Genomic DNA, 56,118 nt, shown 5'->3' on the forward strand with positions numbered 1-56,118 from the left:
TTTCACCACGTCATGATGTTTGAACGGAACGTCAAACATGGGTCCAATCTTAAGGTGAGACGACAATGACAGTTCGAATATATGGAGAGTTGTTCGCACTATGCGATGCCTCGATATTCGCCACGGTTACCGGCGACGGCCCGCCGTTGCTGCTCCTGCACGGCTTTCCCGAAACATACCTCATGTGGCGAGATATTGCTCCGCTGCTGCGTCCAAGTTCACCGTCGTCTGCGCCGATCTGAGGGGCTATGGTGCCAGCAGTTGTCCTTCAGCTGTTGCTGACCCTTTCGCCTACTCAAAGCGTGCGATGGCGAAAGACATGATCAAGTTGATGGCAAAGATCGGATTTGCCGGTTTCAAGGTCTGTGGCCACGGCCGGGGCGGCCGTGTGGCGTATCGAATGGCACTGGACTACCCGAGTCAAATCGAGAAGTTGGCCGTTCTCGACATCGTTCCCACTTCCGACGCTTGGGACCGTGCGGACGACCCTTTCGCGCTAGCATTCTGGCCCTGGAGCCTGCTCGGGCAATCGGCGCCGTTCCCGGAACGGCTCATCAGCGCCGCGCCCGAGGCAGTTATCGACAACGCACTAGAGGGTTGGGGATCCACCACGGCGGCCTTCCCGCCTCAAATCAAACGTGCTTATGTTCACGCGCTGAGCGATCCGGACCATATTCACGCGATCTGCGAGGAATATCGAGCAGCTGCGACTATCGATCGAGAGCACGATGCAGAAGATCGAACCGCAAGTCGCGGAGTTCACTGCCCGCGGAGTTCACTGCCCGGTGCTGGCACTCTGGAGCGCGAACGGTCCCCTTGAGAAATGGTACGCCTCAGATGGGGGGCCATTGGCGCTCTGGCGCCAATGGAGTGATCGGGTAGAAGGTCACGCCATGCCTGGCGGACATTTTTTTCCGGAGGAATATCCAGAGGATACTGCGGAGGCTTTGGCCAGATTTTTCGAGGGCTTTGGTGCGGTCGCTCAGGCCTTGTGATAGGGCGCAGGAGTTGGTCACGGAACCTGACGCCGACTGTATGTGCTGTCCAGGCAACTGGATGAAGGCCTCGTGAGGGGGCCAGATCCAAATGAATGCGAACTGCTCTAAAGAATCTCGAATACATCATACTCGACGCCACCAGGCCGCCGCCCGCCTTTCGCAACCGCCACGATCTGGTTGAGCCAGGCGTGGTGTGGGGCGGCTGTCTCGAAATAGGGCGTTGTCCGGAGATAGTATTCGGCATCATCAACCGCTTCGCCGCGAGCGAGGCGCTCGTCGACAGCCTGGGAGGACCGCCTAACGCCGCGATAGGTCATCAAGATCAGGCCACCGTCATTGGCGATCAGCAAGAGCCTTACATCTTGCTGAAACGTGCCGTCTGCGCGTGCCAGCAGGAGATCAGAGCCGATCAGCGGCGACACCTCTCCTTTCAGCCTCTCGCCTTGGAAATATCCGCCGGAAACGGGAAATATGCGGCGGCTTCCGGCCGGTGTCTTGCCAAGCTCCAGCGCCGGATGAAGAGTGAGAACCAATGTGAACAAGTGTCGAGATTGCAGGGACATGTGGGATCGCCTATGTTGGATCTAAATCCTACTTGAAGGCGCCGTATCCCCAAAACGCGCTTTGCTTGTGACCACCACAAGAAGAACTAATCAAAAGAGACAAGATCATGCGGCTGCCGTTGGAGTCCCTGCGCATATTGGAAACGTGTGTTTCCACCGGCAGCTTTGCCCGCGCGGCCGAACGGTTATGCCTGACACCCGCTGCCGTCAGCCTCCGTATCCGAACATTGGAGGCCGAACTTGGCCAGCCGCTCTTCCGACGAGCGGGACGACGCGTTGTCCCGATGCCAGGGGCCGCTCTGCTGGCTGGCCGAATTCGCGCGGCGCTGCACGATATCGCCGGCGCGATCGACGAGTTTCAGGCAACCACCCCACCACTCCGATTGACCGCACCTCCGACATTCGCGTCACGCTGGCTCGCGCCACGCCTGGCACGTTATTCCTCTGCGGGAAGATCCCCCATCGAGGTCGATGTTTCCGCCGATGTCCGCGATCCCAGTGCGTTCGACGTTGCGATAAGGACGGGTCGTGGCGGATGGCAAGGGCTTGATGAATATCGGCTTGCCCCCGTTGAGGTGACGCCAATGCTGGCGCCTTCTCTCTTGGGAACGCGGAACCTGATCATGCCGGATGCGCTTGCAGATTTCGAGCTTTTGCCGCATCCGGATTGGCAAGCTTGGTTCGAGGGCGCCCGGTGCGAGATATCGCAAGCTCAGCGATTTATAGCGATCGATTACCCCACGCATGAGTTGGACGCCAATGCGGCACTGGCCGGCGTCGGGGTGGCGCTGCTGTCGCCGGTGTTGTTTCGGCCGCTTCTGGAAAAGGGATTGCTGATCGCGCCGTTCTCCTACGTGCTGAGCGGGCCCGCCTGGCATTTTGCGCTTATGCGCACGGACGACCCGCGCCTCGCGCCCAGACTGCTCTGCGAATGGCTCCGCGAACAGGCTCACGAGCTCACCTGATGCCGATCATTCTTTCGTTTCGCGCACGCAGCCCAGGTTTGAGCGCTACCCGGTCGGGCCGCCGCAACCCATCGCTTCGAGCCGCTTCTGGCGATCACCACGAGTGGGGTGTCAGGAGAGCGAAGGATCGGCGCGCCTGATCCGACGATCGACAGCGTCGGAAGAAAGACAGATACGACCCCGGCCATCACATGCTCCGAAAATAAATTCTCCACCCTCGCCAGCTCTCACCCGCATGAGCTCCGCCAGCCCCCGCGCGCGACCGACGCCGGGAACGGGCAGCGGCTCCGACGGCAGCACCGAGATCCGCCAGCGGGTTGTCGCGGCCGTCGGCATCCCGAAATCGGAGGCTTCTGTCTGGCGCCTCCAACGGCGGGTCAGGAAGCCCTTGCCCCAGAGGGCTGTAAGCAACGAGGCCGATGCCGAGTTCTTCGCAGGCCTCAAGAATACCGTTCGTCTCCGGTCCGCAGGTCCACAACGAATACTCGTTCTGAAGGGCGTGACCGGCTGGACGGTATGAGCTGTGCGGGCGCCGGGCTCCGACAGACTGAAGTGCTTCACCTTCCCTTCAGCGATTAGATCCTTGACGGTGCCTGCGACGTCCTCGATCGGCACGTTTGGGTCAACGCGATGCTGGTAGAGTGAGATCGATCGTCTCGATCCCGAGGCGCTTCAAAGAACCCTCGGCTGCTTCGCGGATCCGCTCCGGCCGACTGTCGACGCCTGCCGCCTTGCCGTCTTCAAACTTGAAGCAGAACTTTGTCGAGATGACCACCTCGTCCCGGACGGGACACAGCGCCTCGCCAACGAGTTCCTCGTTGGTGAATGGCCCGTAGATCTTGGCCGTGTCGAAAAAACCTACGCCGCGGTCATGCGCGTTGCGGATAAGCTTCACGATGTCCGCGTTCGCAAGCACATGTCCGTAGGAGAAGTTGGGGCCCATGTAGCCGAAGCCGAGCCCGGTGACTTCAAGGCCTCGTCCGAGCGTTCCCTTTTTTATGATCACTACCTCTTCGTTTTGATGGCAAGATCATACGCCGACCGCCTCCCCCAATTAGTCCGCTAAATCTGCATGCGGTCATGAATCACATTCATGGATTGCGTGGGACGCGGACCGAGATCTTGGCCTGTCCCGATGTGATGGCAAGCATTGCCCACTCGCCGGGACCGCGGTAAAGCGTCGTCCCCCGCCCCGCCCGGGCCGTGGTTTTCATTAGGCGTCACGGGAAAAGCGATCTGAACATGTACGATATCATTCTCCTTTTCCTCGCTGGCTTGTTGGCAGGCAGCATGAATGCGTTAGCGGGGGGCGGATCGTTCGTATCCCTGCCTGCGCTGATATCGGCCGGAGTGCCGTCTGTTGCCGCAAACGCGACTAGCACCTTAGCCTTGTTCCCCGGTGGCTTGGCGAGCTCGTGGGTTTACCGTGATGGGATTAAAAGTGTGTGCGGCGTCAATGCGTTGGCCATTGCTATGGTGACGGTGGTTGGTGGTGTTGCCGGAAGCGTTTTATTACTTCTAACCTCATCCAAGGTTTTCGATGGTCTCCTGCCATGGCTTTTGCTGGTGGCTACATTCATGCTTGCCGCAGGTCCAAGGCTCAGCGTCAGGCTCCGAACGCAGGCGCGTCCAAGTGTTCTGGCCTTTGCGACCGTTCAGTTCTTTCTTGGTCTTTATGGTGGCTATTTCGGCGGCGCGGTGGGTCTTATGATGCTTGCGGCGTGGAGCGCGCTCGGGGGCGAGGAGATCAAGAGTCTGAACCCTACAAGAATGGTGATGGTAACTGCGGCAAATGCGGTCGCCGTGGTCGTCTTCGTCCTGGCTGGGGCGATCGTCTGGCAAGAATGCATTCCGATGACAACCGGAGCCGTTATCGGCGGTTGGATCGGAGCGCACATTGGACGGAGGCTGCCATCACCGGTCGTCCGGGTCCTAACTCTCGCGGTCGCTATTTTGACAACAACAGTGTTCTTTTCGCGGGCTTACCTTTAAGCGGAGGTCGGGCTTCTCGAGAATTGCAGCATCAGGTCAGTTTGACGGTGCGGGGGCTGATCGACCGTTCAGACGATCATCACTCTCCGCATTCACCCGGAATTGTGCCCGATGCGGGCTTCTCCGCGACAGCAAGCAGCACCATTAGATTCCGGCGCCCAAATGGCCATCGTAGACTTAAGGCGATGGCCCTTCAAAAGGCGTTCGCGATTGGAAGGCTGCCGGTGCAGTCTTGCTGACTGTGCGGTTGTTGATGCGCGGCTTTGGTCCTGCGCCTTGATACCCTCGCGAACATTCGATTTTGACAAAACGCAAAAATCGCAGCGCGTCATGTCAAATGACATAGACGCGTTGTTCCCGGCATGTGATGATGGAACATCATCGGCAACCGAATGTGTAGGCGCCGATGTCTGAGAGTTACGATATGCTCCCGCCTGCTGAATGGAGGCGAAGCCATGTTTGCTTCTCGATCTTCACGTCCCATATTGCAACCGCTTCTCGAACGCTACGCCTCGGCGTATCACGTTCGTGGTCCCGAGCGTGAAGCATTCATCGAACAAACGCTCGCATACATCGCAAACGATCCCGACATTATGCTTGTCGAGCCCGTCGAGCGCGCAATCGCTGTCGCAATGGCGCAGATACATGACGCCAATTTCAGAGCTCGGGCCGCATCAGTCGAGACTACTGTGGCTCGATAATACGTCGTACCGCTTTTGCGGCGCTTCCTGCGCCCAATCGTCGATCTGTATGCCAGTGTAAGCCTCTCCCGATTTGCAGACCTATTCTATCAGCGATTTTTCAAACTTCAGGCTGCCGCGCCGAGATTGCAGTGATAACGCCGGTACTAAGATCGGCAACGATAGCTGTCGCGCTGTCAATATACCAAACGAGGTCGGTTCCCGTACCACCGTTGAAGGAATCGGCGCCGGAGCCGCCGATGAAGTGATTGTTCGAGGTATCTCCGACAAAGACGTCGTCAAAGGCTGAACCTTCGACTACTTCGATCGTTGCGAATTGGTCTTCGGCAGCAATACCAGTGGAGAACCGGTCGCAAGATTGATAGACACCGCGGCCGCTGAAGCCTGATAGCTGACGATATCGAGGCCACCACGATCGATCGTCTCGAATGCGTGGGTGATAGGCATTGTTCCGCTATCGGAGTTCAAGCTCTATATAAGCTGCAGTGTCCCTTCAGATCGATCCGCGACCCTGCACCTCAAGGTTCGTGCGGCAAAGCTTTAAGTCTCAGCGACAGTCAGCTCGGTGCAGTTATCGAGGATATCCAGGACGAGCTGCCTTGCTATGGATATCGACGCGTCACGCACGAGCTCCAGAGGCGAGGTCACCTCGTCAACCACAAGCGGGTCGCCCGCTTCATGCGGGCCAATGGCCTCGGGATCAAGCCTCGCAAGCGGTATGTTCGCACGACTGACAGCAACCACGCTTCGCCGATCTACCCAAACCTCTATCGCAACGTGATCCCGGCGCGACCCGATATGGACTGGGTGGCAGACTTCACGTACATCCGCATCGCCGTCGGCTTCTGCTATCTTGCCGTCATTCTGGACGCTTGCAGCAGGAACTTCTTCGATGAACCTGGGCAATCGCTCGACGACGTCCGCGAAGGTTTCATACCCGGCAAAGTCGTCGGCTATGGTTTATCGAAACGCCTGGATACGCCGCTGCCGCGGGCCGCACTACATTCGGCCATCGAGAACCGTAAGCCTCCGCCTGGCTGCATTCACCACACGGACCGCGGATGCCAATACGCAAGTGAGACATATTGCCGAGCGCTCGATGCAGCAGGCCTGAAGGGATCCATGACCCGACTCGCTCAGCAGGCGGCTTAGTTTGAAGCGCCCCGATGGTCCAGCCCGAGGGGTTCGCTCCATGTCGGCGTCACATCAGCATACCAGCTTGCCAAGGCCGGCTATGAGGTCACGGTCGTCGATCGCCAACCCGGCCCGGCACTGGGGACCAGCTTTGCCAATGCCGGCGAAGTGTCCTTCGGCTACTGCTCCCCTTGGGCGGCGCCCGGCATTCCGATGAAGGCGCTTAAATGGCTGTTCATGGAGCATGCACCGCTGATCCTGCGTCCGAAGATCGATGCCGCCATGATTTTATGGATGTTGAAGATGCTATCCAACTGCGCCTCGAAGCGTTACGCCATCAACAAGAGCCGCATGCTGCGGCTGGCGGACTACAGCCGCATCTCGCTGGGTGCGATGCGCGAGGAAACGGGCATTGCCTATAACGAGCGCATGCAGGGTACGTCGCACCTGTTTCGGACACAGGGCCCGCTCGATGCATCCGCCAAGGACGTAAAGGCGCTTGCGGCCGATGGCATTCCCTATGAAGTGCTTGCCCCCAACGGCTGCATTCGCGTCGAACCGGCCTTGAAGCATGTGCGCGAGAAGATCGTCGGTGGCCTTCTAACGCCAAAGGGACGAGACTGGGGATTGCTTCAAGTTCGCCAACGCCTTGGCGGCGAAAGCCACGGAGCCGGGCGTGCGCTTCAATTATGGCAGCATCATTCGCGGCCTCGATGTCGAAGGCGATCGTGGGGCGTCATCACCGCCCACGGCCGACTGGAAGCCGATGCCGTTGTCGTGACACTCGGTAGCTTCTCGCCGCTTCTGGTGCGTTCTCACGGCATCCGCCTGCCGGTCTACCCCGTGAAGGGTTATTCGCTGACCATTCCGCTCACCGACGAGGCGCGCGCGCCGGTATCGACTGGGATGGATGAAACCTTCAAGATCGGCATTACGCGGCTGAGCGACCGGATCCGTGTTGGCGGCATGGCGGAGATTTCCGGCTATGCCAACGATCTCGGCGAGCCCCGGCGGCTGACGCTACAGCACTCCTTCACCGATCTCTTCCCCGGCGGCGACGTGTCGAAAGCAAGCTTCTGGTCCGGTCTTCGCCCGATGACGCCGGATGGCACGCCTGTGATCGGCGCGACCAAGGTGGCCGGCCTATTTCTCAACACCGGCCATGGCACGCTCGGATGGACGATGAGCTCGGGATCCGCCCGCATCGTGGCGGACCTCATATCGGGCCGCAACCCAGAGATCGACGCACTCGACCTAGGAACTGCGCGGTACGGGTAATTCACGAGTTACTCGTTTTCGCCGAGATAGGCTCTATTCTTTCTGATCGCCGGCAGTAACGCCGAGCAAAGGGCGATCCCTATCACGCTCAAGGTTAGTAGTGTGAGTGGTTCGCCGATGAAGGTTCCGATCGAGCCCTGGCTGAGAATGAGTCCTCGGCGAAGATTGTCCTCAAGCATCCCGCCGAGTACGAGCCCCAGCAGCAAGGGCGCGGCCTCAAATCTTAGTTTCGAAAGCAGATATCCGACAACGCCGAATACAGCGACCTGTAACACGTCAGAGGGACGGGCGTTGACGGAATAGATTCCGACACAGCAGAACAGCACGATCATAGGAAACAGTAGGTGATACGGCACCTTAAGGAACTTCACCCAGATGCTTATCAGCGGCAGGTTGATAATCACCAGCATCAAGTTGCCAACCCACATTGAGGTTATGACACCCCAGAAAAGATCGGGATGTTTCGCAACGACCTGGGGACCGGGTATCACACCGTGCAGCGTCATGGCGCCGCCGACGAGCGCCATGGTTGCGGTTGAGGGAAGCCCAAGCGTTAACAAGGGGACAAATGTCGTCTGAGCGGCCGCGTTGTTGGCAGCCTCCGGGCCGGCGACGCCCTGAATCGCGCCTTTCCCAAACCGCTCGGGGTGGCGCGAGACCCGCTTCTCAAGCGCGTAAGACGCGAATGTTGAGAGAGTCGCCCCGTTGCCGGGAATGATACCGATCAGCGATCCGAGTAAAGATCCCCGCGCAATGGCACCAGAGGCTTCGCCGATATCCTTGCGGTTCGGGAGGAGGCTTCCGATGACGCTACTGACAACGGGCCGCTGTTCGCGTGATTCGAGATTGCGAAGAATTTCAGCAATGCCGAACAGTCCCATAGAAACGATGGCGATGTCGAACCCGTTGTAAAGCAGGTCGGTGCCAAAGGTCAGCCGCGGCTCGCCCGTAACCTGGTCCGCCCCAACGAGAGCCATCATCACGCCGGTGATAAGCATACCGATAGCCTTGAGCAGCGAGCCACCGGCAAGAATGATGGCGAGGCTCAAGCCCAACAGCATCAGCGCAAAGTAGTTGCCGGCTGTCAGGCTAAGCGCCAAGTCAGAAAGCGGGAGTGCGGTTGCCGCAATGACGAGTGTCGCAAACGTCCCCGCAACAAACGAGCCGATGGCCGCGATACCGAGCGCCTTCCCGGCCTTTCCCTGCTTCGCCATCGCATGGCCATCAAGTGCGGTGACGATCGAAGAGGACTCTCCGGGCATGTTCACAAGTATTGCTGTTGTGGACCCCCCATACTGCGAGCCGTAGTATATGCCTGCGAGCATGATCAGCGCGCCAACAGGCTCCGTGTTGTAGGTAATCGGCATCAGAATCGCAATTGTGGCGAGCGGCCCGATGCCCGGAAGCACCCCAATCAATGTGCCGACAAAACATCCGATAAAGCACAGCAACACATTTTCAAACGACAGGATTACAGAAAAACCCAGATACAGATTATGGAAAAGGTCAGCCACGCGTCCGCTCCGCCGACATGTAGAGGATGAGGTAGAGCCCGAGCGCGATCATCGCGTAGACGATATAGCTGGCACGAAGCGCGAAATACTCGCCCACAGAGGCGTTCAGCGAGTCGGCGATGGCTTTCGGATAGACCGGGATATTCACGGCGAGAACGTCCACAAATATTAAAAGTAGCGCGGAAGTGAGACCGAAGGCTAGTACCACCAGGCTTCCCAAGCGCAGTCTATCCGCAGCGCAGCCGGAGATGAAAACAGTCAAGGGACCGACGACCAACAGGCCGAGTTGCGGCGCGGTTACCGGACCGAAAATGCCACCTCGGATGAAAAGGCCGAACACGCCGATAGAAAGGATGATCAATGCCGTTGGCCGAATGGCGAGCTCTAGACGCTCGCTGTTTTCCGAAGGCTGAAACAGACCTTGCAGGACGACCCCGAGCCCGACAATGGCGAGAGCGATAGACAGTATCGTCGGAAGCGTGCCGGATCGTATATCGGTGATCGTGCCGAACTCGAGTTCAATCGCGCCGAACCAAACCAGCAGAGCAATCATCATCAACAGTATTCCGCCGATCACATCGACACGCGCATAGCGGGGTACGGCATGCGGGCATTGCTCGCCCGCTGGATCAATTATCAACGTCGCCTCCGTCAGACGCATGAGCACATTGGCCCGTCACGGCGAGGTCGTGGCGGGCACTTTCCTCTAATCTCGTCACTCTGATCATTTTAGGGTGTTGGTGTCTTCTATGAGTGTCTTCCAGCCTTTGACCTGCCGCTCCATGAAGGACTGTGTCTCGGTGGCGTCGTAGTCGAGTTGCTGAATCGCCAGCTCGGCGTATCGATCTTTGACATTCTTGGTATTCAAAGCCTGCCGGGTTTTGGAATTCAGTGTTTCAATGATCGTTTTGGGCGTATCCTTCGGCACGAAAAGCGCAGTCCAGGAATCGATGAAATAGTCTTTCACACCGGCTTCCGTTATCGATTGCACGGCCGGAAGAGCTGGAGATTTGTCGGGGCCCGTCATCGCGATGGGCGTTACGCTGCCTGCCTTGATGAACGGCATCGCCGTGCCGATATCAAGGATGGTTGCCGAGACCCGTCCTGCGATAATGTCGTTAATTGCATCAGGGCCACCTTTGTAAGGAACCGGCGTCATTTTCAGACCTGCACGCAGCTCGAGTCCCTTACGCGCAAAGTCCCCGACGCTGGTCCAGCTCGCATAGGTCACTTTTCCCGGATTGGCTTGGGCATGTTTCAGCAGCTCCGGAAACGTCTTTATGTTGAGGTTGTTGGCAACAACCATCACGTAGGGCGTGTAACCGAGGATCGCGACCGCCTTTAGGTCCTCCAGAGCATTGTAGTTTGCGGCCTTATTGATGATTGGATTGATGGCAATCGTGGAGGCTACCCCCATAACGACCGAGTAGCCGTCCGGATCGGCGGCAATCCCTTGCTTAGTTCCAGGAACGCCGGCTGCCGCCGCAACATTTTCGATGACGATGCGCTGTCCAAGAATCGACGCCATTGCGTCGCTCCATATACGTGTTTGTGTATCTGCTCCGCCTCCGGCTGCAAACGGCACAATGGCGTTGATTGGTTTGTGAGGATAATCTTGGGCTGTAGCATTGCCCAATCCTATGGCAAAAGCTGCAGCCAGCGCGATAGCCGCCGTGGCCATCCAGCCCGAGCCCTTCCTGATTCCGTTCATATGCAATCCCTCCCAAAAATTGCCTTCCAACAAGCAGTAAGCTTGCCTGTACTCTGGATATCTCCCATCGGCACAGCAGACGCTAAGTTAAAACAAGTGCGAAACCGGCCTATTTCCCTTCCAGACAGTTTCGAACAGTGAAATCAATCCCGACGCCTGGGTGTATGCCTCGACACGCAAGCCGTTCAAATCAAAGGTCTGAACGGCATATCTCGTACCGTGACTTACCAGTTTACGGCGACGTACTTGGTTTCACAAAACTCTAGAATGCCGTGATGGGAGCCTTCGCGCCCGAGCCCGCTCTGCTTAACGCCGCCGAACGGCGCCGCCGGATCGGACGCAAGGCCACGATTGAGACCGATCATGCCGCTTTCCAACCGCTCGGAGACGCGGAGGCCGCGGGCCAGGTCCTGCGTGTAGACATAAGCGATCAAGCCGTACTCGGTATCATTGGCAGCCTGGATTACCTCGTCCTCCGTCTCGAATGTCGAGAGGGCGGCGATCGGCCCGAAGATTTCCTCGCTTGTGATCATCGCATCCTTCGCCACGTTGCTGATCACCGTAGGCGGGAAATAGAAACCATCCTGCTGCAAAGGTCGCCCGCCCGTCAGCACGTTCGCACCGCGGCCGACTGCGTCGTCTACCAGACCGGCGATGCGGTCGACGGCGCTCTGGTTGATCAACGGGCCGCACTGTGTCGCTCTGTCATAACCCGGGCCGACCTTCATGGCGCCCATCCGCTCTGCGAGCTTGGTCGAGAAGGCGGCGGCGATACCCGTCTGCACGTAGAACCGGTTGGCGGCAGTACAGGCTTCTCCGCCGTTACGCATCTTGGCGACCATCGCGCCTTCGATGGCCGCATCCAGCTCTGCATCGTCGAACACGATGAAGGGGGCATTGCCGCCAAGCTCCATCGAGCAGGAAATGATCGTATCGGCCGCCTCGTGCAGGAGCTTGCGGCCGACCTCCGTCGAACCCGTAAACGAAAGTTTCCGTACCCGCGGGTCGTGCAGCATGGCGCTGACCGTAGCGCCTGACCGGCTAGTCGTGATGACGTTGACCACACCATTCGGAACACCCGCCTCGGCATAAAGGGCGGCAAGCGCATATGCGGTCAGCGGCGTCTCGGTAGCAGGCTTCAGCACGCAGGTGCATCCGGCGGCAAGCGCTGGCCCGATCTTGCGTGTCGCCATCGCAGCAGGAAAATTCCAGGGGGTCACCAGGACTGCAACACCCATCGGCTGATGCTGGACGACAATCCGGTTTGCGCCGGAAGGGGCCGTGTAGATCTCTCCGTTCAGACGCACGGCCTCTTCGGAAAACCAACGAAAGAATTCGGCTGCATAGACGACCTCGCCTTGAGCGTCGGTCAGCGCCTTGCCGTTTTCCAGGCTGATCAGCTCGGCGAGCATCTCCTTACGCTCGATCATGAGTTCGAAGCAGCGACGGAGAATTTCGGAACGCCTGCGCGGCGGGGTGGCAGCCCAGCCCGGAAGTGCCTTATGAGCAGCATTCACTGCCTCCATAGCATCCTCAATACTGGCGTCCGCCACTGCCCCGATCGGCGTTCCGGTCGACGGATCGAGCACGTCTATACGCTTGCCGTTTGAGCCGCCAAGCCACTTGCCATCGATGAAGAGATCGGTCGGCACTGAATTGATGTCGAAGCTGAGGGCGGAGGTAATCTTCTGCATGATGGTCATTTGGTGGCTTCCTTACGTCATCGTGAGGTTGCGGCGGCACGCAAAGCCGTCCGATCGCCTGAGAAGGCCGCCTCTACAAGAATTGCCATGGTGTCGAGCTCGATTGGCCTGGGATTATTTTTGATGAGCCTCGCGCTGCCCATTGCCTGTTCCGCGACCAGAGAAAGCTGTGATGACAAAACCCCCAGGTCAGCGATGGTTTTCGGAATACCGACCGACGCAAAAAGCGCATCAAGCGCGTCGATCGTTGCGCTTGCCTGTTCAAAATGTGTCATACCAGTAAGATCGAGGCCCATCGCTTGGCCGATTTCAACGAGTTCCGGCTCGCAATGAGCGCGGTTGAATTCCATCACATATGGCATCATTACGGCTACGCCGGCGCCATGCGGCGTATGGGTCATCGCACCGATCGGATACTGTACCGCGTGCGCCGCCGCAGTGCCGGCAGTACCGAAAGCAAGGCCGGCGACGGTGGCGCCGAACATCAGCCGTTCGCGAGCCTCGATATCACCACCGTTGTCACAAGCACGTTTCAGGCTGGAGACTATGTGGGAGATTGCCAGCAGGGCATAGTTGTCGCTCAGTGCGTTCTTGCCTATGAAGACGTGCTCATGGACGATCATGTTCGTCGTTTGCCGTCGAAGCGTCGTGAAGGCCTCAATCGCATGTGTCAGCGCGTCGGCACCAGAGACTGCAGTCAAGCCGGGAGGGCAGGACCACGTCAATTCCGGATCGCAGATTGCCGTATGGCTGATTATGTAGGGGCTGGCGATGCCCACTTTCACCGCCCGGTCAGGATCTGTCACGACGGCGACAGGGGTGACCTCCGACCCCGTGCCGGAAGTGGTCGGCATCAGGATAAGCGGCAGGATCGGCGCGGGGATCTTGAACTCGCCGTAATAGTCCGACGCCTTGCCCCCGTGGGTGAGAAGGAGCGCGGCGACTTTGGCAGCGTCGAGACAGCTCCCTCCACCGACGCCGATCACCAGATCTGCACCGATCGCCCTCCCCGCCTCGACGGCCCTTGCGATGCATTCCACTGGGAGTTCAGCGATTGTGCCGTCAGAGACCTTAGTATCGAGCCCGGCCTGTTTCAGCGAATCGACTATTCGGGTGAATTCCGGATCGGCTGCGAGGCGCTCATCGGTGACAACAAGAGCCCGGCTGCCAAGGGCTGTGGCGTAACCGGCAAGCGCATGGCGCTGACCGGCCCCGAAGACGAGATTGCGCGGCATGCGCAAGGTTCCGAACAATGGCACTTCAGTTTCCTCGATTTCCGCCTCCGACCGCTGTTGGCCTGTATCCAACGCGTTCCGGTCGTTCTTCACGGCGCTTAAATTCGCCTGGATTGCTGCTGTTTCATCGGCCATTTAAGCCTTATCGCTGCGCGCCCATCACGTCGAGGACGGCGCCGGTAACCAGCGAGGCCTTCTCCGAGAGTAGCCAAACGATCGCCTCGGCGACCTCATCGGGCAACCCGGCGCGCCCCAACGGATTGTTGGCGGCGAACTCCTTCACCCGATCGGCCTGACCCGCCTTGGCATGGATCGGGGTGTCGATCATACCCGGTCTGATGGCGTTGATCCTGATACCGTCCCGCGCGACCTCTACTGCAAGCCCCTTGGTCATGGTATCGACGGCTGCCTTGGAACCAGCATAGTGGATAAACCGCCCAGGCGAACCCGTCAGTGCGCCAATGGACGAGATGTTGACGATGGTTCCGCCCTTGCCGCCATGCTTGGTCGACATACGCTTGACGGCTTCCCGGCAAGCGATGAGCACCCCGACAGTGTTGACTGCGAAAATGTCCATCGCTTCCTGGAAGTCGTAATTGTCCGCCGCGCGGTGTCGCGGTCCGTTTACCCCTGCATTGTTGACGAGGCCCGTTGCGGGTCCAAACGCCTTGTCGGTTTCCTCGAACAACCGGACGATATCAGCTTCCGCCCCCATATTGGCGCCAACTGCGATCGCATTGCCTCCCAAAGCTTTGACTTCGGCGACAACATCTTCAGCGAGTTTTCGCGAGGTGTTGTAGTTGACAACCACGTTGGCGCCTGCCGCTCCCAATAGGCGCGCCGTGGACGCCCCTATGCCGCTGCTTGCGCCCGTTACAATAACAACTTCCGCCATGTGACCTCTTGTGTGAATTGAAGGGGTAAATCGCGAGAAGCCGCATCTTACCGCTTACTTGTCGCGAGGATCGTAGTCGATACCCAAGATTCGCCAATCCGCCGCCTACCGGATTTCGCCCTTCGAAATTGAGATTCTGCTCGAGAGACGTCGTGGGGAAGCGCAAGGCGCTGTCGTCTACTCCGTCGCAAGCGCGCAGGCCTTGCCCGACGCTCTTAGAGAGGTGTTTCGGCATTCGAAATTCTTTCGCTTGCCCCGTGAGATCAATGACAGATTGGCCTTCGATCTGGATGCGCAAAAATACTTCAGGCGCTATCCAGGGGGCACCCAAATGAATAAGCAACGTAAGGTCATCATCACCTGCGCCGTCACCGGCTCGATCCATACACCGTCGATGTCGCCGCATTTACCGATCACTCCGCAGGAGATCGCTGACTCCGCTATTGAGGCCGCTGAGGCAGGAGCAGCAATCATCCATCTTCATGCGAGGGATCCTGCAACCGGCGAACCAGATCAGTCAGCCGAGCTGTTCTCCCAGATCCTTCCGATCATCAAGCAGAGATCAGGTGCCGCACTCAACATCACGACCGGCGGCTCCTCGACGATGACGATAGAGCAGCGCCTTCTGCCGGTTGCAACGTTCAAGCCCGAAGTTGCTTCCTTGAATATGGGCTCTATGAATTTCGGTCTTTATCCGATGCTCGCACGGTTCGATGCGTTGAAACATGATTGGGAAAGACCTTACTTGGAAGGATCACGCGACCGGGTTTTCAAGAACACGTTTGCGGATATCGAAAGAATACTCACGACATGCGCCGAGAATGGCACCCGCTTCGAGATCGAATGCTATGATATCGGCCATCTCTATAATTGCGCACATTTCGTTGATCGGGGCTTGGTCAAGCCGCCGTTTTTCATTCAGAGCGTTTTCGGTCTGCTCGGAGGAATCGGAGCGCATCCTGAGGATGTCATGCATATGAAGAGGACTGCCGACAGGCTGTTCGGCGATAGCTATCACTGGTCGGTTCTTGGTGCGGGCCGCCATCAGATGGCGGTCGCACTACAGTCCGTTCTTCTGGGAGGCAACCTCAGGGTCGGCCTGGAAGACTCACTGTGGATCGGGCCGGGCCGGTTGGCCAAGTCGAACGCCGAGCAAGTTCGCCTTGCCCGACAAATGGTGGAATCTATCGGCCTCGAAGTGGCAACTCCCGATCAAGCTCGCGAAATGCTCGCTCTCAAGGGCGCCGACCGAGTTGATTTCTGATCTATCAGGCCGGCCGGCTAGTTCGATTTCTGCCAGCTGAGCAGCGTGCCGCCTGTCTTGGTCCGCTGCTCGCTTTCCATCACTGGAAGAGGATAATCGGCCTCGTTCAGAACGAAACCCGGCTTGGACGCGAAATCCATCCTCGGCGGGCAGAAAATGTCGAAAAGGGAGCTTTCCGGTCCGTCTTCCCCCACGTCACGGCTGGTATGGATGGCCCATGCCGGGATGATGACGACTGATGGAGTCTCCATCTCCGCATGATCGTCGGGTATCCAGTTCGTCAGATCTGCGCCCCAATTATAGCGGATGTGGTGGACCCAGCGGCCATCGAAGCACAGCGAAGCCTGCTCGAAATCGTCGTGCCAATGAGGGCTGAGCAAATTCGTTTCCCGGCGTGTGAGGAAGCTTCCGAATAGGTTGACCATCATGTTTGTCGATCGAAAGCAGCGTGGCTGGATCCGGTCGCCATTCGGATTAAGATATTGCGCCAATTGATAGTGCCGGATCCTGTAGCCATCTTTCGGTTCCGGCCAGAGATCGACGGGAGCAAGCTCCGGCGCTCCATCCGCGTAAACGCTGGCGTTTGCCGCCAGTGCGAGGATGTCCGTTGCAGCCTTGGAGAAGATCTGGACAACGTTACCCGGGCTGCGCACAGTGATCTGGCTCGCGCCCGGAGGCACGATGGTCAGGGAATCCGGTTCGGCCTCGATTGATGCACCGTCCGCAGCGACAGTGATCGATGCTGACCGAGGCGGAAGGATGACCATGTATTCCTCGGGATTGTCGCCTCGCGACAGCACCGCACCTTCCTCCACCTCCGAAACGGAGATGGCGAAATTTCCACCGCGAACAATCCAGGTTTTGGCTCGTCCATCTTCGCTGACAACCTGCGGCGTTTCTTTATGGAACACGAATTTTGAGGCCGTTCTTCGTGAAATACCGGTCATTGTTGTTTCCTCATGCGACTGGAATGATTGTTTTTGGTGATCGCAACCACTGCGGATCATGAGGTGCACGCACTCAGGCAGGTATCTGCGTTCCGCTGGATTTCTGCCACCGAAATTGATCCAGCCGGGGCTCTTCTCAATTCGCTTCTAATGGGACAGAGTTACTTGGATCCTGAGGAGGATCGCTTTAATCCCGCATTGAAGCGCGATGGGACCAGTTGCGGGGAGGAAAAAACATATGGAAACTGCTGCCCGCCACGCGGAGAGAGTAGAGCCTGCCGATCTTGACTCAGGCGGTTTATCGAGCGGTTCGCATTGCCGAACGAATTCGAGGCGTGGGCATACTAATCCGCTCGATCGATCCTATCCGCCGGTCAACGCAGTATGTCGCGCCCTTCATGTTCTCAAAGTTGTCAATTCGAGATCGATCGCAACTGTGAACTCAATACATGGGGAGACGGGAATACCGCGACCGACCATCGTCCGGCTTCTTGAGACCTTGATGCATGAGGGCTACGTTGTGCGCGACAATATGTGCGGCGGATACCGTGTAACCCAAAACGTCGCCGACCTGTCGGCCGGTTACAGCGGAATATCTCGGGTCATCGAGGTCGCCCGGCCTCTGTCCATCGGTCTGACGAGGCAGATTAAATGGCCGATCGGGCTGGGGATGATCGACGGTGACGCGATCGAAATCCTTTACTGGACCGGCACGATTAGTCCCGTCGTTCACACGAACACGGTGCTCGGGATGAGGCCGGATCTGTTCAAGTCCGCGATGGGCCGCGCCTATATGGCATTTTGCGGTGACGATGAGCGTGAGAGCCGTATTGAGCAGATGCGCGGCCGTTTGGGCGATTTGTTCGGCGCGACAGAAGAGAAGGTGTTCCGAAAGCATCTTGAGCGAGCTCGGGGGCTCGGATATGCGGTTCGAGATCCCCGAACGGAGCCCGCCCGCATGACGACGTTCGGCGTACCGATTTTGGAAGACGGTAGTATCGCGGCAGTGATGTCGGTCAGCTTTTTTACCGCTTCGGTCTCCAAGCGGGAGGTGAAGCGATCCATCCTAGATCCGCTGATGGAAGCGCGGCTCAATATCGAGCACGCGCTTGCATTCATCAGCCGTCGCCCGCAGTTTGACCCTTCGACGCATCGGGAATATGCGGTCAATCTTTAGGGGACAATGTCACTTATCGTCGAGGACGGGATTGGTCGCAGGCGTCCCCCCCTCGAACCATGTATCGAACTTTCGATATGTGACCTTCCATCCGTCGTCCGTCTTGATCAGTTTATCCGTCATGTAGGCGATCTGGATGGGTGGATGCGTTGGTAGAACCGGCGTCCCGTCCGCTGCATAGAGCATGAGGATCCAGTGGCATTTCGCTTTATCGGGGCCGCCATCAAAAAATGCCTGGAAGTTTTGCACGGAGTGCACGACGGTTCTGGCACCACGCGTCTTTCTCCAGGCGTAAAATGCGCGAATTTTTTCCCGGCCGACGTACGAAGCGGCCGGTCCCTCGAAAAGGCCCTCTGGGGTATAGTAGTCGGGGGCTTTTTCGCCCCAGTTGGTGTCGACATCGTGCCAATAATCAACCAGCAAGCTGTGCAACTGCTGGGTCAGATTGATCCGGTCCGTATCGATGAGCATCGGCTATCCTTTCCTGAGAATGTCGAGTGAATCGAGCGCGGCGCGCGCGCCCTTGATCAAGAAACCCTGATTCGAGCCGATCATGAGCGCGGTTACACCGAGCTTGGTCATGGACATTGCATCAGCACTGTCCGCGCAGATCGTGATCACGGGGATTCCCTGCTGCGTGGCTGCGTTGGTGATGGTGGCCACTGCCTGTGCCGTCACGTGATAGTTGATTGCCTCACCACCAAGCGCGGCGGTGAGGTCTCCTCGTTCGGTAAATATTCCGTCAAGCCCCTGCGCAGAAAGGATGTCGCTGATGGCCGGGATAGCTTCCAGGTCTTCAATCATCGCGAGAGAGACGACCTCGTCGTCCCGCTTAGTCATGTGGGCTTTATAGCCTATTAGGCCATAGTCGCCGGCTCTTATCGTGTTGGCGAAGCCGCGTGTTCCACCTTGACAGCGGCAAGCAGCAACGATTGTTGAGGCCTCTGCAGCTGTGCGGATATGAGGCACGAGAATTCCGTTTGCGCCGAGGTCAAGCGCCGTCAAAATGTCAGACGAGTTGGCGTTAGAGACACGGACGATCGAGGCTAAATTCGCTGCACGCGCCGAAATCAACATTTGATCGAGAGCACCAGCATCAATTGCCGCGTGCTCCATGTCAAAAACAACGAACTCAAATCCAAGAAGGCCAAAAATCTCTGTTGCGTGCCCGGTCGGCGTTTTAACAAATGTACCCGTGAGAAACTCTTTGGTTTTCAATCGCGAGGCAAACTGGCGATATGACGGACGGTTTCTGGTCATCACTTCGTCTCCTGATATGTGTTGGCTATCAGGGACGACAGGGGGCCGAATGGGGCGTTATAAAAGGTTTCGACCTGTGAAAAAGGTTGGCTCGATGCAATCAGCCTCGGAAGGTGTGAAACGGCATTCACTCTCAATGAGATTTGAGGCGTCGCGCTTGTCGCCAAACAACGGTAACCGCGGCAGACAGGGTGACTTTAGCTCGACAATCGGCGGTCATCGATGCGGCGGGGATCGCTGCTGATACCTGGCGGCATCTGTTACGGTTACAGAGTACGGCGGAGTTCGACGATAGCGGGGAGCCCGTGCGCGGCCTGCGTTCGATCGACACTGATGAGGCGGCAACCATTGTCTGGATTTTTGAGCGGTACGCGGATGGCATGAGCCCAGTCAGGATCGCGGACGAACTCAATGCGCGCGGTGTACCCGGTCCGCGCGGCCGACCTTGGCAGGGAACCGCAATCTGTGGTCACCGTAATCGTGGCACCGGTATTTTGAACGATCAGGCCCATATCGGGCTGATCGTCTTCAACCGCCTCGCCTAGCGGGAAAATCCCGCAACAGAACGTCGGGTCTCACAGGAGAACGCGGCCGAGCACCATGTCGTGCAGGAGGTGCCGTCGCTTAGAATTGTCGATGATGCCCTCTGGCACCGGGTGAAGACTCGTCAGGAGAACTGGCGAACGAGCTAGGACGGGGTTCTACCGCTCCGCTGAAGGGCTTCACTCCGAACAAGTCTCGAGGATCGGCGTCATCAGCCTTACATGGGTATCGATACGCTCAAGAACCTTCGCCGGAACGATCCTTCGTTCCGGCAGCGACCACCAAACTTCGTTCACGCGCTCGACCGTGTCGATCACCGCTTTGAGCACGGCCGCTTCCGGCAAGCGCGCCCGATTGGCGAACGCTTTCCATCGCTGCACGCTCAGCGCCTTGAAGGGCCGCTCACCGGCTAGCGACAGCGCCATGGCATCCGCGGGGATGTAAGGGATCGTCGAGAGCACGTCATAGACAGGCGCGAGTTGCGGTTTGTCACCTGCCCCGCTATAGATCAACGACCAGTTCTTCAGGTGCATGTCGCCATTGCCTGTGATGGCAGCCAGAGCCAGCCGGCGGACGAACTCGAGCGCGGCAGTCGACGATACGGCAACGTTCAGCGCTGCTGCGATATCATGATAGGCACCACCTTCGTACTTCCGCGACGGGTAAATGCCGAACACCTGCGCGAAATCCTCGATATGGATCCGCTCGCCGTTTGTGCCGCGATCGAAGCGTTTGACGAGCAGGACTTTTCCGTCCGACAGTGTCTCGAACTCCTCCGGGATACCCTCGAACTCCGATTGCTCGACAAGTTCGCGCTCCGGCACCTCCATCCCGATCGCTTCAGCCAATGCGAGATTGGCATACTCGTTTTCCGACACTCCGGGAAACGAGGTCGACGGAAACTTGGCGATGTAGGATCCCTGGTCGTCGCCGAGCGGCAGCGTCAATCCACCGCCCTTTCCCGTGTTCTTGATGACCGAAAGCTTCATCTGGACGCCGGCGAGCGAAAACCGGGCTTTCGGCTTGGGAGCAGACAAGCTATCGAGATGCGCAACCGTTCCACCGCTCGGGACGACGCGGACTGCACCTGGCAGATCCGACCCGAGTGCAACAAGCAGGTCGAAATCGTTTCCGGCGCGAACACTGCCCGCGTGGTGCTTTTCCATCGCCTCGCGCAATTTGTCTTCGGGAAGCAGATTGGCAAAGAACGCCGGCAACGCTCTGGCAACGGGTTTGGGGTCCTTGCGCAAGCCGCCAGTGGCTGCGCGAAAAGATAGGCTGAGCACCGGATAGCCCCCGGTTGCACGATAGCTGTCCTCGAAGCTGAAGGCATTAAAATCGCCAGGTGTACGAACGATTGTACCGACCTTCACATCGTTCAGCAGCACACCGAGCGACGAGATGGGTCTAGGATCGGATGAAACTTCAGACATTCTCGTCCCCGTCTGGACGCGCCATGAATGCCGGGAGATCGTCGACATCGTCATGAGGGCGCAGCAGCGCATCGACGGCCGGGACCATCGCCTGCGGTAGAAGCATCAATTCAAGCCCGAGAGCGCGGGCGATATTGATCAGCGTCGTCGTGCGCGCGGCACTGCTTCCGGCCTCTATCTCACGATAGCGGGGACGCGATATGCCCGCCATGTCGGCAACCTGCTCTTGGGTCAATTGCCGGGCTTTACGCGTGGCCTTCAGCAACTGCCCGATTTCCAGCAAGGATTCTGACTCAGACCGTGCCATCCCACTTACCCAAACGTTCTTCTTGCAGTTGGGCAAGCTATCTCAAACATTCTGAACTCGGTCAATGCAAAAGAAATAAATACATATCATTTCTTCAAATTTGATCCGTTTATATATCATTCACTCTGTTTTTGAATGGCTGCGCTGCAGTCGTTTAGTCGTATCCACCATACATGCTTTGTTAAAGGCACGTCCCTATTTCCGCTCGCCCTCGGCACTGGTGCCAGAGAGAAACGGAATGAGCATGCCCAAACAAGATCTTTCTTCACGTCATTTTCAACGGAAAATCTCGGAATTCTGTGAGGTGCGCATTGCACCTATCTGCTCAAAGCGGGCGCTGGAGAATGTCCGCCCGTATCTGATCAGCCTGATCATTTACCGCAAGCGGCCGCCGATCCTGAACGGCCATATCGACTGGACCGCGATCGGAGAGGCCTGCGGGATCGAAGACGAAATGACCGCCGAGCTTCGGAAGCAATTGCGGCCGGCACTGGACGCGATCATCCGATCGCTGAAGGCGCCTGCCGTTCGCGAAGACGCCCCGTTGGCAAAGCCATCTGCCCGCACAAGGAAGGCCGAACCGGTCAAAAAGACCGCAGCGGTTTCGTCGACCAGAAAACCGCAACGCGCTGCCGCTGACGGAGTTTTCGCCCGGAACACATCTGCGCAACGTGGTCCTGCGCCAAAGCCGATCAGCCCATTTCCAGATCCGTTATTCGAGGCGACAGACGATCCGGCAAGCTTTCAGGATGCACTCATTTATCATATGCGCCGGTTCGGGGACAGTTACTGGCAGCTCTATCGTGCGGTGGTTCGTTTGACGGAGACCTTCGACAGCAAGACGCTTTTGTCCTGGATCCAGGGCGAGCGTGTGCCAAGGTCGGTCGCCAGCTTCCACATCCTGCGCCGGATAGAGATGCGTTACCGACTATCGGAAGAATATTTCAAGGAGAAGCTACCGCATCAGGCGCGCTCCCTTTACGGCCATGACCTCGGCGACATCAGCCCGGCTGAGCGTCGGCGGATTTCCCTGCACCTGCCAGATGATTTCAGCGGCCTGCCCATTACCAAGCGAGAGGAGATCCTTGACTGGGTGCGCCGGGTGATCATCTCCGGTTCGACCGAATATCGTCGTTATCAGCCGGCGGCCAGCAAGCAGCGTTATGCGATCCGCTTTCCCGGCGTCACCTATGGCGGCGGTTCACTTTCGCCGCGCACGCTGGCATCTGCTGCCAATGCCAACCAGCATATAGCCGAGGAGTTCGACGACCCGGATTTGCTGTCCGGCGTTGTCGATGCCCCGCCGCGTCTCGCCATGGAGATGGCCGATGTGATCCGGTTCAAGACCTCGACACTGACGGCGATCGGCCTGCAACGCAACGGGGTGTGGGGTGAAGAGACGGCATCCCGGAAAATCGAGCATCTCGGCTTGATGTTCGGCGCGCTGGTCGCCTCCCCGTCCGGTATCGTCAAAGGTCGAGGTGTACCGCTCGGTCAGCTGAGCTTTGGGCTACTGGTCTTCCCCGGTGTATGGGACTGGTATCTGCAGTGGCGCGAGCAGCGGCGTGGCTTTTATACCAAGTGGGAAGAGGACCATTTTAAAAGCCGCGACCTCATATTGCGGTGCCTGCCACCGCGTAGTCAGTGCGGGGAACCTTGTGCCGCAACTTCCTCGCCAGGGATTACCAGCGGCGCGTGAACGAGGTGGCTAAACGCGCTGATCACCGTTCGCCCCTCAACATAGCGCTTCGGATGAAAGAACGATCGATACATCTCAAACGCGACAATGGTTATCGATTTAGCGAGAACAATTCCACACCTTGATAAGACACGAACCGTCGACCATGCTGATCTTACGGCTGTAAACGTGAAATTCGGCGGCCACCGGCGCCAGCACGCGATCCTGACCCCGTGTACTAAACTCGCTCATCGCAGCAGTCCGACTTCCGCCGGACCGCAATGCGTAGAGGATTGGCCTGGTCGAGGGTTCCGGCAACCAAGCACCTTGTCGCTTTTCTGAAAAACCGATCCTAGCATCTGTTTCGCTCGCGCAGGCGGATTGCGGTTTTACAAGTTCCCTCGTCAGTCCATTCGGGGCCTCAGCCGCCTCGCCAATAGCTGTCGATGATATGCTGGCCGTTGTTGACAATCCGCTGACCCAGCTCGGAATCGCCACCCTTAAGCGTGTCAGGATCGCCGCCGCACAGGCGGACGAACATCACCTGCTGAACCGTGAACATGAAATACTCCTTGCTGGTCGGCTCGAATTCCAGCCCGGCCTCCCTAAAACCGTCGGCGACTTCGGCAGCCGCGACGTCGATCGCCTTGAAGACTTTGTCTAACATCGAACGCTCCGCTGCGTTGCGGATCTCAAGGTACTTCCGCTGTTCGGGCGTCGATATACAGGATGTCTCAGCCATGTCTTACTCCATAGGACAGGTTGGCGGTAAGGAATTTGCTCCATCTAAAGCGGAAACGCGGGAGGAAGTAGGCGAAGGTCCAAAAGTTCAGCATTTCAGACGCAGAACTCGTCAAATCGCCTGGTGGACGCACGGAACGGTGGCCCGGTCTCGATCGGCTATGGCCGGTACGCTCCCTGTCAGTCGCCGACCGAGGCGATGGCCGTAGACGACCCGATGATCGTCCTTAAGGGCCGACTGTCAGTATCCACTCGCGATGGAACGGTCACTGCGGGACCCGGCGACATTGTTTACATGCCTGAAGGTCAATCCGTGACGATCACGATCGAGGGAGAGGGTGCGACGACGGCCTTTGTGACCTATCCTCACTGGGCCGAGGTTCGTGAGAGATAAAAAAGACGGCCTCGCTCGCTAAGCGGACATCCCAGCAGGCAAAACGCACGGCTCGATGTACCACGTCATCAATAGCGCCTCGTCCACTTGGCGCAACTCATCGATTGTTTTCTCCACGCACCTCTCCCGCAACCTCGCCACTTTCATTGCATCGCCACGGACCCAGACCCTTTGCCTTTAGGCTGACGAGCGGACTCAATCGGGCAAGGGTATGAACTCCCCGCGGTCCCAGCAGGAAGGTCGAAACGGCCCTCGCCCCATTTTCCGGCTCGCCATTCGGCTTGGCTTCTTCGATACGCTCCATCGACGAGGCGACAAAATTCCACCAGATGTATCTTGGCCCGCAGAACGTTGCGCCCCCGAGTATCATGATCCGTGCGCCACGCTCGCCGGCCGCGACGGTTATACTGTCGCCGGGACGGAATGCCATCATCTGCATCGTGCCAAACTCCTGTCCGGCGACCGAGATCGAACCTTCGACAACGTAGATCGCCCGGTCTTCATGTTCATCGGGCATGGATAGACGCGCGAGCGGATCCAGCTTGACGTCGGCGTAAAAGGTCTCCGAGAACATTCTGGCGGGAGCGTGCTCGCCGTAGGCGTTTCCCAGGATCAGCCGCGCCGAGATGCCGTTATCTTCGATCATCGGAAGCGTGTTCCTGCCGTGGTGCTCGAAAGAAGGCGCCACGTCTTCCTGCCCGTCCGGCAGCGCCAGCCATGTCTGGATTCCAAACAGGCTGTTTGGGCCGGTCCGAGCCGCCGAGCTCGTGCGTTCCGAATGCGATACACCCCTGCCCGCGACCATCCAGTTCAGCTCGCCCGGCTTGATGATCTGGTCAGCTCCGGTGCTGTCGCGATGGTGGAAGTCGCCGCGGTAGAGGTAGGTGACGGTGCCGAGACCGATGTGAGGGTGGGGCCGGACGTCGACGCCCTGCGCGGTCAGGAGTTCGGCGGGGCCGGCCTGGTCGAAGAAGATGAACGGGCCGACCATCTGTCGGTTCGGCGCAGGTAGCGCGCGTCGGACCTCGAAGCCGCCCAGGTCGCGGGCTCGTGGAACGATCAACGTTTCGATCGCGTCCACGACGACCTGATCAGGGCAGCCGGGTTCGATAGCGGGGTTCCAGCTCATGTGCCAGGTCCTTCTCGTGCCGCGATCAGGTCGTAGCCGAGGAGCGAGAGACGCAGCGGTCGTCCTGCTCCCCCGTTCTACGTCGGATTACACTCCTGCGCCAGCCTTCGGTGCCTGGGTGTTGAGCAATTGCTGCTCCCACAGATATGCGATCCCGCTTCCGCCGGAATGCTGAACGATGACGTCCGTGATCTTCGCAGCCTGTTCGGCGCGGGCCCAGTCCCGCTGCCACTCAGCTGCGAGCGCCAGCCAGGTCATCATGTTGACGCCGGCTGCGATCATGCGCTGGATCGCGATCTGGTGCGCCTCAACCGAGACGCCTCCCGACGCGTCGGTGATCACCGTGACGTCCCAGCCCTCGCCGGCTGCCTGAATTGCCGGCATGGCGACACATACCTCCGTCCAGAGGCCCGCGATGATCAGTTGCTTGCGGCCGGTCGCCTTTACGACATCGACGACCTTCGGATCCTGCCAGGTGTTGATGAACGTACGGTCGATGATCTCCTGGCCGGCAAACACGTCCGCGATCTGCGGGAAGAGATTGCCGCCGCGCTCCGCGATGACGGTCGTGAGGATTGTCGGGACGTCAAAGGCTTTTGCCGCCTTTGCCAGTCCGACCGTGTTGTTGACCACCATCGTGGGTTCGTGGCTGTTCACGTTCGCGAGTTGGTACGCCTGATGGTCGATGAGAACGAGTACCGAGTCTTCCGGGCGGAGAAGCGAGTTGAGGCCGTTACGAAAGGTCATGCAATGTCCTTGGCTGTTCGTTGAAACGAAAGGCGAGCGCTCTCTAAGGGGCGATCCGCGCCGACCTTGTCAGTCCAGGACGCGATACGGTAGTCCTGGAAGGAGGCAAGCCGTGTTGCAGGTTGGGGAACGCCAATGGAAGTCGAGGATCTCAGGACCTTTGTGGAAGTCGCCGATGCGGGCGGTGTGACGTCTGCCGCGCAGCGCCTCGGCGTCTCGAAGTCCATGGTCAGCAGGCGGATCGCCAGGCTCGAAGCCGAACTTGGCGCGCAGCTCGTCTCGCGTACGACGCGGGGCATCGCACTCACGGAAGAAGGGACGACTTTCCGGGACTATGCCGCTCGGGTAACGGCCGAAATCGACACCGCTCGCGAGACGATCCTGCCCGCAGGCGAGCTTCGAGGCCGCCTGCGGGTTGCGGTGCCGCTATCCTTCGGCCCGACGCACTTCGCCCCCGTCTTGTCACAGATGGCGCGCCGACACCCGCAGCTTCATATCCACTCCTGCTACACCGACCGCTTCGTCGATCTGCTCACCGAGGGTTTCGACTGCGCCATCCGGATCGGGTATCTGCCGGACTCGAACCTCATCGCCCGACGCGTGGGGCCTCTCTACGGGAAATTCGTAGCAAGTCCTTCCTACATTGCCGCAAACGGCGCGCCCGAGACGCCGGACGAACTCCTCGAGCACCAAGCGCTCATGCAGGGGACGGAAGTCTGGCAGGTGACCGACGGCGACCAGATCCTCAATATTCGCCCGCAAGGCCGCTTCAAGGCCGACAACGGGGTCGCGCTCCTTGCAGCCGCGCTCGAAGGAATTGGAATTGCAAGACTTCCGAACGGCCTGACAGACCAGCATGTCGCCGCCGGTACGCTGGTCGAGGTGATGCAGCGTCACCCGCCGCCGGCGGCCGGCATATTCGTGGTCCGACCTCCCGGACAGCACCCGTCCCGGAAAGTACGAGTGCTGACCGAGATGCTGATCGAATGCTTCGACGCCGGCTCCAAGTCCTAGCTTCGCGCATTCACGGCGTCATGATCACCCGCCCTAGCGGCCTGCCCGTTTCGGCGTAATCGTGCGCCTTCGAAGCGTCTTGGAGAGCAAAGGTGCGGTCGATGACGACTTGGATCCCCCAGCGGCAGCGGCTTCGAGGAGGTCGTCGACAGTTCGGTGGACGGCCGGTCTCTCCAGGGGAGGCCCCATGAACACTCCATGCAGCGATTGGATTGTTCCGCATCGGCTGCCATAGGTCGACCTCGAGCTTCCCGCCGCCCGCGTTTCCGAGGAAGACGAACCGGCCCTCTGGAGCGAGCGCGGAGAGAGAAGTCTGCAGCGTGGGGCCGACCGGGTCTGTGACAAGATCCACTCCCTGGGCGCCGGTCAGTCGGCGCGCTTCTTCCACGACGTCCTGCGCGAGCGGTCGATGACATGACTTGCGCCCAGTTCGGTCAGCCGCGCCTGCCGCTCGCAACGGCGATGACCATGGCTCCTGTTCGACGCGCAAGCTGCACTGCGGCCAGTCCACGCCTTCGGCGGCGGCGTGAACGAGGACGGTTTCGCCTTCTCGTAGCCCGCCCTTCGCTATCACGCTGTGGTAGGCGGATCCGAAAGAGATCGGCAACGCGGGAGCCCGCGCCATCGGGCACATCCGCGTAGACGAGAACCGAAGGCGGCCCCGAATTGTCGTAGATCGCAGCTTTCAAGAAGACCTCCATCGACCGATGACTGCATCGCGCAGTCCAACGCACGCACCGTCGTCGGAAGAAACTAGGAAGCCTTCCGATACCGAAAAGTGCCCTAGGTGAGACGCCGTGTTGTTCGAGTTGCGACTGGCGGCCGGCGCATAAGGATGCTGTTCCCCTTCACGCAACACCCTGTTGCAACTCCGGCCACTTCAACCGGCGCACCTTGAACCCGAAATGACCGGAACAACGAGCGTGGAGGCTCCGCAATGCTGCGATCCTCCTCGCTCCACGGCAATGAAAGGAACAGATGCATATGATTGATCTAAGCGGAAAACGTGCCCTGGTCACCGGCGGTTCTCGCGGTATCGGTGCGGCTATCGCTCTTGCTCTTGCCGAGAACGGCGCCGACGTCGCGTTCACCTATCAGCGCTCGGCCGAGAAGGCCGAGGCGGTCGCGAAATCAATTTCAAGCCATGGGCGCCGCGCTGCCGCCATCCAGGCCGACAGCGCCGACCCGCAGGCCATCGCTCGGGCGGTTGAAGAAGCCGTGGCGAAGCTGGGCGGGCTCAACATCCTCGTCAACAGCGCGGCGATCGGCCATACCGGTAATATCGCCGACCTGAACCTGGAAGAATATCAGGCCGTGATGGATGTCAACGTTCGTGCACCCGTGCTGTTCGCAAAGGCTGTCATTCCGCACTTGCGCGACGGCGGTCGAATCGTCACGATCGGTTCCGCACTCGGTGAGCGGGTTCCTTTCCCTGGGATCACGCCTTACGCGATGTCGAAGGCGGCTCTGACCTCGTTCACCCGCGGCCTTTCCCGCGAGCTGGGGCCGAGCGGCATCACGGTGAACCTTGTGCAGCCGGGCGCGACGGACACGGATTCGAATCCTGCAGACGGCGCGGCTGCGGATTTCCAGCGAAGCCTGACGTCGCTAGGACGCTACGGCGAACCGAGAGAAATTGCGAACGCCGTCGTCTTTCTAGCAAGCTCCGCCGCGAGCGTGATTACGGGTGCGACCCTTACGGCAGACGGCGGCGCGATCGCCTGACGCACTTCCGCTCAGGCGTGGCCTTTCGCTGAAGGAGGCCAGGCTTTTCCGCGACATCGGCAACCAAAGATTGTTCCCCAAGGTCCCGTGGGTAGAGGCTGCGCAAGATTTGCGACGGTCTGCTCTTGATGGGATGCGGACCGGCGACCGATTGTTTTCGAATTAGCTTGCACCCTGGCGACCAGCGTCAACTTGATTTGGCAGCGGGAAGTATAATGCGCATGGACGTCGCGACCTCCCTTGCGGTGAGAAGACGGTTATCTCTGATCCAGCTTCGAATCCCTCATCTACATCGTCACGATGGAAGCTTTACGGACTGGTACAAGACGTTAGATCGTCTCATAGTTTACGAGCCATATAGGCCACGATAGCAGTGCAGTTCTCTATCGTCGTGATACGACATGCCGGATCGCCTCTGCCGCCAGCCTGTGGTCATCATATTGCGTGAGCCCGCTTACCGTCACCGAGCCGACACACCCTGCGCCCGCAACGACGATCGGCACGCTGCCGCCGCTGGAGCAATAGTCTTCTGCTGAGAGGACATATCGCTCAAGCAACGGCCGGCCGTCGCGATCTGCAAGCAGTTTCATCATCAATGAGCTGCGATAGAAGCGTTCGACGACATTACGCTTGCGCTTTATCCAATGCGCGTTGTCGGGCATGGCTCCCGGCATCGCGAAAAAGAACAGGCGCTGGCCTGTCCGCGCGACTTCGAAGGCAATCGGCATGTTTTCGGCGACCGCCCGCTCTTGAATGTAGCAGCCGATTTTCCACGCAATCAGGGGATCGAACGATGCAAATTGCAGTTCGGCTGCTTCTTGCTCGAGTTCTTCAATAGTCTGTGGCTCTGCCAAGATCGCTCTCCTTGCCGGCAATCCGGCGAAAGGTCGGGGTTGCTAGAGGCCAAGCTTTTTCAGATAATCGATGGAGCGTTTGGCAAAGATGCGCCAGTCGCTGGGGTTGTCGTGTTCCGTCACGATATGTTCGGCCTTCGTCTTGCGGAACAGCGGGACGAGTTTCTGCCAGTCGATGATACCGTCGCCGGTCGGCGCCCAACCGTCGTCCTGCGTGGTGCCTGCCGGCGCCATGTCCTTGGCCTGGATGGCGATGATGCGATCGGCAAATTTTTGAAGTTCCGCCGCCGGATCGCCGCCGGCGCGGGTGATCCAGCCGCAGTCGATCTCGAACCAGACATTCTCGCCACCGGCCAGAATGTGGTCGATCGACCGCGAACCGTCGGCAAGCGGGCGGAACTCGAAGTCGTGATTGTGCCAGGCGACCTTCAGTCCGTGCTTTGCAGCAAGTGTTGCCCCTTCCGAAAGCTGCCCGCCAAGGCCCTGCCAGTATTCGGCGGTCGTGCCGCGCTCTTCCGGCACGACATAGGGCGGGATCATGATCGAAGCGCCGATCGTCAAAGCGATATCGATGAAGCGGTTCGGCTCGTTCACCAAGCCCTTCAGCGGCATGTGGAAGCAATGGCATTTCAGGCCATTGTCATCGAGTGCCTGGCGAAAGGCTTTCGGGTCGGCCTCATAGGCGGGAAGCCAAGGCTCGATCGCATCGTAACCGAATGACTTAAGCTGAGCGAACTGGGAGAAGAGCGGCGGGAAATTACGGGAGGAATAGAGCTGGTAGGAAATCGGATAGGTCATGGTCTCGTCTTTCAATGCGTTATCCGGCGACGTGCCGTTTTAGGCCAGCCATCGCTATTGCGGCTGCTTGTCCCGGTCGAATTCGAGGAGTTCGATCAACCCGCCGAGCGGGCCGCCCTCGGTATCGAAATAGGCATAACGACCGGTGCCGCTCTGGAATTCGCCCCGTTGCAGCATCGCATGCCCCGCGCCTTCGAGAGAAGCGGCATCGCGGGTCAGGTTACGGGTTTTGAAGGCGAGATGATGGAACCCCGGCCCCTTGCGCTCCAGAAGATCACGCCATGCACTTGGCTCTGGACCCGGCTCGATGAATTCCAGATCGATATGGGCGAAATTGAACATCATGATACGGCAGCCGATACGCGCCGGCCTTCCCTGATAGACGGCCTGCGCCTTGTCGGGATCGGCGGCATAGCTCACCGGCGGCAGCGGAAGCCCGGTCATGCGGGAGAACCAGCCGGCGGATTCTTCCAGCTTGTGGGTCACGAAGCAGATCTGCAGCAGCTCTTCGCCGTCGCCCAGAATGGCGTTCGGGATCGCGCTCATGTCAGGCCTCCAACCGCTTGCCGGTTTGCGGATCGAAGAGATGGACCCGTGTTGCATCGACGCTGACCGACAGCTTTTCGCCCGGTGCCTGCATGATGCGCTCGCGGAACACGCCGACCATGTCATGGCCGCCGAGGCGCAGCACCACCTGCGTTTCCGACCCGGTCGGTTCCACGGTGACGATTTCGGCGGCAAGCCCGCCGGCGTCAAGGCTCAAGTGTTCCGGACGAATGCCGAGGCGTACATCGCGGCTGCCAAAACGCTCCAGGCCGGGTACGACAAATGCGGTGCCGTCAGCGGTGCGGAAACTGCCGTTCTCGATACGGCCGGACAGGATGTTCATGCTCGGCGAACCGATGAAGCCGGCGACAAAGAGGTTTGCCGGACGGTCGTAAAGCTCCAGCGGCGAACCTACCTGTTCGACCACGCCGCCGTTCATGACGACGATCCGGTCGGCCATGGTCATCGCCTCGATCTGGTCGTGCGTGACGTAGACGGTCGTCGTCTTCAGGCGCTGGTGGTTCTGCTTGATTTCCGAGCGCATCTGCACGCGCAGCTTCGCATCGAGGTTCGACAGCGGCTCGTCGAAGAGGAAGACTTTCGGCTTGCGCACCATGGCGCGGCCCATGGCGACGCGCTGGCGCTGGCCGCCGGAGAGATGCTTGGGATAGCGCTTCAGGTAATCTTCAAGGCCGAGCATCTTGGCAGCTTCCGCCACACGCGCCTTGATCTCCTCCTTCGGTGCACCGCCGAGCCGCAGCGAAAAGCCCATATTCGCCTCGACGGTCATATGCGGATAAAGCGCATAGGACTGGAAGACCATGGCGATGTCGCGCTCTTTCGGGGCGAGCGCATTCACCACCTTGCCGTCGATGGCGATTTCGCCGCCGCTGATCGCTTCCAGCCCGGCAATCATCCGCAGAAGCGTGGATTTGCCGCAGCCGGACGGGCCAACGAGAACGACGAATTCGCCATTGGCGATATCCACCGACACGCCGTGAAGAATTTCGAGTGCGCCATAGCTCTTGCGCGCCTGGCTGATGTTCACTGAACCCAAGGGTCTACTCCATTCAAGATTTCAAACATCCCGGCTCAATCGTCCCAGGCGGGCGACTTTTCGGGATCGATGCGGCGATAACCGCGGTCGAGGGTACGGATTTCGGCCATCTCGGCGGCATCCAGCGAAACGGTGCCGGCCGCGAAATTGGCCCTGAGATTGGTCTCACTGCCGGAGGCCGGAATGACGATATGGCCTTCGGCCATCAGGAAGGCGAGCGCGACGGCCGCGACCGTAACGCCATGCTTTTCCGCAATGCGCTTCAGCACGGGGTCGTTGGCAACTTCGCCCTTCGCCAGCGGCTGATAGGCCGTAAGCTGCAGGCCGATCTTACGGGCATGGGCCGCCAGTTTCGGAGCCTGCAAATAAGGGTGGATCTCGACCTGATTGGTAGCGAGTGCATCCTTGCCGATCAGCACGGCCGTCTTTTCGAGGAGGGCTGCCGGATAGTTCGAAACGCCGATCAGCCGGGCATAACCCTTCTGCTGCGCCTCTACGAGCCCCGTCATATAGTCCTCAAACGGCACGGCATCACGATGCGACGGCCAATGGATCAACAGCAGATCGACGTGATCGACGCCGATCGTATCGAGGCTAGCGCAGACGGACGGCATGAACTGTGCCTTGTCGAGGCGCGTATCGGCGACCTTGGTGGTGACGAAAAGTTCGTCGCGCTTGAGGCCGGAGCGGCGCATCGCTTCGCCGACATTCTGTTCGGTCCCGTAGCTCTGAGCCGTGTCGAGATGACGATAGCCGATCTCGATTGCCTTCAGAAGCGCGGCAATCCCCTCATCGCCAGTGCGGCCATAGGTGCCGAGGCCGAGTTTCGGAATGGTTTTGTCGGTCATGATCATCCTTTCGTGGCGCCCGCGGTCAAGCCGCCGACGAAGAGACGCTGCATCGAGAAGAACAGGAGCGCGATCGGCAGCGTCATGACGACGGAGGCCGCCATGACGGCACCCCAGTCGGTATTGAACTCGGTCGAGAATTCCGCAAGCCCGATCGGCAGGGTCTTCACCGAACTGTCGGTCGCGAAGCAGAGCGCGAAGACGAACTCGTTCCAGGTGGTGACGAAGGCATAAACCACGACCGCGACGATGCCGGGCGTCGATAGCGGCAGGGTGATGCGAAAGAGGATGCCGATGCGCGATGCGCCGTCGATGATCGCCGCCTCTTCCAGTTCCACCGGGATCGCCTTGAAATAAGAGGTCAGCATCCAGACCGAGAGCGGCAGGGTGACGATCATATAGACCAGGATTAGGCCCCAGAACGTGTTGACGAGGCCAAGCACGCGCAGGGTTATGAACAGCGGCACGATGATCGCCGCCGTCGGCAGCAACTGGCCGATCAACACGAAGCTCTGCAGGACGGGTTTGCCGCGGAAATTGAAGCGGGCGAAACCGTAGGACGCGAAGATTGCCAGGATCAGCGCCAGAACGGTCGAGCCGACCGAGATGATCACGCTGTTCAGGAAATAGCGAGGAATATTGCTCCCGAAGAGCACTTTGTAATAGTTGCCGAATGTCGGCGTCTCAGGCCACCAGATCGGCGGCACCGTGTAGAGTTCCGGCAGCGTCTTGATCGACGAGCCGAACATCCACATGAACGGGAAGAGGCACACGAAGACGAGGACGATAGCGCCGACGATGGTGATCGGCAGCGGCAAGCCGGTGCGCTTGAGGGTTGGGGCTTCGCTCATTTCGCCTCTTCCTGGGTCGAGGCAAGTGCCTTGATGTAGATGATGACGATGACGAGAGCGACGGCGAAGAACATCACCGACAACGCTGCCGCCTGATTGAAATTGGTGCTTTCGAACGCGAGCCGGAAGATCTGGATCGGCGTGATCAATGTGCGGTTGGCGGGGCCGCCGCGGGTGATCGCGTAGATGATGGTGATCGAGTTCAGGCCCCAGATGACGAGCAGCAGGGTGACCGCGACGATGACCGAGCGGACCTGCGGGATCATGATGTGCCAGACTTCCTGCCAGAAATTGGCGCCGTCGACGCGGGCCGCCTCATAGAGGTCGTTCGGGATCGACTGCAGGCCGGCGAGCACCATGATGGCGACGAAGGGGAAGAGCTTCCAGACGTTGATGGCGATCAGCACCGGCATGACCGTGTTGCCGTTCGTCAGCCAGCCGATCGGTTCCGGAATGACGCCCGCCCCGGTCATCATGTAGTTGATAATGCCGAATTCGGTGTGGAACATCCAGGCCCAGGTGGTCGCCGCAACAATGCCCGGCACGACCCAAGGCAGTAGTGTGATGGAACGCACGATGCCACGGCCGATGAAATTCTGGTTGAGCAGGATGGCCGCGGCTGTACCGAGCACGACCTGGAAGACGATCGATCCGCCAACGAACCAGAACGTATTCCAGAACGCTTGCGGCGTGGCACGCGCACCGAGCACGGCGTTGAAATTGTCGAGGCCGACGAAGGCGCCCTGGCGATCGGTGACGCTCAAGAGGCCGGTATAGGCAACGGGATAGGCGATGAGCATCGCCAGCACGATCAGCGCCGGCAACACGAAAACAAGGCCCGTCGAATTGCGGTCCATCTATGGCTCCTTTGGGAAGTCAGATGTGGTGCCGCCCCGGGGGATAAATTCCGCCCGAAGCGGTCGGGTATCCGATCTTATTTCTGGTCGAGCAGTGCCTGGATGTCCTTGGCGGCGCCGTCCATGGACTTCTGCACGTCTTCATCGCCGAGCAGGATGCGCTGGATGCCGTCGAAATAGGCCTGGGTGATCTGTACCCAGTTCTTGTTGTTCGGCACGGCGCGGCCGTAAGGCAGCATTTCCTTGAAGACGGTCAGGATCGGATCACTGAAGCGCGGCAAAGACATGGCCGACTTGCGGGCCGGGAACGTATCGGTCAGGGCACCCTGGTTTTCCGCTTCGGCGAGGAAGCCGACGAGTTTCTTGGCGTCCGTCGGGTTTTTGGCCGACTTCGGAATGACGAAGCTCCAGCCGCCGAGCAGAGCCGCAGTCTTCTTGTCGGCCGGATGCGGGATCTGCATCACGCCGATATCGATCTTCGGGTTTTCCTTCTTGATCGAGGCGATGTCGAACTGGCCCGACTGATAGGCAGCAACCGTTTCGGCGATGAACAGGCGGCGCAGCGCCGTACCGTCGTTTTCAAGCGTCGAAGCCGGTGCCTGCTTGTTCTTGAAGAAGTCTGTGTAGAACTTGACCGCCGCGACCGCTGCCGGCTGGTTGACGAGCGCCTTCTTGCCGTCCGCCGAGATCATGTCGCCGCCATTCATCCAGATGAATGGAAGCGAACGGAAGATTGTATTGCCCATTTCGCCGCCGCCGGTGATGCCGAAGCCGGACATCTTGCCTTTGGAGAGCGCCTTGGCCGCGGCAACCAGTTCATCCCAGGTCTGCGGCGGCTTGTTGGGGTCGAGGCCGGCATCTTTGAACGCACCCTTGTTGTAGATGATCGCATGGGTTTCGATGCGGTACGGAATGCCCCAGAGCTTGTTGTTCCAGGTGGCATAGTCCAGCGCGGCCGGAATATAATCGTCGCGATCCTTCAGGACGTCATCGACCGGTAGGACGAGATCATTCTGGGCGTAACCGTTGATCCAAGCGTGCTGGACGTCGATAACTTCCGGGGCGGCGCCCGACTGAAGCGCCGTCAGCACGCGCTGCGGCAGACCGTCCGAAGTCGTGATCTCGAGCTTGACCTTGACGTCCGGGTTGGCCTTTTCGAACTTGGCGACGATCTCACGGGCGCGCGCCTCGTTGAAATTCGGCGTCCACCAAGTCACATCACCGGCGAAAGCCACGCCGCTGGCCAGCATCGTCATTGCGGCCGTCATGACGGCCATTTTCCTGAATTTCATTGTCATTTCCTCCTCCATGCGGCTTCAGCGCCGCCCTCCTTCAGACCCGGCTTCTGCCGGAATTCTTCATGCCGTCGCGGCTTTCGAGACCTCCGCGAAATCCGCAATCCGTTCAGAACGCGCGGGCCCCAGCGAGGCGGCGTTCATTGTCAGCGCCTTCATGAAACCGATCGTATAGGCATTGCCCGCGTGCCATGGGGCCGGGCAATCAAGATCCGGCACATGGTCAGGCACCATGACGCTATCGAACCCTTCGTCGCGCAGGACGCGGATGATCTCGGCCATATCCACATCGCCGTCATCGACGAAGCTCTCGACATAATGCGGAACCTTGCCGCGAACGTTGCGGAAATGGACATAGGCGATCGCGTCGCGCTTCGCGAAATGACGGGTCGTCTCGTAGACATCGCCGTCCACCATTTCCTGCAGCGAACCGACGCAGAATTCGAGCGCATTAGCCGGGCTTCTGACGATATCGAGAAGCCGCTCATACTTTGCGTGGCTGTTGACTAGGCGGGCATTGCCGCGCAGGCGCTGGACCGGCGGGTCATCGGGATGGGCGGCGAGCCGCACATTCGCTTTCTCGGCGACCGGCACCAGTTCCTTCAGGAACCATTCGAGCCGCGACCAGAGTTCAGCTTCCGAGACGTTGATCGGTACGCCGTCCAAAGCAGTCGGACGGTACCGCATGTTCCACAACATGCCGTCCGGCATGGGCTGCTGCTGGTCGAATTCCTCGCCGAAAAACACGGCGGTCATGGCGCCGCCGCGGGCGACGCGCTTGCGCTGCCAGCCCCAGACGCCGGCGATCGAAAAATTATAGCCAAGCACCGGGATGCCCGCCCTGCCCGCATCGCGCACGAGCTGTTTCAGCCCGTCCATCTGCTCATGCTTTTTCGGGCCGTCGAGAAGAATGTCCGACCAGAAGTTTGGCGAGAGATTTTCCAGCGCTGCGACCTTGAGGCCATGTTTGCCGAGCATCGACACGACACCGGCCATGTGATCGTAGGTCCAAAGCGGCACATCGATGCAATCGCCATTGACAGGCCCCACCACGCCGCCGGCACGGTAAGCGCTGCTATCGGCATTGCGGGCATACTGGGTGAGATGGATAACCACGTCGGCGACGCCGAGCTGGCTCGCGTAACGCGCACCATCCTCAGTGAGATGATCGCCGAACAGCGTCAGTCCTACCCTCACGCCTGCCTCCCCGATTGATGCCTTGGCTTTCGCGCCATTCAGTTCATATTTGAATGTCATCAATTCGAATTATAACTTGAGCCAGTTAGGCCCGGTTGTCAATCGAGCGCTTATCACGAGTGCGAGCGGTCCTTCAGCGTCGCGGCGCCTGTCGCTACGCCACTCGTGTTCATGCTGCCGTCAAACAGCGGCACGTTGTAATGAGCATAGGGGTAACGCTCACAGGCCTCTTCAATAAGCTCGACACCGAGACCTGGTGCCGTTGGCGCAAGAATGGCGCCGCCTTCGAATTGCAGCGTTTCCTTCACCAGCTCCTTACGCCACGGCACGTCCACCGAAACTGTCTCAAAGATCGAGAAATTCGGGATCGCGACGGACATGTGCAGGGTCATGGCATTCATCACCGGGCCGACCGGATTATGTGGCGCGACCGGGATCAGGTGATGATGCGCCATGTGCGAAATGCGCTTCGTCTCACCCAGGCCGCCGGCATGCGAGACGTCTGGCTGGAGAATATCGACGGCCTTCTTGTTCAAGGCCTCCAGGAATTTTCCGGGCTCATACCAGCGCTCACCGGCTGCGATCGGAACGGGGCTTTTCTGCCGCACATCGACCAATGCGTCGATGCTTTCCGGCGGCGTCGGCTCCTCGATCCAGCGCAGATTATAGGGCGTAAGCTCCCTGCACATGACGATCGCGGTCGGCACGTTGAGCCGGCCATGAACATCGAGCATCAGATCGATATCGGGACCGACCGCATCACGCACGGCGGCGACGATATCGATCGTCTCGCGACGCTGCTTGCGATCCATTTCGAGATCGGCGACATCGAACGGGTCCCATTTCAAGGCCCGATAGCCCATCGCCACGGCCTTGCGGGCGTTCTCGGCATATTGATCCGGCGTGACGGCCCCGAAGAACCAGTGATTGGCGTAGCATTCGACGCGATCCCGGTATTTGCCGCCGAGCAGCTCGAAAACCGGAACGCCGAGCGCCTTTCCCTTGATGTCGAGAAGAGCCGCCTCGATCGCGCCGAGCGCCGTACGGAAGACCGCCCCGGTGCGCCAATAGGAATCCCGGTGCAGCTGTTCGACGATCGCATCGACCTGGAAGGGATCGCGGCCGATCAGCACGCGCTCCAGTTCTTCAAGCGCGGAGACGATGGTCTTCGTCTTCCATTCGAGCGTCGCCTCGCCGACACCTTCGTAGCCGTCATCCGTATAGAGTTTGACGAATACGAAATTGGTGCGCGACACGTTCGCGACGAAGATTTTCTGCTTGACGATTTTCATGAGGCTCCTCCCAGATCGCGCGATTTCGAGGCAGCTATTTGCGTTGCGTCTTGAGGCGCTCGATCGCCTGGAACTGCAGGCTGTCATCAGCCATCTGCATCAGCTCGATGCGGTGGCCATCCGGATCTTCGATCCAGGTCTGCCAGTTGTTGTCCGCAGCCTTGATGGTCGGGCGGATGCGTTCGATGCCAAGCGCGTCGAGTTCGGCGACGGTCTTCTGGATATCCGGCACGGCAAGGCAGAGGTGGTTGTAGCCGACGGCTTCGCGTTCGGCGGCGCGGTCGCCCTCGCCTTCCGGGAAGACTTCCAGATATTGGTCGTCGGTGATGCGCAGATAGACCAGCCAGAGGCGGCCATCCTTGTCGAGGCGCATCATCTCGGAAAAACCGAGCTTGTTGATGTAGAAATCGAGGGTCCGGTCAATGTCCTTGACGCGGATGGCAACGTGAGCAATCGAGGAAACGGTCAGCATAACAATAACTCCAATTAAAGACGGCCGTATTTGGCGTAGACGTCGGCGACATCGCCACCGGCGCGGATTTCGTTGCGGGAGCGGTTTTCGATCCCCATGATCTCTTCGGCGCGGTCCAGCACCGCATTCACCTTGTCGGCCGGAATGGCGATGACGCCGTCCATGTCGCCGAAAATCCAGTCGCCGGGGTCGACGCGGATCTGAGAAGTCAGCGTGCCGGTGATCGAGATCGGCACTTCGATACCGCTGATGCGGGTGCGCTTGCGGGATTCAATCGGCGAGAGATAGCGGGTGAAGACCGGCCAGTTTTCCATGCCCATCAGGATATTGCCGTCGCGGATGCCGCCATCGACGACCACGCCGACAGCGCCCTTGGCCTTGGAACCGGTGCTCATCAACTCGCCCCAGTGCCCGGCCTTGCGCTCGCCGGCAGCCGAGATCAGCACCACGCAGCCGGGATACATGCGGCGGAAGAAGGTGAAGGTTTTCACCTCTTCATTGTCGTATTCATGGTCTTCGCGAACGTCGAGCGTGCATGCGACGGTAAACGCCGGGCCGGCGATCCGCATGTGGCGGTCGAGCCCGCGGATCTCCAGGTCCATGCACTGGTTGGGCAAGCCCATCTCGTCGAGAATGTCGTAGACGGCAGCGGTGTAAAGCTTCTGAAAGCGTGCGGCGGTGGCCGCAATCGCTGCGGTATCTCTCTCCATGATGTTTGCCTCCTCCAGCAGAACCGGCTTGCCACACACATCCTCCTCATCGGATACGCTGCAAGTCTTATCCATATTTGAACTTTGACAGTTCAATAATGCATGATAGGAAGATGTGAATTCGAATGTCAACGGCGAAGATTGTTATGGACCAGATGAGCGATTCCGGTGCGGCCAAGCACACGATCCCTGTCATCGACCGGATGATGGATGTTCTGGCCGCATTGGAGCGGCGTCCGAACGGCGTGAATATCCGCGATTTGACGACGCTTCTCGGCCTGCCGCGCACGACGATCTACCGCATCGTCAACACGCTGCAGGGCCACGACATGGTGCGGCGCGACGACACAGGCGCCTATCATCTCGGACGGCGGCTGTTGAAACTCGCCTCCCATGTGGCGGCCGGCGTCAGCGACATCGACCTTGCCGCTTTCTCGCAGCCGTATCTCGACAAGCTGTCCGCCGAACTCGGTGAGGGCAGCAAGCTTTCAGTACTGGATCCCGAAGGAATACTGGTACTTTCGGCCTCGCAAGGCCGCCGCGAATACGCGCTGACCGTAGCGCCCGGACAGCGTATGCCGATCCATGCGGGGGCGGCGAGCAAGATGTTACTCGCACATCTTCCGCCCGAAGAACTGGCGACCTGGCTCGCCAAGCCGCTGATCGCCTATACGTCGAAATCGATCACCGATCCGAAACGACTGGGAACCGAGCTTGCCCGCATCAAGCGGCTGGGCTGGGCGCAGGACCGCGGCGAAAACGCGCCGAGCATCCATGCTTTCGCAGCGCCAGTCTTCGACAAGTCCGGCAAGCTCGTTGCCGCGATCAGCGTGCCGTTTCTCGCCGGCGCCGAACCGAGCCGCATGGAGGAAATCCGCGTCGCCGCCATCGATGCGGCGCGTGCCATGAGCGAAGCGATGCCGGTTTAAAGCACTCGAATCAAAAGACATTCAGACTAGGAGGCAGAATGAAGATCGTCGACCTCAAATGCGCGGTCATCGGCAAGAGCCCGATCGTGCGGATCGTTTCCGATGAGGGCATTTCCGGCTACGGCCAGGCAGAAACCTGGAAGCCTTATCTCAAGACGCATATCCTCGCCTTCCGCGATGCGCTGATCGGCGAAGACCCGACCAATGTCGAGCGCGTCATGCTGAAGATCCGTCAGCGTGGCGGCTTCAAACCCTGGGGCTCGGCGGTCAGTGTCATCGAGATGGCACTCTGGGACATTGCCGGCAAGGCCGCTAATATCCCCGTCTACAAGCTGCTCGGCGGCAAGGTGCGCGATAAGGTACGCGTCTATAACGGATCGATCCGCTTCCCGCTCGCCGATCACCAGCCGGAAGATCTCGCCGATGACCTGAAGAAAATGATGGCGCTGCCGGAGGGCTTCACGATCATCAAGCAGCCGATCGGCTTCCATTCGCCGATGAAGCGTGCGGTCAAGGATTTCTATTATCACGAACCGAATGCCAGCCCCTTCCACGGCGCACTGGATCGTGGCCCGATCACCGAAAAAGGCCTCCGGCATTTCGTCGATTGCGTCGCGGCGATGAAGGAAGTGGCGGGCGACAAGACCGGCCTCGCGCTCGACTGCGGACCCGGCTGGATGCTGCCGGATGCGATCCGTCTAGTGCGGATGCTGGAGCCCTACAATCTCCTCTGGGTCGAGGACCTGCTGTCCGGCGACTACACACCCTGGGTCAATGCCGGCGTCTATCGCGAACTCACCCGCATGAGCACGACGCCGATCCACACCGGCGAACAGATCTATCTGCGCCAGAACTTCAAGGAACTGATCGAAGGACAGGCAGTCAATGTCGTGGGTCCCGATCCGGCCGATGTCGGCGGCATCGCCGAACTGAAATGGATCGCTGAATATGCCGACCTGCATTCGATCCTGATGGCGCCGCACGGCACAGCCAACGGCTTGCTGGGTCTGGCTGCCCTCATCCAGGTTTCTGCGACGCTTCCCAACAATTTCATCGCATTCGAGTACACGACCGGCGATCCGGACTGGTGGTACGACATCGTCGAAGGCTTACCCGAACAGATCGTCAAGGACGGTTTCATCGACGTCATCGACCGTCCCGGCATGGGCGTCGATCTCATGCCGGAAAAGGCGAAACGCTACCTCACCGAGGAAGACAAGGCGTTTTTCGACTGAACTGCGACATGTCCGGGAGGAGAGACATCATGCACAAGATCGGAATTTTGGGCGCCGCAGGCATCGCGCCGCGCTCCATCATCCAGCCCGCCAATCGCCGCAGGGATACGGTGATCCATGCGGTCGCCTCGCGACGTTCCGGCGCGGCGGCGGCCTATGCGGAAAAGCATGGTATTACAAAAGCCTACGAGAGCTACGAGGCGATGCTCGCCGATCCGGAGATCGACATCGTCTACAATGCCCTGCCGCCCGCCGGGCATAAGGAGTGGTCGATTGCGGCACTCAGGGCCGGCAAGCACGTGCTGTGTGAAAAGCCGATCGCCATGAATGCCGACGAGGCTGCCGAGATGATCGCCGTGGCGGAAGAAACCGGGCTTATCCTGATGGAAGCCTTTCACGACCGTTACCATCCGGCCTTTCTTCGCCTGTTAGATCTCAAGACCTCCGGCCGTCTCGGCAAGCTGAAATCGGTGCGCGCCGAATTCTACGTCGATATCCCCTTCGATCCCAAGTCGATCCGGCACGATCCCTCGCAGGGTGGCGGGGCGATGATGGACCTCGGCTATCCGGTTCACTGGGTTCGATCGATCATGCAGGCGGAACCGGAAATCCTCTCCGCGAAAGGTACGCTCAATCCGCTCGGCGTCGACCAGAGCATGCATGTGGAAATGCGGTTTCCGGATGGAACGCCGGCGACGGTCATCGCCGACATCGCCAGCCCGCCGTTCCGCGGCCTGCTACGGCTGGAGGGCGAGCGCGGCGTTGTGGAACTCGACAACCCCTGCCTGCCCCACAAGGGCCATTCGATCCGCGAATGGCTGGACGGCGAACCTTATCACGAACATACACTCGGCGCCGGCACGACATATGATTACCAGCTTGCCGCAATGATCAACGCTATCGAAACAGAGAAGGCACCGATCACCGGAGGGGCGGATTCGATGGGCAATATGATCGCCGTCGATACTATTTATCGAGCGTCCGGAATGTGTCAAAGCTTAGTTCCGGCCGGGCAAGCAGGTTTGCGCTCTTGATTTGCTCTGCGTCGCCAGTCCCAGGCGATGCTGACGATGATGTTCTTCAACGATCCGATGGACACGGACTATCGACCCGCCTGTAAAGGCGCCGGTTGGAACTTTGTATTCACCTGGCGAGGCATTGCCGAGAGATGGGTATATAGTCATAGGCCGAGAACACCTCGAACGCGGACGGCGAGATCATTGAAGGAAAAGGGCTTCGGCAGTAAATGAACTCCTTTGGCGAATCGACCATGATGGACAATGGCATTGCGGCAATAGCCCATCGTGAACAATGCTTTTATCGATGGCCGAACTCTTTTGCCTTTGCGACCACATCCGCGCCGATCATACCTCGGGGCGAGACCACATCCGTGAAAATCAGGTCCACAGCCCCGCCTGTGGCTGATATCTGCGATGCTGCTGGACCATCTTTGGCTTCCAGCACGCGGTATCCGAAGGTCTTGATGAGATTCGAACCATCGACCAGCCATAACTTCAGATGGAAGCAGACTGATAAACGAGGCAGGTCAAGCTTCTGTTCTATCTGGAATGTCCGGAAAGGGGCCGGTGAAGGAACCCGCTGCGCGGGAAGGCGCGCAGGGTGAGGTAAATGCAAACTCTCTGACATCGCAGCTTGGTTGAGCCCGTCTTCGCTCGGGTGGACCATCTCGGTTTCTTTCAACCAAAGGACCGAACGATAACCCAGATATTGCCCGATGCCCCCGTCAGCACGCTGCCCCAGCGTCTGATCGACGATATGAAGATGCGCCACTTCTCAATGGCAACGCATCGCAACTGTATCCGCGATATCGGGCGCTTCACGACATCTCTCGGGCGATCGCCGGATACGGCGACTGCCGACGAGTTGCGGCGCCTCCAGATCGAACAGCACGAGGATGGCGTTCCCTTGCCGACCATGGGCAGCATCGTGTCAGCCTGGCGGTTTTTCTTCACGCACACGCTCGACCGGCTTGCTCTCGCGCGTCGGCTGGTCCGTGTGAACAGCCCCGCAATTTGCCGGTTATACTGAGCCGCGACGAGGTCACCCGCCTGTGGGAGATCAGATGCCTGTGCGCCTCTTCTGCGAAGAAGCAGACGGGACTATGAAGTCCATTAACGGCATCAAAAGCATTCTGGGCTATTGAAAGCCTATGGCTTGGGGCGATTTTTTCAAAGGTCTATCGTCATATCTGCTTCTGGTGATATTGGCACAGTTGGGTGCCAGCGTCGCTAACGCAAGCGATTCCACCAACATTCGCACGTCATGTTGGGCTTCCGCCACGCTTTCGGAAGACATCGTCGGGATGGCTCGCGATGAACACCGATGGTCATGCTCTGGCACGAACCAGAGGATCTCCATTGAGGCGGAACGAGTCCTCCTTCGCTTCGACATCACACCTAGTCAAGTCTCTCCCCGATATCTGCTTTCACGTCGGAGCGCACTTGAAGCGGTACATCTGCTGGTCATCGACCAAGACGGCTCGATTCGACAGACTTCCTATCCTGCCGCCGCCTTGCAAAGTTCAATGGCTGGCGGCTACTTCAAAGCGGCCCTACCGGAAGTCACTAGAATGAGTCGGCAGGTTGTCGCTGCTGTTGACTTGCCCTCCCACCGGATGACGTTGGAGAAAGCATACCTTTCACCGACCGACGCAGGCGCTAGCGCCGACGACTTTCGGTTCCTGCTGCTGATGGCCGGGCTCGCCGGCACGCTCATGATGCCTCTCATCTTCAATGCGGCCTTCTATCGAGCCCTGCGCGAACCGTTCGTTCTGTGGCACTCCGCCCTCACCGTTTCGCTGCTGATGACCATCGCCGTCACATCCGGTCTGGCGGTCGCCTTTTTTGCCCCCCCAGCAATGACGCTGAGCTGGATGACGACACTGATCTTCGGGATCACGATTGGCTCAGGCGCGATGTTCACTTACAGCTTCATTGAGCCGGGATTGATGCATCCTATTCTGCGGCGCATCCTCCCCTATTGTGCTGCATGGGCAGTCTTCCTGAGTTTCTTTCACGCGACCTTTCCCTTCGTTGCACGCCCGGTTCAATCGACCGTGTACACCGCAGCGTTCGCACCGATACTTGCTGTCTTCGTATTGTCCTTGATCGACTCTCTGCGTCGGGGGAGCCGCGCCGCAAGGTTCCAGGCCGTTGGTTATGCGCCATTGGCACTGGTCGGTCTTATACGACTAGTGACTGGCTTAACACCTGGGCTCCAGAGCGCAGACGCCATGCTCATGTTCTATTTCGGCTGCATGTTTGAAGTGCTCCTCACAACGCTTGGCGTTGCAGAACGTTTTGTGATCATGAAGCGAGAGCGAGATCGTGCGCGCGACGAGGCCGATCTGCTTGAACGCCTATCTGAAACCGACCCGCTGACGGGTTTGCTCAACAGGCGAGCGATCGAGCGGCAGTTCGAGCAGCTTCGCGCCACAGGTTTCACCGCTTTAGCTGCCATCGACCTTGATCATTTCAAGGCGATCAATGATGGATACGGGCATGGTGTCGGAGATGAAGTGCTGAAGGCGGTAGGCGTCGCACTCAAAGCAGGCCCGAACGTGCGTGCCTTTCGCCTTGGTGGCGAAGAGTTCCTACTTCTGCTGCGCGGTCACGAGGTGGATGCACAGGCCGAGCTTTGCCGTGAGGCGATCCCTGCGACTGTCGCCATGGCGGTTCCGGTCCTCGCAAGGCCCGTAACTGCGAGTATGGGCATCACATCTATCTCTGGTGATGACGACTTTACGAGGTTGTATGAACGAGCGGACAAGCTTCTCTACGAAGCCAAGAGCGCCGGACGAAATAGAACCCTCAGCTTAACAGGGGCCGTGCATTTATCGCAAGCCGGCCAGAATAACCGGGTTATGATTGCATAGCCTACAACAGCGCGATCTGTCCGGTTCATCACTATTAACGCTTCTGCAGAGATCGCGATTTTCGCAAGTGGCGCATAGGCTACGGGGCACTGCCGCAGAGCGCGTCTGCTTCGGGTGTGCATCACATCCGATTCGAGGACTAAAATGAAGGCGAAGAGCGGTGATAGCCTCGCCCTTGAAAGAATACGAACCGGCGCCCTTGTTCTTGCACACTTTCCATGAGGCAAATTTGTTTGGTGGCGCAGGCATGTAGGTTGCTGCGCAGGCTGCCCATCATTTGTTCGGCACGCCTATTTCATTTCGTTGAATGAGACCGCGCGCTCAGCTTGTTTCCATCCGGGTCGCGAAGATATGCCACAAAGGCTCCGTTTGGGCGCTCCGTAGGGGGACTCTCAATCGCCGTGCCGCCATACGCGGTACCAGCGGCGTGCCATGCGAAAACATGGTCGCGACTGGCAGCAGCGATACCGATCGTCCCACCATTGGCTGCGGTCGCTGGTTTACCATCGATCGGTGTTGTGATCATGAGACGGCCTCCTTCATGGAGGTAGATCAGGCGGCCTCTCGCATCCATCTCGCCGGGCTTGCCTCCCAGTGCAGCGAATGTGGCGTCGTAAAAGCGTCTGGAACGCTCCAGGTCATTGCTGCCGATCATGATGTGGGTGAACATGCTTCCTCTCCAATCGGTTGCTTCTGTCGATGCACTCACTCACGTTCAACGCTCGAACTTCCGCAAATATTGAGCCGGGGATCTACCGAGTGCTTTCTTGAACATCGTAATGAACGCAGAAACGGATTCATACCCGAGGTCGCCCGAAACCTGCTGTACCGTGGCCCCGGCCGCGAGGCTTCGTATGGCAACAATCAACTGCAATTGCTGGCGCCAACGACCGAAGGTCAAGCCGGTTTCCTGCTGAACGAGACGCGCGAGGGAATTCTCGCTCATTGCCACGCGCTGTGCCCATTGTGCCATGGTGCTGCGGTCGGACGGATCTTCCACCAGCGTAGCCGCGATACGATTTAATCTCGCCTCGGCTGTTAGAGGCAAGTGCAGATCCTCTACCGGCATTCGTGACAAAGCCGACAGAACCAGTGTCGTCATCGTCTCCGCATAAGCACCCGCGACCACGGACTGGCCAGCCATCTCGATGATGAGCTCCCTGACGAGCGGTGACAGCGAAAGCGTGCAGCATCGATCTGGGAGATCGGCAGCCCCCGGCTCGATAAAAAGAAAAAACAATCGCGCGTTTGCGGTCGCCACGTTGCTGTGCAGCATGCCCCCAGGAACCCATACACCGCATTGGGGCGGGGCCATCCACATGCCGCTCGGCACACGACATGTTACTCCGCCCCGCGCCGCCATAACGAGCTGCCCTTTTCTATGACGGTGCTCAGGCGCTTCGCGTTCATTTTGCGAGACGTCGATCCTCACCGCACGCGCTCGCAGGCTCGACTGTTCAGGATCCTCCTCAACAAGGGGGTCAGACAGGGATAACCGAGATTGGTGGAATTCCGTCATCATCAGATGATATTTCTAAATTCCCCCGAGTGGTTTGTCGATAGTGTCATCCGAAAGAACTCGGAGAATGACGATGGCACTATATGAACCTTCCTCCCATTGGTGGTCTGATATCGTCCAGACCGAATTTCGCTCGTCTCAGAAGCGTGATCTTGGCGAAGGCGACTTGCCTCCACACTATCCGCGCTTCTCCTTCCGTCTGCTATCGGGTGCGCGAGGGATGACGAAAGCGATCCTTGCCAAGGTTCGCGGGTTCTTTGCCCACCGGCCCCCGGGCCAACCGCCTGTCTCGTGCAGCGACCCAGTGGAAGCGTATATGCATGCCTGCATCGCGACGACGTTCTTCTGCTACGTCTCGCCCGAACTTTACAGCCTTACGGACACCACGGATGAGCAAGGGGCCTCGCGAAGGAACCACCCGTCCGGAGAGGACTCATGAGCGCTCGACCCGTTGTCACCACCGGGAACGTGCTCTTTTCGTTAAAGACATTCCTGGCGGCCATGCTCGCCTATTACATCGCCATTAAATTTGATCTGCCACGACCGTTCTGGGCAGTGGCAACCGTCTACATTGTCGCTCACCCGCTGTCCGGTGCGATATCATCGAAATCGGTTTACCGACTGCTGGGGACGCTGTTCGGTGGCGCTGCAACAATCATTCTCGTTCCAAACCTGGTGAACGAGCCGATCCTGTTGTCAGCAGCGATCATCGCCTGGGTGTCGGTATGCACGTTCATCAGCCTTCTCGATCGTACGCCACGTAGCTATGTGTCACTCTTGGCGGGTTATACCGTGCTTCTTGCGGGCTTGCCACTCGTCACGGCGCCGGAAAATACGTTCGACACGGTCGTCGCCCGCATCGAGGAGATCGGGCTTGCCATCCTGTGCGCCTCGATCGTCAGCCACATTGTTCTTCCGGTTCATGTCGGAACAATCCTCCTGGGGCGCATCGATGCCTGGATGACAAGGGCGCAAGCGCTCCTGACAGCGACAGCAACCGGCGAGCAGGATGAAGTTCGATGCAGAGCGGAACGATACGCCTTGGCGGCAGACGCGGCAGACCTGCGGTCATTCACAACCCACCTGCGATATGACGGAACGAGGTACCGCCATGCCGTTTCGCTGGTAAGATCGCTACAGTACCGGATGGTGTCCTACCTCCCGTTGCTCAGCGAGCTTGAGGATCTGCGACGCGCACTGGCTAGACTTGACAGCTCGCAGGCAAAGCGGGCCGTATCCGCGATCGAAGAGCTCGGATCGTCGTCAACAAACGCTACCGGAATCTCGACGGCCAAAACTGATCTGTCTGCGTCTTTCGAAGGGCCTCGATCATGGGAAAGCCTGCTCCTTGCCAATGTTGCGCGCAACCTGCGGGATGTTGTTGAGGTTTCGCGCGAATGTCAGTCCCTTCGGAACGCATTGAAGCTAGAGAATGCAACAGGGGACCCTCATCGCGTTGAACCTCCCAAGCCTGTTCCCCAACCGCATCGTGATATCTGTATGGCATTGCTCTCAGCGCTGACCGTCGCCATCTGCCTTACGACTTCTACGGTCTTCTGGATTGCAAGCGGCTGGACCGACGGGATGACATTTGGGCAGATCTCGGGCGTGTTGTGCTGCCTCCTTGCGACCATGGACGATCCGCTTCCAGCCATGCGCAAATTCGTCAGTGTGACGATCGGTTCGGTTATCTTAGCCTTCGTCTACGGTTTCGCGGTTCTGCCCACGATCGACAGTTTCTTGACCCTCGTCGCAGCCCTCGGGCTGTTCCTGATCCCTGCGGGAATTTTTCTTGCGGTGCCTTCGCTCGCCATCGTCGGCATGGGGCTCTGCATCAACTTTCCGCTGCTGCTCACGCTCCAATCACATCAGAGCAGCGACTTCACGACCTTTGCAAATTCGAGCGTCGCAACCGTCCTCGCGATGGTCTGGACGATCATGGTCTGCAGTGTCTTTCGATCAGTGAAGGCTGAGACAAATGCCCGGAGGTTGTGGTCAGTGGTCCAGAGGCGTGTCGTCGGCATCGCGTCCGGCCGGCCCACAGACCCGCATGTCACACACCACCGCGTCATCGACGTGGCAGGCCTGTTTGCCACAAGGGCGGCAAAACTCCCTCCCACCTCGGACACCGCCGATGCGGACCTGATGAGAGATTTGCGGACAGGACTGAATATAAACGCCATGCAAGAGCTGTCTGAAGAAGCGTCAATGCTGAGCCGCCTTAAGACGGAATCGATCTTCTCCAGGCTTGAGAACCTTTATCGGCTTGGGCCTGCCGAACGCGGTGAAGCGCTGGGATACACGCTCGAGCTGCTCGACGACCTTATCCTTTCGTTTGGCGATGCGACCGCAACCGACGCCGACACCGCACTCGTCGTGCACGCGGCTGCTCTTCGTGTGTGCCTCGCCCCCGAGGCGGATCCGCCGGCCCTGATAATACCTCCGTCAAAAAGGAATGCCGCGTGACCGGACAACTCGACCTCTATGGTGTCTTCCTGCCAGGGCTTTCGGCGCTCGCTCTGGGTGCCTACGTTCTCTTCCGCATGATGACGTCGCTTTTCGCGCGGATTGGTCTTTATCAGGCCGTATGGCACCCCTCCCTGTTCAATCTCGCACTTTACATCACCCTCCTTGGCGGGCTCTCCGCCGTTATCAATTGGTTGCAGGCATGAAGAACTTCGCGATCACCTCGGGCAGAGGCCTGTTGACCCTGTCGATGGTAGGCTGCGCAGCGGTTATGAGCTGGCATTTGTGGTCATTCTACATGGAGGCGCCCTGGACACGGGACGCTCATGTGCGCGCAGATATTGTTCGACTGGCGCCGGATGTTTCGGGCCCAGTTGCGCAGGTTCTGGTCTTGGACAATGCTCAGGTGGAGAAAAACATGCCTCTGTTTCGGATCGAAACGGACCGCTTTGAACTTGCGGTGCGCGAGGCAGAAGCTCAGGTGCAGAGTACGAAGGCTGCGGCGGATCTCGCCAGAATTGACTTCGAACGATATCAGCTGCTCGCCGCCAAAGAGGCGGCGAGCTTGAAAGAGCGGCAACATGCAGAAGGCCAGATGCGCCAGGCGGATGCCGCCCATCAATCGGCGCTCGTCACTCTTGATCTGGCGAAGCTTAATCTTGACCGGACAATCGTGAGGGCCCCGGCCTCAGGGAAAATCACGAACTTCGCTCTCCGTCCCGGGAACTATGTCTCCGCCGGAAATGCGGTCGGAGTGCTGATCGAAAGCCAGGCTGTTTACGTGGCGGGGTACTTTGAGGAAACAAAACTGCCGAGGATCCATATCGGCGACCGGGTGAAGGTCGACATAATGGGCGAGCCGCAATCAGTCGTCGGCCGTGTCGCGGGTATCGCAGCCGGCATCGAAGACCGGGAGCGAAGCGAAGCTGCGGGTTCGCTTGCAAGCGTGGCTCCGACATTCTCCTGGGTCCGTCTCGCCCAGAGAATTCCAGTACGGATTGAAATCGACACTGTCCCGAACACGGTCCGGCTAATTGCTGGGAGGACCGCAACGGTTTCAGTTGAACCGAGCAACAACTAAGAGGCGCCCCCATCTTACGCTTGGAACGGGATCGCATTCCTGCGGCTGCTTCACCCTTCATCCTGCTAACGCTGGATTTCAGGACTTTCGCCAGCAGGGTCCAAAGCTCCAGTCTCTCGCCTTGATGAGATTCGATCTGACGACCAACTAGTGTGAAAAATCCGGCTCTTCACTTTCAACGTGTCGATATGAAGGTAACGTACCTATTCCGCTCCCGACACAATGCCGAGCCCAATCCCTAAAGCCCAAGATTTCCGGTAATCAAGCATCGAAAGCTCGGCACAATATTCTGGCGAAGAAATGCCGACCTGGACGAGGAGTTCGCCGCGCTGTTCGGCGAGGAGCTACATCGTCTAATTATTTGAAATTTTCGATCTTCATGCTTGTCTGGTCGGCACGGCGCAGTCCTAGGACCGTCTGGACCGGGTACGCTGAAGTTTCGCAGCTCACGTACAGGGAAGCACAGTATTAAGAAGCATGCGGAGTGCTGCATGCCGCCCAAGATAGATCGACCGAATTACTCACCCGCAAAACTTGTGACGAGGTCGCGGCTGTGCTTGACATCACATGCGCCTCGAAGGGGACCACCGTCTCGCCATTATACAGCATAGGCGGCGCAAGCGGTTCTACTTGCCATCCGAGCCTGATTAAACGCCTTATCCACAGCGGATTGGCTTGTGCAATAAGGCTCCGAAGACCCAATCTCGTACAAATTTCCGGAATAGCTGCCATCACGCGTTTTATGGAACTGCCGCTTCCATTTTCAACACCGGTACGCGTACCAAGTCGTGTCCATTCATACGTCGCACTCCCTCCAGCTGAAGCCCTTCCTTGCAAGAGTTCGGGATAGATGTGGCTCAGCAAATGGGGGCTGTCAGTTGGAAGTAGCCTCGAGTACCCTTTTACCTGATCTTGAACGACGTCAATGACATGAATGGCACTTCCATCGTCGAATCGATCGACTTCCCGACCGTTAGGACTGTCTAATGCTGCCCAGCCCAAGCGTTCTACAAAGACCTCATGCCTGAACTTGTGGATCTCATCACGCAAATACGGATTGAGTTGAAGAGCACATCCATTGAGCACATAGATCATTGTCATCTCCCTGCACTCCAGAGAGACTTAATTTCGCTAAGTGAAAAATCTATACTGCAAATTTACACTATTAATTAGTGTATTCTCATAAACCCATATTCTATTGCCAGTCGCGCAGCATCCACACGGTTATGCGCGTGGAGCTTATTCATAACTCTGGCAAGATATTGGTCCACCGTCCGATGAGTTAGCCCGGTTTGCTGGGCAATTTGCTTAGAACTGAATCCTCTCCAGGCCAGCTGTAAACATTTTATTTCTTGGGCTGAGAGACCCTTGGGCCCAACTTTGCTAACACCGGTGCCCGTTCCGGGCGATATCTGCCTAATTTTAGACAATGCCAAGATTCCAATAAATCGCATCCTTTCTCGATCGAATCTTTCCAAACGCCCGCCAGAGGTGGAGTAGGAAATGCAAATAATATCGCTGGGACCGTGGATCGGCACCGTCAAACCATCAATCAAGCCGGAATCTCTTGCGCCCTCCATAATCCTTCGTTCGTCGACTGTCAGGCCTTTCTCAGCACAAATTTCGCTCCACACAAAGGGGTCACGCGTTTGAAGTAAGTGCTGCGCAACTGGGTCCCGCTGCACATACTCGCCGCGAGCATATTCTTTCGTCCAGTTTGGATTCCAGCTGTCCAAAATAATATTCGAGCTAATCGACTCCCGGTTCACCGGAAGCCGGGCAATGAAGAGGCCGTTTACACCGACAGGACGTAGATGATCCAATAGAAATTTTGAAATAGATTCAATTGACTCCAAAGCGTCTAGATTGTTGTAAAAATAACGCGAGCCGTCCAACATCTCCGAAAAGCCTTTTCTTCATAAGAAAAAGATAGGGCACAAGGTCAAGCTATTGCGTCTTCTCCGAGCTGGCTGAGTAAAACCAATTCTCTGGAATATTCGTTAGTGAAATGTGCCATAACCAAACCCTGATCGCAACCTAAAAGCGTCTTCAAGCTGCTATTCGCGAGCTGAGAAAGGTGCTCTCTCCGCGTGCTCATAGGGCCGGTTCTTCCCCATCCAGTCGTCGCGCGGTGTGGCGAGAGACCTAAATGTCAATATTGAAAACGTCCAATATTTCCACCGTCAGACAGGCAATGCGATACTCCCGGTCAGCTTAGAGGCTCGCCATCCCAGTACGCTTGGCGCACCGCCTCACGCCTTATGAGTTTTCGGAACGTGGCCGACCGTTCAGCACACTCAAGTCGGAATGGGGTCGAGCTCCGTTTCATCGAGTTCGATTAAAATCACAATTAACTCAAGCACAGGTGGAGAAAACCCAATGAGCGAGAAGCATCAAGCTAAACTTCCGTCCGTCGTCCTGCCCACTTCCTTCACGAGTGATGAGGCAAAGCAATGCGCCGACATCGCCGAAGTGTCGCGTACGTACGGGTACTTCTTCCTTGAAAACCATGGCATCCCGGCTGAATTGTTGAGTGATACCATTGACGAGACAATCCGTTTTTATTCCCAGCCGGACGATCAAAAAGCTGCGTACAAATGTAGCCCGAACTCCCAGTTTCTCGGTTATCGACCGCTTGGCGCGGAAAAGAGCCTGATGCACGCGGGCGGCGAGGCGTGTGAACAGTATCGAATTGGCAACGTCGTGCAGTCAGATGCCCGCCTCCCGCCAGTCGATCAGGAGTTCTTCCATCAGCCATTCCAGTCGGGCATGACACTCTTTCAGGAGATGGCGGAAGTGGGCAACAGGCTGATGAGTGCCTGCGCCGTCGGATTAGGACTGAGCGGCTCCTATTTCGATAAATTCCTGAAGGAGCCGCTCCATCGTCTCGGTTTGAACTACTATGAGGTCGGCGCCGGCGAGAAGATTGGCAATACCGTTAGCTACGCGATGTCCGCTCATATTGACCACACGATCTTTACGGTCCTAGCCCACGATCAACCCGGTCTGGAGGTCCTAACCCCGGAAGGGGACTGGCTTGAAATTCCGGTTATCCCTGGCTCGCTTTTCGTATTCCACGGTGACTATCTTCAGCGATGGACGAACGGGCAGTTCAGGGCGGTAAAGCACCGTGTTGGCGAAATCACAAAGAACCGCGTTTCGCTTCAATATAAGCATAAACCATCAAATGAGATCGTGGTCGCGCCCCTCGACCCCTTTGTGAACGAAAGCGATCCAGCAAAGTATCAGGCTTTCGATACGGGGCGGGAATATCAGGAACTCCTGAAAACGCTGCTCGTGAGAGAGACCGTCTGAGCAGAACGCGTCTCCGAGCGGGTGCCGAGAAGCCACGCACCACCGGTTGGCCCGCTCGGATCGCGTCTCGTTCGACAAAGTTGAAGCCGGAAACCGAGGTTCCCGCTTCACATCTGCGGGATGCCGCAGCGCGAGGTACCCCCCTGCTCTGCTGGTGGAGCTAATGATTTCGCGATCAAAGGTTTGACTATGCCGATTTCGCAAGACTTCGCAGAAAGATTGTATTCGGTTCTGCCTCAGATCGCGGAGACATTCGGCACGCCATTTCATATTTACGATGAGGCTGGCATCGTCAGCGGAGGGCGGCGCTTGAACGAGCTGTTTGCCGGTGTTGCGGATTTTCGAGAATACTTCGCTGTCAAAGCGTTGCCCAACCTTCGAATCTTGAACTTACTGCAGCATGAGTTGGGATTCGGCTTTGACTGCAGTTCCATACCCGAGCTGCAAATGGTCCGTCTGCTCGGCGCATCAGGCTCCGATATCTTCTTTTCCTCGAACAACACCTCGCAGGAGGAATATGCAGAAGCCGAGAAGCATGGTGGGGCAATTTTAAATCTCGACGATCTCAGCTTCGTGGACAAAGTGCCGATAATGCCGGAACTCGTCTGCTTCCGATACAATCCCGGCACCGCTGGTGTCGGGAACGCGGTGATCGGCTCTCCACAAGAGGCCAAATTTGGCCTCAGGACAGATCAAATCAAAGCTGCATACAAACGAGCGCGCGAGCGAGGAGCTAAGCGTTTCGGCCTCCATACTATGCTCGTAACGAATGAAACGAGATGGCAAAATATTCGCGACACGATCGCGATGTTACTTGAGCTGTGCCACCGTTTGAATAGCGAAATGGGGATCCAATTCGAATTCGTCAACATGGGCGGGGGGATTGGTATCCCTTACCGCCCAGGTGAGCAGGACGTCGATCTCGTCGCTCTAGCTCGGGCAGCTTCCGACCTATTTGCACAATTCCGTGCTGCACAAGGTTACGCCCCGAAGTTATTCATGGAATGCGGGCGTCTGATTACGGGGCCGCATGGGGTACTGGTGACCCGCGTCATCAATATCATGTCGAAATATCGTGATTTCGTGGGCGTTGATGCGAGTATGCCAGCATTGATGCGGACCGGCATGTATCCGCATGCTTATAACCACATCACCGCCCTCACCGCGGACGGGAGACAAAAGGACGCCATGCCATCGGTTGTCGATGTTGTTGGCTCGCTTTGCGAAAATAACGACAAATTTGCCAAACGAATAGAGTTGCCGGACGTGCGTGAGGGCGAGTTTCTCATCATTCACGATACGGGAGCGCACGGTCACGCCATGGGCTTTCAATACAATGGCCGGCTTCGACCAAAGGAATTGTTACTTCGGCAAACTGGTCATGCCGAATTGATCCGCCGCGCGGAAACTACCGAAGACTATCTGCAGACGCAGATCGATCTCTCGGCGCCGAGATTGCGTCTGGAGAACAGCCAACGAACGACTTCTCATTAACCGTAATCGGGAGCCGGAACGGATCAATGCGATGAAAGACAATACAATCGCGGATGTGCCGACACTGTGTATTGCGAACGCAATTGATACATTACGAGTGATCATAGGCCGTGCCCCTACCCCTGCTGATGCAGACGCCATCACGCGTGCGAATTTTCCCCAGCAGGACCAGGCAATTTTCTGGCGGCCTCTCGACAAGCTTATCATAACCGAGGCGCCTATTGCCGGATTTGAGTGGCTTACCGGTCTTCTGGGAATTAAAGGCGCGCGAAATATTTCGCCCGCAGAAACGACTGGCTGTCTTTTCACCGATGTTGTGAAGGATACGCGGCTTCAACAGGCGATATCGGAATGGGCCG

55 protein-coding genes and 4 pseudogenes (1 of these 59 running past the window's edge) are annotated in these 56,118 nt (G+C 58.4%); 23 read left to right on the forward strand and 36 right to left on the reverse strand.

Annotated elements, in window-relative coordinates; all coding sequences use genetic code 11:
• Positions 1–100: 100 nt before the first annotated feature.
• Positions 101–820 carry an alpha/beta hydrolase gene (locus J2X76_RS25285; protein WP_405030085.1) on the forward strand — a complete coding sequence of 240 codons (720 nt, stop codon included), beginning with the start codon at positions 101–103 and terminating at the stop codon, positions 818–820.
• A 282-nt stretch (positions 821–1,102) separates the two neighbouring features.
• Here J2X76_RS25285 and J2X76_RS25290 read toward each other — a convergent pair whose 3' ends face one another.
• Entirely contained in the window at positions 1,103–1,561 is a 459-nt protein-coding gene (locus tag J2X76_RS25290) for a DUF3237 domain-containing protein (protein WP_310220240.1), read from the reverse strand.
• A 107-nt stretch (positions 1,562–1,668) separates the two neighbouring features.
• Here J2X76_RS25290 and J2X76_RS25295 point away from each other — a divergent pair, with 107 nt between their 5' ends.
• Complete coding sequence (locus J2X76_RS25295) at positions 1,669–2,526, forward strand: LysR family transcriptional regulator (protein WP_310220242.1); 858 nt, start codon at positions 1,669–1,671, stop codon at positions 2,524–2,526.
• A gap of 94 nt (positions 2,527–2,620) precedes the next feature.
• Here J2X76_RS25295 and J2X76_RS25305 read toward each other — a convergent pair.
• Positions 2,621–3,526 (reverse strand): annotated as a pseudogene (locus J2X76_RS25305) (aldo/keto reductase).
• 242 nt (positions 3,527–3,768) lie between these two features.
• Between J2X76_RS25305 and J2X76_RS25310 the strand changes: the two are divergent.
• Entirely contained in the window at positions 3,769–4,518 is a 750-nt protein-coding gene (locus J2X76_RS25310) for a sulfite exporter TauE/SafE family protein (RefSeq protein ID WP_310220243.1), read from the forward strand.
• 801 nt (positions 4,519–5,319) lie between these two features.
• Here the strand turns inward: J2X76_RS25310 and J2X76_RS31660 are convergent.
• Entirely contained in the window at positions 5,320–5,553 is a 234-nt protein-coding gene (locus J2X76_RS31660) for a hypothetical protein (protein ID WP_405030090.1), read from the reverse strand.
• A complete protein-coding gene (locus J2X76_RS25315) occupies positions 5,517–5,666 on the reverse strand; it encodes a hypothetical protein (RefSeq protein ID WP_310220244.1) in 150 nt (49 codons plus the stop codon). Before J2X76_RS25315 ends, J2X76_RS31660 begins: the two co-directional genes overlap by 37 nt.
• Between J2X76_RS25315 and J2X76_RS25320 the strand changes: the two genes are divergently transcribed.
• Positions 5,652–6,371, forward strand: coding sequence for an IS3 family transposase (locus J2X76_RS25320; RefSeq protein ID WP_310220245.1), 720 nt, complete (start codon positions 5,652–5,654; stop codon positions 6,369–6,371). The two genes, J2X76_RS25315 and J2X76_RS25320, sit on opposite strands and share 15 nt — an antisense overlap.
• A gap of 42 nt (positions 6,372–6,413) precedes the next feature.
• Positions 6,414–7,631: pseudogene (locus J2X76_RS25325) on the forward strand (D-amino acid dehydrogenase); the annotation flags it as partial.
• Positions 7,632–7,639: 8 nt separating this feature from the next.
• Here J2X76_RS25325 and J2X76_RS25330 read toward each other — a convergent pair.
• The 6 genes from J2X76_RS25330 to J2X76_RS25355 all read right to left on the reverse strand — a co-directional run bounded on the left by J2X76_RS25330 (position 7,640) and on the right by J2X76_RS25355 (position 14,689).
• The gene (locus J2X76_RS25330) at positions 7,640–9,145 is read right to left on the reverse strand and encodes a tripartite tricarboxylate transporter permease (protein ID WP_310220246.1); all 1,506 of its coding nucleotides are present in this window, start codon (positions 9,143–9,145) and stop codon (positions 7,640–7,642) included.
• Entirely contained in the window at positions 9,138–9,785 is a 648-nt protein-coding gene (locus J2X76_RS25335; protein ID WP_310220248.1) for a tripartite tricarboxylate transporter TctB family protein, read from the reverse strand. Before J2X76_RS25335 ends, J2X76_RS25330 begins: the two co-directional genes overlap by 8 nt.
• 84 nt (positions 9,786–9,869) lie before the next feature.
• Entirely contained in the window at positions 9,870–10,856 is a 987-nt protein-coding gene (locus J2X76_RS25340; protein WP_310220250.1) for a tripartite tricarboxylate transporter substrate binding protein, read from the reverse strand.
• A gap of 224 nt (positions 10,857–11,080) precedes the next feature.
• The gene (locus J2X76_RS25345) at positions 11,081–12,559 is read right to left on the reverse strand and encodes an NAD-dependent succinate-semialdehyde dehydrogenase (protein ID WP_405030086.1); all 1,479 of its coding nucleotides are present in this window, start codon (positions 12,557–12,559) and stop codon (positions 11,081–11,083) included.
• Between the two features lie 17 nt (positions 12,560–12,576).
• Positions 12,577–13,818 carry an iron-containing alcohol dehydrogenase gene (locus J2X76_RS25350; protein WP_310220364.1) on the reverse strand — a complete coding sequence of 414 codons (1,242 nt, stop codon included), beginning with the start codon at positions 13,816–13,818 and terminating at the stop codon, positions 12,577–12,579.
• 118 nt (positions 13,819–13,936) lie between these two features.
• Positions 13,937–14,689: an SDR family oxidoreductase gene (locus J2X76_RS25355; RefSeq protein ID WP_310220251.1), complete on the reverse strand. Its 753-nt coding sequence runs from the start codon at positions 14,687–14,689 to the stop codon at positions 13,937–13,939.
• A 331-nt stretch (positions 14,690–15,020) separates the two neighbouring features.
• On the opposite strand from J2X76_RS25355, the gene J2X76_RS25360 reads away from it, so the two are divergent.
• A complete protein-coding gene (locus J2X76_RS25360) occupies positions 15,021–15,953 on the forward strand; it encodes a 3-keto-5-aminohexanoate cleavage protein (RefSeq protein ID WP_310220366.1) in 933 nt (310 codons plus the stop codon).
• A gap of 17 nt (positions 15,954–15,970) precedes the next feature.
• Here the strand turns inward: J2X76_RS25360 and J2X76_RS25365 are convergent, their stop codons facing one another.
• Positions 15,971–16,900, reverse strand: a complete 930-nt coding sequence (locus tag J2X76_RS25365) for a hypothetical protein (protein ID WP_310220252.1) — start codon at positions 16,898–16,900, stop codon at positions 15,971–15,973.
• A 238-nt stretch (positions 16,901–17,138) separates the two neighbouring features.
• Between J2X76_RS25365 and J2X76_RS25370 the strand changes: the two genes are divergently transcribed.
• Entirely contained in the window at positions 17,139–18,077 is a 939-nt protein-coding gene (locus tag J2X76_RS25370; protein ID WP_310220254.1) for an IclR family transcriptional regulator C-terminal domain-containing protein, read from the forward strand.
• 9 nt (positions 18,078–18,086) lie between these two features.
• Here J2X76_RS25370 and J2X76_RS25375 read toward each other — a convergent pair whose 3' ends face one another.
• On the reverse strand, positions 18,087–18,548 hold the full coding sequence (locus J2X76_RS25375; protein ID WP_310220255.1) for a nuclear transport factor 2 family protein: 462 nt from the start codon (positions 18,546–18,548) through the stop codon (positions 18,087–18,089).
• A 3-nt stretch (positions 18,549–18,551) separates the two neighbouring features.
• Positions 18,552–19,337 carry an aldolase/citrate lyase family protein gene (locus J2X76_RS25380; RefSeq protein WP_310220256.1) on the reverse strand — a complete coding sequence of 262 codons (786 nt, stop codon included), beginning with the start codon at positions 19,335–19,337 and terminating at the stop codon, positions 18,552–18,554.
• A 191-nt stretch (positions 19,338–19,528) separates the two neighbouring features.
• Between J2X76_RS25380 and J2X76_RS25385 the strand changes: the two genes are divergently transcribed.
• A complete protein-coding gene (locus tag J2X76_RS25385) occupies positions 19,529–19,882 on the forward strand; it encodes a recombinase family protein (protein WP_310220257.1) in 354 nt (117 codons plus the stop codon).
• 177 nt (positions 19,883–20,059) lie between these two features.
• Here the strand turns inward: J2X76_RS25385 and J2X76_RS25390 are convergent, their stop codons facing one another.
• Positions 20,060–21,313 carry a HipA domain-containing protein gene (locus J2X76_RS25390; RefSeq protein WP_310220367.1) on the reverse strand — a complete coding sequence of 418 codons (1,254 nt, stop codon included), beginning with the start codon at positions 21,311–21,313 and terminating at the stop codon, positions 20,060–20,062.
• Positions 21,306–21,620 (reverse strand): helix-turn-helix domain-containing protein, encoded by a 315-nt coding sequence (locus J2X76_RS25395; RefSeq protein ID WP_310220258.1) that lies wholly within the window; start codon positions 21,618–21,620, stop codon positions 21,306–21,308. The genes J2X76_RS25390 and J2X76_RS25395 overlap by 8 nt, the downstream gene beginning before the upstream one ends.
• A gap of 238 nt (positions 21,621–21,858) precedes the next feature.
• On the opposite strand from J2X76_RS25395, the pseudogene J2X76_RS25400 reads away from it, so the two are divergent.
• Positions 21,859–23,214, forward strand: a pseudogene (locus J2X76_RS25400) (hypothetical protein); the annotation flags it as partial.
• Positions 23,215–23,719: 505 nt separating this feature from the next.
• Here J2X76_RS25400 and J2X76_RS25405 read toward each other — a convergent pair.
• Positions 23,720–24,040 carry a hypothetical protein gene (locus J2X76_RS25405; RefSeq protein WP_310220259.1) on the reverse strand — a complete coding sequence of 107 codons (321 nt, stop codon included), beginning with the start codon at positions 24,038–24,040 and terminating at the stop codon, positions 23,720–23,722.
• A 216-nt stretch (positions 24,041–24,256) separates the two neighbouring features.
• Between J2X76_RS25405 and J2X76_RS31665 the strand changes: the two genes are divergently transcribed.
• Positions 24,257–24,433, forward strand: a complete 177-nt coding sequence (locus tag J2X76_RS31665) for an AraC family ligand binding domain-containing protein (RefSeq protein ID WP_405030091.1) — start codon at positions 24,257–24,259, stop codon at positions 24,431–24,433.
• 195 nt (positions 24,434–24,628) lie between these two features.
• Here the strand turns inward: J2X76_RS31665 and J2X76_RS25415 are convergent.
• Both J2X76_RS25415 and J2X76_RS25420 read right to left on the reverse strand, forming a co-directional pair.
• A pseudogene (locus J2X76_RS25415) lies at positions 24,629–25,562 on the reverse strand (pirin family protein).
• Between the two features lie 87 nt (positions 25,563–25,649).
• Positions 25,650–26,309 carry a hydrolase gene (locus J2X76_RS25420; RefSeq protein ID WP_310220260.1) on the reverse strand — a complete coding sequence of 220 codons (660 nt, stop codon included), beginning with the start codon at positions 26,307–26,309 and terminating at the stop codon, positions 25,650–25,652.
• A gap of 135 nt (positions 26,310–26,444) precedes the next feature.
• Between J2X76_RS25420 and J2X76_RS25425 the strand changes: the two genes are divergently transcribed.
• Positions 26,445–27,323: a LysR family transcriptional regulator gene (locus J2X76_RS25425; RefSeq protein ID WP_310220262.1), complete on the forward strand. Its 879-nt coding sequence runs from the start codon at positions 26,445–26,447 to the stop codon at positions 27,321–27,323.
• 10 nt (positions 27,324–27,333) lie between these two features.
• On the opposite strand, the gene J2X76_RS25430 is transcribed toward J2X76_RS25425, so the two are convergent.
• Positions 27,334–27,957, reverse strand: a complete 624-nt coding sequence (locus J2X76_RS25430) for a zinc-binding dehydrogenase (RefSeq protein WP_310220264.1) — start codon at positions 27,955–27,957, stop codon at positions 27,334–27,336.
• Positions 27,958–28,307: 350 nt separating this feature from the next.
• Between J2X76_RS25430 and J2X76_RS25435 the strand changes: the two genes are divergently transcribed.
• Positions 28,308–29,048 (forward strand): SDR family NAD(P)-dependent oxidoreductase, encoded by a 741-nt coding sequence (locus J2X76_RS25435; protein WP_116275712.1) that lies wholly within the window; start codon positions 28,308–28,310, stop codon positions 29,046–29,048.
• Positions 29,049–29,431: 383 nt separating this feature from the next.
• Here J2X76_RS25435 and J2X76_RS25440 read toward each other — a convergent pair whose 3' ends face one another.
• The 12 genes from J2X76_RS25440 to J2X76_RS25495 form a co-directional block, all read right to left on the reverse strand.
• Positions 29,432–29,902 (reverse strand): heme-degrading domain-containing protein, encoded by a 471-nt coding sequence (locus tag J2X76_RS25440; protein ID WP_310220266.1) that lies wholly within the window; start codon positions 29,900–29,902, stop codon positions 29,432–29,434.
• Between the two features lie 42 nt (positions 29,903–29,944).
• Entirely contained in the window at positions 29,945–30,715 is a 771-nt protein-coding gene (locus tag J2X76_RS25445) for a sugar phosphate isomerase/epimerase (protein WP_310220268.1), read from the reverse strand.
• Positions 30,716–30,754: 39 nt separating this feature from the next.
• Positions 30,755–31,246, reverse strand: a complete 492-nt coding sequence (locus tag J2X76_RS25450) for a VOC family protein (RefSeq protein ID WP_310220269.1) — start codon at positions 31,244–31,246, stop codon at positions 30,755–30,757.
• A gap of 1 nt (position 31,247) precedes the next feature.
• The gene (locus tag J2X76_RS25455; RefSeq protein ID WP_310220270.1) at positions 31,248–32,303 is read right to left on the reverse strand and encodes a sn-glycerol-3-phosphate ABC transporter ATP-binding protein UgpC; all 1,056 of its coding nucleotides are present in this window, start codon (positions 32,301–32,303) and stop codon (positions 31,248–31,250) included.
• Positions 32,304–32,338: 35 nt separating this feature from the next.
• The gene (locus J2X76_RS25460) at positions 32,339–33,151 is read right to left on the reverse strand and encodes an aldo/keto reductase (protein ID WP_310220272.1); all 813 of its coding nucleotides are present in this window, start codon (positions 33,149–33,151) and stop codon (positions 32,339–32,341) included.
• A gap of 2 nt (positions 33,152–33,153) precedes the next feature.
• Complete coding sequence (locus tag J2X76_RS25465) at positions 33,154–34,002, reverse strand: carbohydrate ABC transporter permease (protein WP_310220273.1); 849 nt, start codon at positions 34,000–34,002, stop codon at positions 33,154–33,156.
• Positions 33,999–34,859 carry a sugar ABC transporter permease gene (locus tag J2X76_RS25470; RefSeq protein WP_310220275.1) on the reverse strand — a complete coding sequence of 287 codons (861 nt, stop codon included), beginning with the start codon at positions 34,857–34,859 and terminating at the stop codon, positions 33,999–34,001. Before J2X76_RS25470 ends, J2X76_RS25465 begins: the two co-directional genes overlap by 4 nt.
• Positions 34,860–34,936: 77 nt before the next feature.
• On the reverse strand, positions 34,937–36,151 hold the full coding sequence (locus J2X76_RS25475) for an ABC transporter substrate-binding protein (protein WP_310220276.1): 1,215 nt from the start codon (positions 36,149–36,151) through the stop codon (positions 34,937–34,939).
• Positions 36,152–36,217: 66 nt separating this feature from the next.
• A complete protein-coding gene (locus J2X76_RS25480; protein ID WP_310220277.1) occupies positions 36,218–37,351 on the reverse strand; it encodes a mannonate dehydratase in 1,134 nt (377 codons plus the stop codon).
• 113 nt (positions 37,352–37,464) lie between these two features.
• Entirely contained in the window at positions 37,465–38,643 is a 1,179-nt protein-coding gene (locus J2X76_RS25485; protein WP_310220278.1) for a mandelate racemase/muconate lactonizing enzyme family protein, read from the reverse strand.
• A gap of 34 nt (positions 38,644–38,677) precedes the next feature.
• Positions 38,678–39,115 carry a VOC family protein gene (locus tag J2X76_RS25490; protein ID WP_310220279.1) on the reverse strand — a complete coding sequence of 146 codons (438 nt, stop codon included), beginning with the start codon at positions 39,113–39,115 and terminating at the stop codon, positions 38,678–38,680.
• A gap of 14 nt (positions 39,116–39,129) precedes the next feature.
• On the reverse strand, positions 39,130–39,825 hold the full coding sequence (locus J2X76_RS25495; protein ID WP_310220281.1) for a dimethylmenaquinone methyltransferase: 696 nt from the start codon (positions 39,823–39,825) through the stop codon (positions 39,130–39,132).
• A gap of 146 nt (positions 39,826–39,971) precedes the next feature.
• Between J2X76_RS25495 and J2X76_RS25500 the strand changes: the two genes are divergently transcribed.
• From J2X76_RS25500 to J2X76_RS25510, 3 genes are read left to right on the forward strand one after another with little or no spacing between them, the layout of a single operon-like run.
• Positions 39,972–40,754 carry an IclR family transcriptional regulator gene (locus J2X76_RS25500; RefSeq protein ID WP_310220283.1) on the forward strand — a complete coding sequence of 261 codons (783 nt, stop codon included), beginning with the start codon at positions 39,972–39,974 and terminating at the stop codon, positions 40,752–40,754.
• 38 nt (positions 40,755–40,792) lie between these two features.
• Positions 40,793–41,989, forward strand: a complete 1,197-nt coding sequence (locus tag J2X76_RS25505) for a mandelate racemase/muconate lactonizing enzyme family protein (RefSeq protein ID WP_310220284.1) — start codon at positions 40,793–40,795, stop codon at positions 41,987–41,989.
• Positions 41,990–42,018: 29 nt separating this feature from the next.
• Positions 42,019–43,023 (forward strand): Gfo/Idh/MocA family oxidoreductase, encoded by a 1,005-nt coding sequence (locus J2X76_RS25510; RefSeq protein WP_310220285.1) that lies wholly within the window; start codon positions 42,019–42,021, stop codon positions 43,021–43,023.
• A 283-nt stretch (positions 43,024–43,306) separates the two neighbouring features.
• Here J2X76_RS25510 and J2X76_RS25515 read toward each other — a convergent pair whose 3' ends face one another.
• The gene (locus J2X76_RS25515) at positions 43,307–43,675 is read right to left on the reverse strand and encodes a hypothetical protein (protein ID WP_310220286.1); all 369 of its coding nucleotides are present in this window, start codon (positions 43,673–43,675) and stop codon (positions 43,307–43,309) included.
• A gap of 42 nt (positions 43,676–43,717) precedes the next feature.
• Between J2X76_RS25515 and J2X76_RS25520 the strand changes: the two genes are divergently transcribed.
• The gene (locus tag J2X76_RS25520) at positions 43,718–44,038 is read left to right on the forward strand and encodes a hypothetical protein (RefSeq protein ID WP_310220287.1); all 321 of its coding nucleotides are present in this window, start codon (positions 43,718–43,720) and stop codon (positions 44,036–44,038) included.
• A 121-nt stretch (positions 44,039–44,159) separates the two neighbouring features.
• On the forward strand, positions 44,160–45,884 hold the full coding sequence (locus tag J2X76_RS25525; RefSeq protein ID WP_310220288.1) for a diguanylate cyclase: 1,725 nt from the start codon (positions 44,160–44,162) through the stop codon (positions 45,882–45,884).
• Positions 45,885–46,179: 295 nt separating this feature from the next.
• Here the strand turns inward: J2X76_RS25525 and J2X76_RS25530 are convergent, their stop codons facing one another.
• On the reverse strand, positions 46,180–46,554 hold the full coding sequence (locus J2X76_RS25530) for a VOC family protein (protein WP_310220289.1): 375 nt from the start codon (positions 46,552–46,554) through the stop codon (positions 46,180–46,182).
• Between the two features lie 45 nt (positions 46,555–46,599).
• Positions 46,600–47,406 carry a helix-turn-helix transcriptional regulator gene (locus J2X76_RS25535; RefSeq protein WP_310220290.1) on the reverse strand — a complete coding sequence of 269 codons (807 nt, stop codon included), beginning with the start codon at positions 47,404–47,406 and terminating at the stop codon, positions 46,600–46,602.
• Between the two features lie 432 nt (positions 47,407–47,838).
• Here J2X76_RS25535 and J2X76_RS25540 point away from each other — a divergent pair, with 432 nt between their 5' ends.
• Genes J2X76_RS25540 through J2X76_RS25550 form a run of 3 tightly spaced genes read left to right on the forward strand, consistent with a single transcriptional unit; the run spans position 47,839 to position 50,950 of the window.
• Positions 47,839–49,869 (forward strand): FUSC family protein, encoded by a 2,031-nt coding sequence (locus J2X76_RS25540; RefSeq protein WP_310220292.1) that lies wholly within the window; start codon positions 47,839–47,841, stop codon positions 49,867–49,869.
• The gene (locus tag J2X76_RS25545; protein WP_310220294.1) at positions 49,866–50,075 is read left to right on the forward strand and encodes a DUF1656 domain-containing protein; all 210 of its coding nucleotides are present in this window, start codon (positions 49,866–49,868) and stop codon (positions 50,073–50,075) included. The genes J2X76_RS25540 and J2X76_RS25545 overlap by 4 nt, the downstream gene beginning before the upstream one ends.
• Complete coding sequence (locus J2X76_RS25550) at positions 50,072–50,950, forward strand: HlyD family secretion protein (protein ID WP_310220295.1); 879 nt, start codon at positions 50,072–50,074, stop codon at positions 50,948–50,950. Before J2X76_RS25545 ends, J2X76_RS25550 begins: the two co-directional genes overlap by 4 nt.
• 468 nt (positions 50,951–51,418) lie before the next feature.
• Here the strand turns inward: J2X76_RS25550 and J2X76_RS25555 are convergent, their stop codons facing one another.
• Both J2X76_RS25555 and J2X76_RS25560 read right to left on the reverse strand, forming a co-directional pair.
• On the reverse strand, positions 51,419–52,045 hold the full coding sequence (locus J2X76_RS25555) for an acyl-homoserine-lactone synthase (protein WP_310220296.1): 627 nt from the start codon (positions 52,043–52,045) through the stop codon (positions 51,419–51,421).
• A 74-nt stretch (positions 52,046–52,119) separates the two neighbouring features.
• Positions 52,120–52,848, reverse strand: coding sequence for a LuxR family transcriptional regulator (locus J2X76_RS25560; protein ID WP_310220298.1), 729 nt, complete (start codon positions 52,846–52,848; stop codon positions 52,120–52,122).
• Positions 52,849–53,329: 481 nt separating this feature from the next.
• On the opposite strand from J2X76_RS25560, the gene J2X76_RS25565 reads away from it, so the two are divergent.
• The 3 genes from J2X76_RS25565 to J2X76_RS25575 all read left to right on the forward strand — a co-directional run.
• Positions 53,330–54,265: a 2OG-Fe(II) oxygenase family protein gene (locus J2X76_RS25565; protein ID WP_310220299.1), complete on the forward strand. Its 936-nt coding sequence runs from the start codon at positions 53,330–53,332 to the stop codon at positions 54,263–54,265.
• Between the two features lie 189 nt (positions 54,266–54,454).
• On the forward strand, positions 54,455–55,759 hold the full coding sequence (locus tag J2X76_RS25570; protein ID WP_310220300.1) for a diaminopimelate decarboxylase: 1,305 nt from the start codon (positions 54,455–54,457) through the stop codon (positions 55,757–55,759).
• A 31-nt stretch (positions 55,760–55,790) separates the two neighbouring features.
• Positions 55,791–56,118 carry the 5' end (the start) of a hypothetical protein gene (locus J2X76_RS25575; RefSeq protein ID WP_310220301.1) on the forward strand. The gene runs 1,016 nt beyond the window's last position, so 328 of the gene's 1,344 nt are visible here — the first part of the coding sequence; the start codon lies at positions 55,791–55,793; its stop codon lies beyond the right edge, outside the window.

Source organism: Neorhizobium sp. 2083 (assembly GCF_031455615.1).
GTDB lineage: Bacteria > Pseudomonadota > Alphaproteobacteria > Rhizobiales > Rhizobiaceae > Neorhizobium.

Excerpts from the sequence above, each read along its gene's own strand:
- J2X76_RS25285 (WP_405030085.1), top strand. The coding sequence starts at position 101 with ATGCGATGCCTCGATATTCGCCACGGTTACCGGCGACGGCCCGCCGTT.
- J2X76_RS25290 (WP_310220240.1), bottom strand. The coding sequence starts at position 1,561 with ATGTCCCTGCAATCTCGACACTTGTTCACATTGGTTCTCACTCTTCAT.
- J2X76_RS25295 (WP_310220242.1), top strand. The coding sequence starts at position 1,669 with ATGCGGCTGCCGTTGGAGTCCCTGCGCATATTGGAAACGTGTGTTTCC.
- J2X76_RS25310 (WP_310220243.1), top strand. The coding sequence starts at position 3,769 with ATGTACGATATCATTCTCCTTTTCCTCGCTGGCTTGTTGGCAGGCAGC.
- J2X76_RS25315 (WP_310220244.1), bottom strand. The coding sequence starts at position 5,666 with ATGCCTATCACCCACGCATTCGAGACGATCGATCGTGGTGGCCTCGAT.
- J2X76_RS25340 (WP_310220250.1), bottom strand. The coding sequence starts at position 10,856 with ATGAACGGAATCAGGAAGGGCTCGGGCTGGATGGCCACGGCGGCTATC.
- J2X76_RS25345 (WP_405030086.1), bottom strand. The coding sequence starts at position 12,559 with ATGACCATCATGCAGAAGATTACCTCCGCCCTCAGCTTCGACATCAAT.
- J2X76_RS25355 (WP_310220251.1), bottom strand. The coding sequence starts at position 14,689 with ATGGCGGAAGTTGTTATTGTAACGGGCGCAAGCAGCGGCATAGGGGCG.
- J2X76_RS25360 (WP_310220366.1), top strand. The coding sequence starts at position 15,021 with ATGAATAAGCAACGTAAGGTCATCATCACCTGCGCCGTCACCGGCTCG.
- J2X76_RS25365 (WP_310220252.1), bottom strand. The coding sequence starts at position 16,900 with ATGACCGGTATTTCACGAAGAACGGCCTCAAAATTCGTGTTCCATAAA.
- J2X76_RS25370 (WP_310220254.1), top strand. The coding sequence starts at position 17,139 with ATGGAAACTGCTGCCCGCCACGCGGAGAGAGTAGAGCCTGCCGATCTT.
- J2X76_RS25375 (WP_310220255.1), bottom strand. The coding sequence starts at position 18,548 with ATGCTCATCGATACGGACCGGATCAATCTGACCCAGCAGTTGCACAGC.
- J2X76_RS25380 (WP_310220256.1), bottom strand. The coding sequence starts at position 19,337 with ATGACCAGAAACCGTCCGTCATATCGCCAGTTTGCCTCGCGATTGAAA.
- J2X76_RS25390 (WP_310220367.1), bottom strand. The coding sequence starts at position 21,313 with ATGTCTGAAGTTTCATCCGATCCTAGACCCATCTCGTCGCTCGGTGTG.
- J2X76_RS25395 (WP_310220258.1), bottom strand. The coding sequence starts at position 21,620 with ATGGCACGGTCTGAGTCAGAATCCTTGCTGGAAATCGGGCAGTTGCTG.
- J2X76_RS25405 (WP_310220259.1), bottom strand. The coding sequence starts at position 24,040 with ATGGCTGAGACATCCTGTATATCGACGCCCGAACAGCGGAAGTACCTT.
- J2X76_RS31665 (WP_405030091.1), top strand. The coding sequence starts at position 24,257 with ATGATCGTCCTTAAGGGCCGACTGTCAGTATCCACTCGCGATGGAACG.
- J2X76_RS25420 (WP_310220260.1), bottom strand. The coding sequence starts at position 26,309 with ATGACCTTTCGTAACGGCCTCAACTCGCTTCTCCGCCCGGAAGACTCG.
- J2X76_RS25425 (WP_310220262.1), top strand. The coding sequence starts at position 26,445 with ATGGAAGTCGAGGATCTCAGGACCTTTGTGGAAGTCGCCGATGCGGGC.
- J2X76_RS25430 (WP_310220264.1), bottom strand. The coding sequence starts at position 27,957 with ATGTGCCCGATGGCGCGGGCTCCCGCGTTGCCGATCTCTTTCGGATCC.
- J2X76_RS25435 (WP_116275712.1), top strand. The coding sequence starts at position 28,308 with ATGATTGATCTAAGCGGAAAACGTGCCCTGGTCACCGGCGGTTCTCGC.
- J2X76_RS25450 (WP_310220269.1), bottom strand. The coding sequence starts at position 31,246 with ATGAGCGCGATCCCGAACGCCATTCTGGGCGACGGCGAAGAGCTGCTG.
- J2X76_RS25460 (WP_310220272.1), bottom strand. The coding sequence starts at position 33,151 with ATGACCGACAAAACCATTCCGAAACTCGGCCTCGGCACCTATGGCCGC.
- J2X76_RS25465 (WP_310220273.1), bottom strand. The coding sequence starts at position 34,002 with ATGAGCGAAGCCCCAACCCTCAAGCGCACCGGCTTGCCGCTGCCGATC.
- J2X76_RS25470 (WP_310220275.1), bottom strand. The coding sequence starts at position 34,859 with ATGGACCGCAATTCGACGGGCCTTGTTTTCGTGTTGCCGGCGCTGATC.
- J2X76_RS25475 (WP_310220276.1), bottom strand. The coding sequence starts at position 36,151 with ATGAAATTCAGGAAAATGGCCGTCATGACGGCCGCAATGACGATGCTG.
- J2X76_RS25485 (WP_310220278.1), bottom strand. The coding sequence starts at position 38,643 with ATGAAAATCGTCAAGCAGAAAATCTTCGTCGCGAACGTGTCGCGCACC.
- J2X76_RS25490 (WP_310220279.1), bottom strand. The coding sequence starts at position 39,115 with ATGCTGACCGTTTCCTCGATTGCTCACGTTGCCATCCGCGTCAAGGAC.
- J2X76_RS25495 (WP_310220281.1), bottom strand. The coding sequence starts at position 39,825 with ATGGAGAGAGATACCGCAGCGATTGCGGCCACCGCCGCACGCTTTCAG.
- J2X76_RS25500 (WP_310220283.1), top strand. The coding sequence starts at position 39,972 with ATGGACCAGATGAGCGATTCCGGTGCGGCCAAGCACACGATCCCTGTC.
- J2X76_RS25505 (WP_310220284.1), top strand. The coding sequence starts at position 40,793 with ATGAAGATCGTCGACCTCAAATGCGCGGTCATCGGCAAGAGCCCGATC.
- J2X76_RS25510 (WP_310220285.1), top strand. The coding sequence starts at position 42,019 with ATGCACAAGATCGGAATTTTGGGCGCCGCAGGCATCGCGCCGCGCTCC.
- J2X76_RS25515 (WP_310220286.1), bottom strand. The coding sequence starts at position 43,675 with ATGGTCCACCCGAGCGAAGACGGGCTCAACCAAGCTGCGATGTCAGAG.
- J2X76_RS25525 (WP_310220288.1), top strand. The coding sequence starts at position 44,160 with ATGGCTTGGGGCGATTTTTTCAAAGGTCTATCGTCATATCTGCTTCTG.
- J2X76_RS25530 (WP_310220289.1), bottom strand. The coding sequence starts at position 46,554 with ATGTTCACCCACATCATGATCGGCAGCAATGACCTGGAGCGTTCCAGA.
- J2X76_RS25535 (WP_310220290.1), bottom strand. The coding sequence starts at position 47,406 with ATGATGACGGAATTCCACCAATCTCGGTTATCCCTGTCTGACCCCCTT.
- J2X76_RS25540 (WP_310220292.1), top strand. The coding sequence starts at position 47,839 with ATGAGCGCTCGACCCGTTGTCACCACCGGGAACGTGCTCTTTTCGTTA.
- J2X76_RS25550 (WP_310220295.1), top strand. The coding sequence starts at position 50,072 with ATGAAGAACTTCGCGATCACCTCGGGCAGAGGCCTGTTGACCCTGTCG.
- J2X76_RS25555 (WP_310220296.1), bottom strand. The coding sequence starts at position 52,045 with ATGATCTATGTGCTCAATGGATGTGCTCTTCAACTCAATCCGTATTTG.
- J2X76_RS25560 (WP_310220298.1), bottom strand. The coding sequence starts at position 52,848 with ATGTTGGACGGCTCGCGTTATTTTTACAACAATCTAGACGCTTTGGAG.
- J2X76_RS25565 (WP_310220299.1), top strand. The coding sequence starts at position 53,330 with ATGAGCGAGAAGCATCAAGCTAAACTTCCGTCCGTCGTCCTGCCCACT.
- J2X76_RS25570 (WP_310220300.1), top strand. The coding sequence starts at position 54,455 with ATGCCGATTTCGCAAGACTTCGCAGAAAGATTGTATTCGGTTCTGCCT.